This window comes from Kutzneria sp. NPDC051319, from assembly GCF_040682195.1.
Lineage (GTDB): Bacteria > Actinomycetota > Actinomycetes > Mycobacteriales > Pseudonocardiaceae > Kutzneria.
Genome location: NZ_JBFBAM010000006.1, coordinates 111,995 through 169,665 on the forward strand (window position 1 = coordinate 111,995; position 57,671 = coordinate 169,665).

At 70.6% G+C, this 57,671-nt stretch carries 45 protein-coding genes (2 of these 45 running past the window's edge); 14 read left to right on the forward strand and 31 right to left on the reverse strand.

Annotation, left to right across the window (positions count from 1 at the left end; translation table 11 throughout):
• The 4 genes from AB0M73_RS07895 to AB0M73_RS07910 all read right to left on the reverse strand — a co-directional run.
• Positions 1–478 carry the 5' portion of a sugar ABC transporter permease gene (locus AB0M73_RS07895; RefSeq protein WP_363888309.1) on the reverse strand. 449 nt of this gene lie to the left of the window's left edge, so only the first 478 of its 927 coding nucleotides appear in the window; the start codon lies at positions 476–478; its stop codon lies off the left edge, out of view.
• A complete protein-coding gene (locus AB0M73_RS07900; protein ID WP_363888312.1) occupies positions 475–1,833 on the reverse strand; it encodes an ABC transporter substrate-binding protein in 1,359 nt (452 codons plus the stop codon). The genes AB0M73_RS07895 and AB0M73_RS07900 overlap by 4 nt, the downstream gene beginning before the upstream one ends.
• Before the next feature lie 31 nt (positions 1,834–1,864).
• Positions 1,865–2,962 (reverse strand): enolase C-terminal domain-like protein, encoded by a 1,098-nt coding sequence (locus AB0M73_RS07905; RefSeq protein ID WP_363888315.1) that lies wholly within the window; start codon positions 2,960–2,962, stop codon positions 1,865–1,867.
• An 80-nt stretch (positions 2,963–3,042) separates the two neighbouring features.
• Entirely contained in the window at positions 3,043–3,801 is a 759-nt protein-coding gene (locus AB0M73_RS07910) for an FCD domain-containing protein (protein WP_363888317.1), read from the reverse strand.
• A gap of 230 nt (positions 3,802–4,031) precedes the next feature.
• On the opposite strand from AB0M73_RS07910, the gene AB0M73_RS07915 reads away from it, so the two are divergent.
• Positions 4,032–4,457 (forward strand): cupin domain-containing protein, encoded by a 426-nt coding sequence (locus tag AB0M73_RS07915; protein ID WP_363888320.1) that lies wholly within the window; start codon positions 4,032–4,034, stop codon positions 4,455–4,457.
• Here the strand turns inward: AB0M73_RS07915 and AB0M73_RS07920 are convergent.
• From AB0M73_RS07920 to AB0M73_RS07940, 5 genes are all read right to left on the reverse strand, one after another.
• Positions 4,454–6,775, reverse strand: a complete 2,322-nt coding sequence (locus AB0M73_RS07920; RefSeq protein WP_363888322.1) for a hypothetical protein — start codon at positions 6,773–6,775, stop codon at positions 4,454–4,456. The genes AB0M73_RS07915 and AB0M73_RS07920 overlap by 4 nt on opposite strands.
• A 66-nt stretch (positions 6,776–6,841) precedes the next feature.
• Positions 6,842–10,273 carry a carboxylic acid reductase gene (gene car, locus AB0M73_RS07925; protein ID WP_363888323.1) on the reverse strand — a complete coding sequence of 1,144 codons (3,432 nt, stop codon included), beginning with the start codon at positions 10,271–10,273 and terminating at the stop codon, positions 6,842–6,844.
• 413 nt (positions 10,274–10,686) lie between these two features.
• On the reverse strand, positions 10,687–11,085 hold the full coding sequence (locus tag AB0M73_RS07930; protein WP_363888325.1) for a hypothetical protein: 399 nt from the start codon (positions 11,083–11,085) through the stop codon (positions 10,687–10,689).
• A 209-nt stretch (positions 11,086–11,294) separates the two neighbouring features.
• A complete protein-coding gene (locus tag AB0M73_RS07935) occupies positions 11,295–11,894 on the reverse strand; it encodes a class I SAM-dependent methyltransferase (RefSeq protein WP_363888328.1) in 600 nt (199 codons plus the stop codon).
• A gap of 99 nt (positions 11,895–11,993) precedes the next feature.
• Positions 11,994–15,701 (reverse strand): ALF repeat-containing protein, encoded by a 3,708-nt coding sequence (locus AB0M73_RS07940; RefSeq protein ID WP_363888331.1) that lies wholly within the window; start codon positions 15,699–15,701, stop codon positions 11,994–11,996.
• Positions 15,702–15,979: 278 nt separating this feature from the next.
• Between AB0M73_RS07940 and AB0M73_RS07945 the strand changes: the two genes are divergently transcribed.
• Positions 15,980–16,480: a hypothetical protein gene (locus AB0M73_RS07945; RefSeq protein ID WP_363888334.1), complete on the forward strand. Its 501-nt coding sequence runs from the start codon at positions 15,980–15,982 to the stop codon at positions 16,478–16,480.
• Between the two features lie 19 nt (positions 16,481–16,499).
• Positions 16,500–17,618: an epoxide hydrolase family protein gene (locus AB0M73_RS07950; RefSeq protein ID WP_363888336.1), complete on the forward strand. Its 1,119-nt coding sequence runs from the start codon at positions 16,500–16,502 to the stop codon at positions 17,616–17,618.
• On the opposite strand, the gene AB0M73_RS07955 is transcribed toward AB0M73_RS07950, so the two are convergent.
• Together AB0M73_RS07955 and AB0M73_RS07960 are read right to left on the reverse strand one after the other, a co-directional pair.
• Positions 17,609–18,373, reverse strand: a complete 765-nt coding sequence (locus AB0M73_RS07955) for an alpha/beta hydrolase (RefSeq protein WP_363888339.1) — start codon at positions 18,371–18,373, stop codon at positions 17,609–17,611. The genes AB0M73_RS07950 and AB0M73_RS07955 overlap by 10 nt on opposite strands.
• A gap of 78 nt (positions 18,374–18,451) precedes the next feature.
• Positions 18,452–19,996, reverse strand: coding sequence for an APC family permease (locus AB0M73_RS07960; protein ID WP_363888341.1), 1,545 nt, complete (start codon positions 19,994–19,996; stop codon positions 18,452–18,454).
• A gap of 200 nt (positions 19,997–20,196) precedes the next feature.
• Here AB0M73_RS07960 and AB0M73_RS07965 point away from each other — a divergent pair, with 200 nt between their 5' ends.
• Positions 20,197–20,652, forward strand: a complete 456-nt coding sequence (locus AB0M73_RS07965; protein ID WP_363888343.1) for a helix-turn-helix domain-containing protein — start codon at positions 20,197–20,199, stop codon at positions 20,650–20,652.
• Here AB0M73_RS07965 and AB0M73_RS07970 read toward each other — a convergent pair.
• The 4 genes from AB0M73_RS07970 to AB0M73_RS07985 all read right to left on the reverse strand — a co-directional run bounded on the left by AB0M73_RS07970 (position 20,645) and on the right by AB0M73_RS07985 (position 26,540).
• Positions 20,645–21,361 (reverse strand): SDR family oxidoreductase, encoded by a 717-nt coding sequence (locus AB0M73_RS07970; protein WP_363888346.1) that lies wholly within the window; start codon positions 21,359–21,361, stop codon positions 20,645–20,647. The two genes, AB0M73_RS07965 and AB0M73_RS07970, sit on opposite strands and share 8 nt — an antisense overlap.
• Positions 21,362–21,424: 63 nt before the next feature.
• Complete coding sequence (locus AB0M73_RS07975; RefSeq protein ID WP_363888348.1) at positions 21,425–22,531, reverse strand: FHA domain-containing serine/threonine-protein kinase; 1,107 nt, start codon at positions 22,529–22,531, stop codon at positions 21,425–21,427.
• On the reverse strand, positions 22,510–25,923 hold the full coding sequence (locus tag AB0M73_RS07980) for a protein kinase (protein WP_363888588.1): 3,414 nt from the start codon (positions 25,921–25,923) through the stop codon (positions 22,510–22,512). Before AB0M73_RS07980 ends, AB0M73_RS07975 begins: the two co-directional genes overlap by 22 nt.
• Entirely contained in the window at positions 25,923–26,540 is a 618-nt protein-coding gene (locus tag AB0M73_RS07985; RefSeq protein WP_363888350.1) for an SAVMC3_10250 family protein, read from the reverse strand. Before AB0M73_RS07985 ends, AB0M73_RS07980 begins: the two co-directional genes overlap by 1 nt.
• 99 nt (positions 26,541–26,639) lie before the next feature.
• Here AB0M73_RS07985 and AB0M73_RS07990 point away from each other — a divergent pair, with 99 nt between their 5' ends.
• Positions 26,640–30,032 (forward strand): BTAD domain-containing putative transcriptional regulator, encoded by a 3,393-nt coding sequence (locus AB0M73_RS07990; protein ID WP_363888352.1) that lies wholly within the window; start codon positions 26,640–26,642, stop codon positions 30,030–30,032.
• Here the strand turns inward: AB0M73_RS07990 and AB0M73_RS07995 are convergent.
• On the reverse strand, positions 30,012–30,473 hold the full coding sequence (locus AB0M73_RS07995) for a helix-turn-helix domain-containing protein (RefSeq protein ID WP_363888354.1): 462 nt from the start codon (positions 30,471–30,473) through the stop codon (positions 30,012–30,014). The two genes, AB0M73_RS07990 and AB0M73_RS07995, sit on opposite strands and share 21 nt — an antisense overlap.
• A complete protein-coding gene (locus AB0M73_RS08000) occupies positions 30,470–31,873 on the reverse strand; it encodes an MFS transporter (protein ID WP_363888357.1) in 1,404 nt (467 codons plus the stop codon). Before AB0M73_RS08000 ends, AB0M73_RS07995 begins: the two co-directional genes overlap by 4 nt.
• 297 nt (positions 31,874–32,170) lie before the next feature.
• Here AB0M73_RS08000 and AB0M73_RS08005 point away from each other — a divergent pair, with 297 nt between their 5' ends.
• Entirely contained in the window at positions 32,171–33,307 is a 1,137-nt protein-coding gene (locus AB0M73_RS08005) for an aminotransferase class V-fold PLP-dependent enzyme (protein ID WP_363888360.1), read from the forward strand.
• 266 nt (positions 33,308–33,573) lie between these two features.
• On the opposite strand, the gene pip is transcribed toward AB0M73_RS08005, so the two are convergent.
• Positions 33,574–34,509 carry a prolyl aminopeptidase gene (pip, locus tag AB0M73_RS08010; RefSeq protein ID WP_363888362.1) on the reverse strand — a complete coding sequence of 312 codons (936 nt, stop codon included), beginning with the start codon at positions 34,507–34,509 and terminating at the stop codon, positions 33,574–33,576.
• A gap of 356 nt (positions 34,510–34,865) precedes the next feature.
• Between pip and AB0M73_RS08015 the strand changes: the two genes are divergently transcribed.
• Positions 34,866–35,081, forward strand: coding sequence for a LuxR C-terminal-related transcriptional regulator (locus AB0M73_RS08015; RefSeq protein ID WP_363888364.1), 216 nt, complete (start codon positions 34,866–34,868; stop codon positions 35,079–35,081).
• A 116-nt stretch (positions 35,082–35,197) separates the two neighbouring features.
• Positions 35,198–36,586, forward strand: a complete 1,389-nt coding sequence (locus tag AB0M73_RS08020) for a polysaccharide lyase 6 family protein (protein ID WP_363888367.1) — start codon at positions 35,198–35,200, stop codon at positions 36,584–36,586.
• Positions 36,587–36,632: 46 nt separating this feature from the next.
• On the opposite strand, the gene AB0M73_RS08025 is transcribed toward AB0M73_RS08020, so the two are convergent.
• Positions 36,633–38,129 (reverse strand): alpha-L-arabinofuranosidase B, encoded by a 1,497-nt coding sequence (locus AB0M73_RS08025; protein WP_363888590.1) that lies wholly within the window; start codon positions 38,127–38,129, stop codon positions 36,633–36,635.
• A gap of 177 nt (positions 38,130–38,306) precedes the next feature.
• A complete protein-coding gene (locus AB0M73_RS08030; RefSeq protein ID WP_363888369.1) occupies positions 38,307–39,299 on the reverse strand; it encodes a LacI family DNA-binding transcriptional regulator in 993 nt (330 codons plus the stop codon).
• Positions 39,300–39,542: 243 nt separating this feature from the next.
• Here AB0M73_RS08030 and AB0M73_RS08035 point away from each other — a divergent pair, with 243 nt between their 5' ends.
• The 4 genes from AB0M73_RS08035 (at position 39,543) to AB0M73_RS08050 (ending at position 45,518) form a co-directional block, all read left to right on the forward strand.
• Positions 39,543–41,186 carry an alpha/beta fold hydrolase gene (locus tag AB0M73_RS08035; RefSeq protein ID WP_363888371.1) on the forward strand — a complete coding sequence of 548 codons (1,644 nt, stop codon included), beginning with the start codon at positions 39,543–39,545 and terminating at the stop codon, positions 41,184–41,186.
• 26 nt (positions 41,187–41,212) lie between these two features.
• The gene (locus tag AB0M73_RS08040) at positions 41,213–41,356 is read left to right on the forward strand and encodes a hypothetical protein (protein ID WP_363888374.1); all 144 of its coding nucleotides are present in this window, start codon (positions 41,213–41,215) and stop codon (positions 41,354–41,356) included.
• Between the two features lie 72 nt (positions 41,357–41,428).
• Positions 41,429–43,558 (forward strand): tetratricopeptide repeat protein, encoded by a 2,130-nt coding sequence (locus AB0M73_RS08045; protein ID WP_363888377.1) that lies wholly within the window; start codon positions 41,429–41,431, stop codon positions 43,556–43,558.
• A gap of 43 nt (positions 43,559–43,601) precedes the next feature.
• On the forward strand, positions 43,602–45,518 hold the full coding sequence (locus tag AB0M73_RS08050; protein WP_363888379.1) for a helix-turn-helix domain-containing protein: 1,917 nt from the start codon (positions 43,602–43,604) through the stop codon (positions 45,516–45,518).
• Here AB0M73_RS08050 and AB0M73_RS08055 read toward each other — a convergent pair.
• Positions 45,456–46,421 (reverse strand): LLM class flavin-dependent oxidoreductase, encoded by a 966-nt coding sequence (locus AB0M73_RS08055; RefSeq protein WP_363888381.1) that lies wholly within the window; start codon positions 46,419–46,421, stop codon positions 45,456–45,458. The two genes, AB0M73_RS08050 and AB0M73_RS08055, sit on opposite strands and share 63 nt — an antisense overlap.
• Positions 46,422–46,510: 89 nt before the next feature.
• Here AB0M73_RS08055 and AB0M73_RS08060 point away from each other — a divergent pair, with 89 nt between their 5' ends.
• Positions 46,511–47,104 carry a helix-turn-helix domain-containing protein gene (locus tag AB0M73_RS08060; protein ID WP_363888384.1) on the forward strand — a complete coding sequence of 198 codons (594 nt, stop codon included), beginning with the start codon at positions 46,511–46,513 and terminating at the stop codon, positions 47,102–47,104.
• Positions 47,105–47,116: 12 nt separating this feature from the next.
• Positions 47,117–47,977: an LLM class flavin-dependent oxidoreductase gene (locus AB0M73_RS08065; protein ID WP_363888386.1), complete on the forward strand. Its 861-nt coding sequence runs from the start codon at positions 47,117–47,119 to the stop codon at positions 47,975–47,977.
• Here AB0M73_RS08065 and AB0M73_RS08070 read toward each other — a convergent pair.
• From AB0M73_RS08070 to AB0M73_RS08115, 10 genes are all read right to left on the reverse strand, one after another.
• Positions 47,967–49,151 (reverse strand): MFS transporter, encoded by a 1,185-nt coding sequence (locus AB0M73_RS08070; RefSeq protein WP_043726077.1) that lies wholly within the window; start codon positions 49,149–49,151, stop codon positions 47,967–47,969. The two genes, AB0M73_RS08065 and AB0M73_RS08070, sit on opposite strands and share 11 nt — an antisense overlap.
• Positions 49,144–50,355 (reverse strand): ATP-grasp domain-containing protein, encoded by a 1,212-nt coding sequence (locus AB0M73_RS08075; RefSeq protein ID WP_363888389.1) that lies wholly within the window; start codon positions 50,353–50,355, stop codon positions 49,144–49,146. Before AB0M73_RS08075 ends, AB0M73_RS08070 begins: the two co-directional genes overlap by 8 nt.
• Entirely contained in the window at positions 50,352–50,927 is a 576-nt protein-coding gene (locus tag AB0M73_RS08080) for an NAD(P)H-dependent oxidoreductase (RefSeq protein WP_363888391.1), read from the reverse strand. The genes AB0M73_RS08075 and AB0M73_RS08080 overlap by 4 nt, the downstream gene beginning before the upstream one ends.
• A gap of 27 nt (positions 50,928–50,954) precedes the next feature.
• Positions 50,955–51,374, reverse strand: coding sequence for a PPOX class F420-dependent oxidoreductase (locus tag AB0M73_RS08085; RefSeq protein ID WP_363888393.1), 420 nt, complete (start codon positions 51,372–51,374; stop codon positions 50,955–50,957).
• A gap of 86 nt (positions 51,375–51,460) precedes the next feature.
• The gene (locus AB0M73_RS08090; RefSeq protein WP_363888395.1) at positions 51,461–52,225 is read right to left on the reverse strand and encodes a cyclase family protein; all 765 of its coding nucleotides are present in this window, start codon (positions 52,223–52,225) and stop codon (positions 51,461–51,463) included.
• Entirely contained in the window at positions 52,222–53,157 is a 936-nt protein-coding gene (ilvE, locus tag AB0M73_RS08095; protein ID WP_363888397.1) for a branched-chain-amino-acid transaminase, read from the reverse strand. Before ilvE ends, AB0M73_RS08090 begins: the two co-directional genes overlap by 4 nt.
• Positions 53,154–54,749 carry an FAD-dependent monooxygenase gene (locus tag AB0M73_RS08100; protein ID WP_363888400.1) on the reverse strand — a complete coding sequence of 532 codons (1,596 nt, stop codon included), beginning with the start codon at positions 54,747–54,749 and terminating at the stop codon, positions 53,154–53,156. Before AB0M73_RS08100 ends, ilvE begins: the two co-directional genes overlap by 4 nt.
• Positions 54,746–55,996 (reverse strand): hypothetical protein, encoded by a 1,251-nt coding sequence (locus AB0M73_RS08105; RefSeq protein ID WP_363888402.1) that lies wholly within the window; start codon positions 55,994–55,996, stop codon positions 54,746–54,748. Before AB0M73_RS08105 ends, AB0M73_RS08100 begins: the two co-directional genes overlap by 4 nt.
• On the reverse strand, positions 55,983–57,074 hold the full coding sequence (locus AB0M73_RS08110; protein ID WP_363888404.1) for an aminotransferase class V-fold PLP-dependent enzyme: 1,092 nt from the start codon (positions 57,072–57,074) through the stop codon (positions 55,983–55,985). The genes AB0M73_RS08105 and AB0M73_RS08110 overlap by 14 nt, the downstream gene beginning before the upstream one ends.
• On the reverse strand, positions 57,071–57,671 hold the 3' portion of the coding sequence (locus AB0M73_RS08115) for a tryptophan 2,3-dioxygenase family protein (protein ID WP_363888406.1). Its footprint extends 137 nt past the window's final position; the window shows 601 of its 738 coding nt (coding positions 138–738); its start codon lies beyond the right edge, outside the window — the gene reads right to left on this strand; the stop codon is at positions 57,071–57,073. Before AB0M73_RS08115 ends, AB0M73_RS08110 begins: the two co-directional genes overlap by 4 nt.

The following is a 57,671-nucleotide window of genomic DNA, read 5'->3' on the forward strand; positions in this document are numbered from 1 at the left end:
CGAAGGTGGTGAGCCCCAACGAGCTGAGCAGCCAGTTGACCGGGCTGACCGACGGGTCGAGCATGAACAGCCACACCAGCACGCTGGCCACGCCGGCGAGCGCGCCCGGGATGTAGTACAGGAACCGCAGGGCCGCCGACACCGGCGCCGGCATCCGGCTGCGCAGCACGATCGCCATGCCGACCGTCAGCACCACGATGAGCAGCAGCCAGAACACCAGGTACACCAGGATGTTGCCGAACGCCGGCCAGAACCGGTAGTCCTGGATCACCCGGAGGAACTGGTTCAGCCCGGTGAACTGCCCGCGCACGTTGGTGAAGGCCAGGTACACCGCGTACAGCGTCGGCAGCACGCCGAAGGCCAGCAGCAGCACCACATATCCGCTGACGAACAGCGGGCCGGAGAGGCCGCCCTCCCGGGCTCGCCGCACCATGGCGCGGCGAGCCGGGACGACGACCGGAGTGTCGAGAGCTGTCACTTCGTGGTCACCGTGTATCCGACAGACTTGGCCTCGCTGGCGATCTCGCTCTGCCAGGCGGGAAGCGTCTCGGTCAGCGTCTTGCCGGCAGTCACCGCGGGCAGCACGATGCTGGACCACGCCGTGGCGTCGCTGAACTTCGTGTTGCCCCAACCGGTCCACACCTCGTTGGCGGCGTGCTGGAACGGGCCGGACACGTCGGTGGCGAAGTAGTCCTTGTTGGCCGGGTTGGCCAGCCAGGCCTTGGCTCCGGGGGAGTAGGCCGGATAGGTCGGCGCCGCCTTGAGGTTGTCGTCGGAGGTGGTCAGCCAGGTCGTCAGCGCGGCCGCGGCCTTGAGGTTCTTGCTGTGCGAGGACACCATCCACACGCCGCCGCCGACGTTGCCGGTGAACGTCTGCGACTCACCCTGCCACTTCAGCGGGGCCGCGGCGGCGATCTGCCCGGCCGGAGTCTTGAAGGCCGAGTTGAACAGGTACTGGCCGTACCAGGACGGGCCATAGGCCATCAACACCTTGCTGCCGTAGTCCTTGGCGAAGCCCTGCCCGAAGAACCCCTGCTTGCTCACGGATCCGGCCTTGATCAGATCGTCCAGCAGGCCGGCCATCTTGGTGCAGTGCGGATCCTGGAGGTCGGACCGCAGCGTCTTGGCGTCGGTCAGCTGCTGGGCCGGGCACTGCGCGGACCAGAAGTACGACTCGTGCGAGTTGGTGTCGCCGATCGCCCCGACCAGGTAGCCCGGGTGCTCCTTGGCCACCTTCTCGCCCAGCGCCTGGTATTCCTCCCACGTCGTGGGCACCTGGTAGCCGAACTGGTCCAGCAGGGACTTGTTGTACCAGAGCACGACCTGGGCGATGTCGTTGCGCTCGCAGTAGGTGTGGCCGTTGTACTGGCACGGGGCCAGCGAGCCGGTGGCGAAGTTCTTCAGCGTGTCGGCCGGCACCAGGCCTTCGTCGACAGGCGCAGCGAACGCCTGCGCGCTCGGGCTCGTCGGCTGGGAAGCCCACGTGACATCGGTCGGCGACGCGAAAACCGCGTCGGGCCAACCACTTCCGGTTCTGTCGAACAGCTGTACCTTGGTCTGGAGATAGGTGGAGCCGTCGGCCGAACCGTCGTAGGTGACGATGTCCATCGGCACGGTCGGGTTGGCCTTCTGGTAGGCCTGCACCGAGGGCAGCCGTGTGGAGTCGGTCCACACGGTGATCTTGGCGTTGGCGTCCTGGGGCTGGGGCGTGAAGCTCGCCGCGGTGGTTTCGGTGGCGGCGTTGGGATCCGCGCTGGCGCAGGCGCCGGCGAGCACGCCGGTGGCGAGCACGGCCGTGAGTGCGTGGACGAGGCGGCGCTGGGATGACTTCATTGTCGGTCCTTCGGGGCGGGGTGGAAAACGATCAGGCGGCGCGCTCCACGTACGGCGACAGGGTGGCGCCGTAGCCGAATTCGGCGGGCAGCGCGATGCCGGGCGAAGTCGGGGCGTGGACGAGCCCCTCGGCGTCCACGTGGCGTTCCCGCCGGACGGACGTCGACGTCACCAGCGACTCGTAGTACGTGGTGTTCGGGATGGCCATGCACAGGTGGTGGTTCGGGATGTCCGAGCCGTGCACCTCCGCGCGCAGCCGATAGGCGTCGGCCAGGTGCGCGGTCCGCATGGCGCCGGTGATTCCGCCGCGCAACGTCGTGCCGGTGCGGACACCGAACGTGGCGGCCCCGGCGGCGATGAAGTCGCCGGAGTTCATGTGGGCGCCGTCCGAGGTCTCGGCCACCAGCAGTGGGACCAGGACCTGTCGGGCCAGCTGCCGGTAGGCCGTGATGCTGAACTCCCGCATCGGTTCCTCGTACCAGAGGTAGTCGGCCTCGGTCAGCGCCTGTCCTAAGTAGACGGCGTCGGGCAGGTCGAATCCGGCCGATCCGTCGTACATCAGCGGCACCTCACGGCCGACGTGTTCCCGCAGCGCCAGGCACAGCGCGGCGTCACGGCGGGCGTCGCCCCAGGCGTGCAGCTTGATGCCGCGGTAGCCGAGCTTGAGGCACTGGTCGGCGACGTCGAGGAATTCCTCGGTGCTGTCGAAGGTGGACGTCGAGGCGTAGGCCGGGATCGAGTTGCGGTAGCCGCCGAGCACCTGCCACACCGGCTGGTCGTACAGGCGGCCGGCGAGGTCCCAGAGCGCGATGTCCACCAGCCCCAGCGCGGGCAGCGGCAGCTCGTGGATGCGGTCCAGCTCCCACATGCGGTGCCAGATCCACTCGCGCCGCAAGGGATCCTGGCCGATCAGCTCATCGCGGAACACCCGGTCCACCAGGTCGTCCAGCAGCACGCCCGCGCCGGGCCGGGCGAACAGGGCGACGCCCTCGACGCCCTCGTCGGTGCCGATGCGCAGCACCGCGCCGTCGCCCTTGGCCGGGCTGCCGGCGAGGCCGTCGCGCCAGTGGAAGGGCGGATCCGTCGGCGGGACCTGGATCCGGTGTGATTCGACGTGCGTGATCTTCAATGTCTGTCCAGTGTGGAGTGTTTCGGGCAGGGGGCATCGCCACACCGCGGCCACGGCGTGGTCGTTCTGGCGTTGTCAGGTCAGTCGTCCATCTTGAACATCCGGTTGCGGATCTTGCGTTCGAACTGGCGCTGCGTGGTGTCGATGTGGGCGGCCATCAGCTGCACCGCCCGGTCCGGGTCGCCTTCGGCGATGGCCTCGGCAATCGCCACGTGCTGCCGGCCGGCCACCTCCAGGGAGCCCGGCACGTCGCCGTGGAAGAGCAGGGTGTCGGTCTGGAGGGCGAAGCGGCGGACGTTCACCACGTCGGCCTGGAGGAAGATGTTGTCGGCGGCGATCGCCACCGCGTCGTGGAACCGCTTGTCCGCGTCCGCGAACTCCTGGGCCCGCTGCTCCGCGCCCGCCGTCAGCGATTCCTCGGCGGTCTCGCGGATCTTGCGCACCTGGATCGGCGTGGCCAGCGAGGCCGCCCGGCGGGCCGTCTCCGTCTCGATCAGCCGGCGGAAGTCCAGCAGCATCGACACGTGCGCCATGTCCGTCGGCTGGAAGTGGGCCAGCTCCTCTTGCGCCGCCGTCTTGTCCGCCGCCACGAAGATGCCAGCCCCGCGCCGGACGTTCAGCCTCCCGATCGCCGCCAGCACCTTCACCGCCTCTCGCATCTGGTTGCGGGTCGTGCCCAGCAGCTCGGCCAGCCCCTGCTCGGTCGGCAGCCGGTCGCCCGGGCGCAGGTTCTGCTCCGCGATGTGCTGGAGCAGCCGCTCCGCCACCAGCTCGTACCCCGGCCGGTACCGCTCCCCGCCCGTGCCGTCCTCCTGGCGTGCCGCGCTGTCCCCCACCATCAACCCCTCGTCCGTGGATGAAGCAGATTCATTGCCGATGAGTATGAACGATCGCCGGCCAGACGCAAGCCCTGTCGCAATGAGTATGATTAATCCGGAGGGTGATCGCCGGTTCACCGACCGGCGCGGGTCCGCCCGAAAGGACAGAGACCGCCCGAAACCAGCGCCTCGTCACGCGCCACTTGCTTCACTGTCCGCGATCAGGACCGTCTATGAGGAGCCCGATTCCCATGCGCAGAGCCCTGCTGGCCACCGCTTTCTTAGGCCTGTCGGCCGTCTTCCTGCCGGCGACCGCCCACGCCACCCCCGGCCACGGCATCACCGCCATCACCGTCTTCGACCACGTCGCGGGCGACACCGACTACGTGTTCAAGGAGATCACCATCGAGCCCGGTGGGGCCACCGGCTGGCACTACCACCCCGGCCCCGTGCTCGCGTGGGTCAAACAGGGCGTGCTGACCCACGACAAGTCCGACTGCACCCTCGACGGCGTCTACCGCCCCGGCCAGTTCATCCAGGAGCAGCCCGGCTCCGGCTATGTCCACATCGGACGCAACCTGGGTTCCACCCCCGTGGTCCTCGAGGTCCTCTACGAGGCCCCCGTCGGGCAACCCGTCGCCATCGACGCCCCCAACCCCGGCTGCGACTTCAGCTAGTTCCGCGTCAGCGCCCTCGTCAGGCCGGCCAGCACCGCGATCCCCAGGATCCAGGAGCAGACCGTGATCAGCACCGCTATGGCCTGCGCTGGAGCGGGGAAGTGGACGGCGCTGCGTTGGCCGATGCTGAGGACCGGAAGCAGCAGGTCCAGGGCGTACAGCGCCGGCTGGTAGTCGGTGGTCGAGGGCGACGGCTGGGGGAGTGGTTGTTGCGTGCGGAAGTACAGCCACCCCGCCAGCCACAGCACCCCCAGCCAGCCGGCCGCCCGCCAGGGCACATAGCCGTAGCCCACGGCCAGGTCTTGCAGCCACCCCCAGGGCTTGCTCCACAACGGCAGGTGCCGCCGACGGTGTCGTTGGCGGGCCAGCAGAACCACCCGCGAGTCGCGGTCGTTGCCGACGGTCCGGAGCATGTTGGCCAGCTGGGCGTACGGCTGCGGCCGGTAGCCGTCGGGAAGGCCGCGCCGCAGCCACACCAGCCACTGGCCGACCGGGAGTTCGACAGGCTGCAACGAGCTGTAGGTCAGCCCCTGGAGATCGAGGTTGTCGGGGTCGGGCCAGTCTTCCGGGTGGTGCTCCAGGACGCGGACGGTCGCATCGATCAGCAGGATCGGGCCGCCCGGTTTTCCCGTCAGCCACAGGGTGTCGGCGCGGGCGCGGGTGAGATCGACGGTGCCGTCGATGTTCTCGGTGACCAGGGCGATCGTGCCGGTGGCCCGGCATGGCGAGAGCGCGATCGTGCCGTGTGCGGTGAAGTCCTCGTCAGCGACGATGTCCGCGCCGACGGTCAGGTGTCGGGCGCGCAGCGCGAACTTGCCGGGATGTCGCAGCGTGGCGCCCCGCAACGACAGCTGGTGTCCTACGGTTGCGCCGTTCAGGGACATCTCACCGGTGCAGCTGAACCCGCGGCCGCAGTCGAGGTTGCGTCCGACGGTCACGCTGTCAGCTGTGAGGGCGTCGCCCTCGTTGACCAGCACAGCTCCCTCGAGAACCAGGTCGCCCGCGACACGGGCGCCGATGATGTGCAGCTCGCCGTCGACACGGCAGTGGCCGGCCATGATGTCTTTGTCGACGACGATGCCGTCGGCGAACAACGCGATCGACGCCGTGTTGGCGAACGCGGCGCGCTCGAGGTTCAGCTGCCCGCGGATGTGCGCGCCCGGCAGGCGAACCTGGCCGGTGGCGGCGAAGTCGTCGAAGAGCGCATTGCCCTCCACGACTGTCCCGTCCGCGGTGAACGCGTTCCCGTCGGGATTGGCGATGGTGGCGGAGCTGAAGGTCAGTGCCGTCGCTATGTGGGCGTTGAACAGCGAGAAGGCGCCCGTCACATGCAGGTCGGCGCCGAACATGCCACCGGGCGCGTGCAGTCCCTGCCCGCTGAACGCGTCGCCGCCCGGGCTGGACAGCACCGCGTCGCGGAGCACGACCGGACCGTCGAGCTGGGCGCTGACCAGGATGAATTCGCCTATGATGGTGCTCGCGGAGACCGAAAGCGAGCCGGCGACACGAATGCCGTTGCACTGCAACGCAGCCCCGCCGGGATTGTCGAAGATAGCGTTCGGCGCCAGGAGACTGCGACCGATGGTCGCGTCGCTCAGGCAGGTCCGGCCGACGGCGTGGAAGCCGCCGAAGGCCGTCACGTCTCCGCCGATCTGCGCGGAGTCGGCCCAGAGGGCGTCGCCGCCGGGGTTGACGAGGCTGGCGCCGGTGAGATCCAGGTTCCCCTTGACGTGCGCGCCGACCAAGCGGGTCTCACCGTGTGCACGGACGCCGTTGCACAGCATCTCGCCGCTGAATTCTGCGCTGTCCGCGCTCAGCGCGACACCTTCCGGGTTGGACAGGTGTGCGCCGCTCAGCGTCAGTGGACCGCTGAGGTGAGTGTTGTCGAGATCCAACCGGGCGGTGCAGCGCAGGCCCGCGAGGTTCAGCTCGCCGTCCGTGCGCAGCTCCTCCGCGTACAGGCCGGGGACGCGGCAGCTTCGGAGGTAGATGGTGCGGGTGCGAGCGGCGTAGAGGTTGATCTGCTCGTCGAACCAGCATTCATCGAACGCGAACGGGATGTCGATTCGGGCGTGCTCCAGGTCGAGGTCGCCGGTGATGCGGGCGCCGGAGAGTTGCAGGCTGGGGACTCGGCCTGGGAGCGGGGTGTGGGGGGTGAGGAGGAGCTCGCGGATCACCTCGGCGCGGACGGTCCTGGTCGGGCCCCAGATGTGGGTGGGGTCGGTGCCGTCGGAGCGGACGTCCACCTCGTCGCCGCGGCGGACGGAGGTCCACAGGCGGCGTTCGAGCTGGGTCCAGCGCTGACGGGCGGCGGCCATGAGAATCCCCCAGACAGAAGAGCGTCCCGGCCTGGATCATGCCAGGCCGGGACGATCACCGGGGGGCTAAACGAGGTTCAGGGAGCGGAGGTCGGCGGCGTACTTGCGGATGAGGTCGGGGGTGAGGTGGGGGATGTCCTTGTCGGGGCCGATCTTCGCCGCCTGGACGGCGGACCGGAAGCGGGTGGCGGGGACGCCGGCGCCGTTGATGGCCTCTGAAGGGGCGGCGAAGGCGTGCAACAACGGGAGCAGGGAGTGCTGGCGCTGGCGCTCGGGGAGGGCGCGGATGCCCTGCTCCAGGCGGGTGAGCCAGGCGGAGTAGGACGGGATGCGGGTGATGGGGGCGCCGGCGGCGATGAGCCAGTCGACGATGACGTCGAGGGAAATGCCGTCGGCGTGGGGGTTGAGCACGTTGAAGGTGCGGAAGGCGGCGCACGGCCCGGCGCCGATGGTGGTGATGGCCTCGGCGGTGAAGTCGACGGGGAGGCCGTCGTAGTGGGCGGGCCCGGAATCGGGGAGGTAGAAGGACTCCGGGGCGATGCCGGTGGCGATGATGCTGAGCAGCAGGCGGGTGAAGATGTCGGGGACGTTGAGCTGCCCCCGGTAACGGCTGTGCGCGAGGATCATGTCGGAGCGGAAGACGGAGACGGGCAGGGCGCAGAGGTCGAAGGCCTCGCGCAACAGGACCTCGCCGGCCCACTTGCTGGTGGCGTAACCGGTGGCGTAGCGGTCGTCCAACGAACGCGCGGGACTGGTGAGGCGGATGTCGGCGTCCTCGTCGGCGATGGTGGCGTCGCCCTCGACCACGGCGACGGTGGACAGGTAGGTGATGGGCTTGATGTGGCCGGTCAGGGCCAGGCGGATGAGCTCGGCGGTGCCGACGACGTTGGGCCCGAAAAGCTGGTCGTAGTCGAGGACGTGGTTGACCATGGCGGCCGGGTGGGAGATGAGGTCGACGGTGTCGGCCAGGCGTTGCCAGGTGGCGGCGTCGAGGCCGAGGTCGGGCTCGCCGATGTCGCCGGCCAGCACCTCCAGGTGGGCGGCGGCCAACTCACGGTAGTGGGCCAGCAGGGCGGCATCGCCGCTGTCGAAGGCCGACTCCAGGCGCGCGGCGGCGGCAGCGGCGTCACGGCCGCGGACGATGCAGATCAGCTTGCCGCCGACGGAAGACAGGCGCTCCAACCACTCCAGGCACATGAAGCGGCCGAGGTAGCCGTTGGCGCCGGTGAGCAGGACCGTCCTGATCGGACCGTCAGGGCGCGGCAAGGAGGCGGCGCCGGCGAGGGTCGAGGCGTCGATGAACTTGGCCAGCTTGAGATCGGCGGCCCGGGCCTCGGTGGCGCCGGCGCCGTGCACGGTGAGGAAGGTCGGTCGCTGCGAACCGGTCTCCACCTCCGACTCGATGATCTCGGCGATCCGGCGCAGCGTGTTGGCGGCGCTGATCACGACGCCGACCGGCACGTCGATCTGGAAGATCTCCTTGAGCAGGTTGGAAAACGTCAGCGCGGACAGGGAATCGCCGCCGAGGTCGGTGAAGTGCGCGTCGGCGGAGGGAGCACTGGACGAACGGCCGAGCACGGCCTGGGCGGCCCGCAGCACGGCGGCGAGCACCGGCTGCTGGCGGCCGGCCCGCCGCAGCTCGTCCAGCTCGCTGGCCTCCCGGTCGGCCAGCTCGACGTAGAGCTGTTCCAACCGATCCGCGTAGCGGGCCTTGAGCCGCGGCCGCATCAGCTTGCGGATGTCCGACAGCAGGCCGTTTTCCGTGGTGAAGGGCTCGGTCTCGATCAGGAAGTCGCGGGGGACCTCGTACGAGTTGAGCCCGGCCTCGCGCGCGATCTGTTGCAGCGACTCGGCGATGGCCTCGCGGGACGCGCCCTCCACGGGCACGACCACGGCCAGCAGGTAGGCGCGCTCGCTGCTGCCGTAGACGTAGATCTGCCGGACCAGCGGGCTGGTGACGAACAGCGCCTCCAGCTTGGACACGGCCACGAACTCGCCCTGGGACAGCTTGAGCACGTTCTTGCGCCGGTCCACGTACACCAGCCGGTCCGGCCCGACCTCGGCCATGATGTCGCCGGAGCGGTAGTAGCCGTCCTCGGTGAAGAACTCGCCGTTGAGCTCGGGCCGCTTGTAGTAGCCGGGAATGATGCTGCTGGTCCTCAACAACAGCTCACCGCGCGGGTGCGGGCTGTCGGTGTGGAAGTACCCCAGCTCGGGCACGTCGTCGAGCCGGTAGTCGATGATCGGCGGCCGTGCCACCACGCCGTCGATCATGATCGCGCCGGCCTCGGTCGAGCCGAAGCCGTCCCGCAGCGGGAAACCGAGGCACTCGCCGATGAACGCGCCGATCTCGGCCGACAACGGCGCGGAGCCGGTCACCGCCCACAGCACGCGGCCGCCGAGGAACGTCTCCCGCAGCCGGGCGGTGTCCTCGCCCTTGTGTCGCTGGAAAAGCATGTCGCAGATGCGGGGCACCAACATCAGCTCGGACGGGCGCGCCAGCTCGATGTCCTCGAACAGCGTGGACAGATCGCTGCGGGCCGTGAAGAAGGTGCAGCCGCCGTTGGCCAGCGACTTGACGAGCATCGCGCGGCCGGCGGCGTGGCTCATCGGCATGTAGCTCAGGCCGAGGGCGGGGTGGCCGCCGGCCTCGGGAAACCAGCCCTGCCACAGGGCGCTGACCAGCCGCGACGGATACATCGCGCCCTTGGGCGCGCCGGTGCTGCCGGACGTGTAGATCAGCAGCGCCAGCTCGTCCGGATCCCACGCGTGGGCGGGCTGGGCCGGCAGCGTGCGGCCGTGGGCGATGACGTCGGCCAGCGAGTCGAGGGCGACAGGGCGGCCGCTCTCGATCAGGCGCTGGCGCGCGGCTTCGAACTTCTCCCGCTCGTCGTCGACCTCGGGGTGGTAGTCGAACACGATCACGCGGCGCAGCGTGGCGCTGTCCTCGGTGGTGTCGATGGCCAGCTCGACCAGCTCGATGCTGGTGGCGACGATCAGCGGCTCGGCCTCGGCGACGATGGGCTTCAGGTGGCCGGCGGTGGCGCTGTTCTGCAGCGGCACGGCGACCGCGCCGCTGTGCGCGCAGGCCAGGTCGATCACCGTGTAGTCGCTGCTGGTGAAGCCCAGCGTGCAGACGATGTCGCCCGGGCTGAACGGGTGCTCGGCGTGCTGTCGCCAGTCGGCGGCGACCGCGGCGGTGCGGTCCCGCAGTTCGCGGTAGGTGATGGCGTCGAAGCGCGGCAGCAGACGCGGGGTGGTGCGGCCGGTCGCCGGATCCACGACCGGCTCGGTGGCCCGCTCGGCCAGCGCCGGGCGGTCGGCGTAGGCCGTCAGGACAGTCTCGATCTGGCGATCCAGAGTGGTGCTCGGATCCTTGATGACCGCCGTCACGGCCGGGTCCGGCACGGCGTGACGGAGTTCCTCGTCGGCGGCCAGCAGCTCCGCTAGTCGCGCGCTGTCAACGTAGGACGCGGCCTTCTCCCCAGGTAGTTGCATATACTAACTATCTACCGTTGGGTAAGCGATCGTCCACACGGCGCAACTGTGACCACCGACTCATGGTGATCGGCCGGTCACTGATGGTAACATCCTGCGCTCAGTCGCGGGCGGTGTCCCGGATGGCCTGGTCGACGTCGGCGTGCTCGAAACCCAGCGCCTCGGCGGCGATGTCGGGGTCGACGAACATGTTGGAGGCGTGCAGCCGGCCGAGTCGGGCCGGTGGAAGCCGGACCTGATGCCGGCCTTGCGTATCTGCCGCAGCTGGAGCCAGAAGTACATCGCGGTCTCCCACGGGCTCAGCTCCCACACCCGTCGCGGCGTATGGCCGCCGCCCACGGCGAGTCCGCGCAGCAGGTGCTTCCAGCTGATGTTGGCCGTGGCAATGGGGAAGTCCCCGTTCGCGCGCTGCTTTAGCGCGGCCACCGCGGCATCGGCCACTTCGGACACCGCCGCCACCGCCGTGCCGCCCGGAAACACCGCAATGTCCTTGCCTTGGGCCATCTTCTCCAGGTGTGGGCCAACACCGACCATCGGCCCGGCGTGTGCCCGAGGACGTACGGCAGCTCCAGCACGGCCAGCGACATCGCGTCACCGGCCGCGCTCCGGGCCCACGACGCCTGCTCGATCCTGCTGTGGATGTACGGACTTCCTTCGTGCACATGGGCTTCTGGGTGCTCGCGATGCAGCGTCGCGTAGAAGCTGCCGAGCAACGCCGAACGGTCGCAGCCCGCGCGGCGGGCCGCCGCCAGCAGCCGCACCACCGGTTCCACGTTGCTGGCGCGGAAAAACGCCGCCGTGTCGACGTTCAACGGAGAGGCGGCGCGCAGCCGATCACCTTGCAGCAGTACGCCTTCGGCGCGTGGCAGACGTCGCCATTCCCGGGCCGGTGAGCGCCGACGGCGGCGGGTTCACCGACTCGTTCTACCAGCCCGTCCGCAGGCTCCGCCCTGCGGCCACCCGGGTCAGTCCGCCTGTCCGTGATCTCGTTCCAGGGGCGTCCGGCGTGGCAGAGTCCTTGTCACGCCGGACGTTTCACTGCCCGCAGCACCGTGTCGTTCACGTGCGTCGTGCCCTCCGGGGCCGGCGTCGTGCGGGGCCGGGTCTCGTCGACCAGGATTTCCCAGCTGTCGTCCAGGAGTTCGGCGACCTCCGCCGGCCAGTAGAAGTCGTCCGGGTCGAACGGCCCGTCGTGCGGCAGGTCGTCGGGGGAGTGGCCCACCACCAGCAGCGTGCCGCCCGGCGCCACCGCCGCGATGATGTTGCCCAGCTGCCGTGCGTTGTCCTTGGGCAGCGGAAAGTAGTGCAGCGACACGAGATCGAACGCCTCGGCCGGCGGCGGCGTGATCCCCAGGTCCGCCCTCGTCCAGGCGATGTGGCCCTTCGACTCGGTCGCGGCCGCCCGGTCGATCGCCGTCTGGGAGATGTCGACCGCCGTCACCAGCCATCCGCGCTCGGCCAGCCACCGGGCATCCGCCCCTTCCCCGCAGCCGACATCCAGCGCCTGTCCGGGCTTGAGGTCCGTGATCTCCGTGACGAGCACCCCGTTCGGATTGCCGCTGAACAGCTGCTCCCGGCTGCCGTAGAGGTCGTCCCAGTACTGCTGGTCCATGGTCTGCATGCCTGGAACCTGCACCAGCACCGGTAACGCCGGCAAAGTTATTTGCCGAAACAGCAACGTCGGGTGGCCGCCGCGAACGACGACCACCCGACGGGCTGCTTACTTGAATTCCAACCGCACATCGACACCCGGGTGCGCCTGCCGCCAGGCGGCCACGGCGTCCTCGATGGCCTTCCGGAAGCCGGGTTCGACGCCGGGCGTTTCCATCCGGATGCCGATCGGCGCGTTGCCGTACTCGTCCGAGACCTTCGTGCCGTCATCCAGGTAGCCGTTGTTCCGAGCGTCGAGAAACTTGTCGAGCTTGCCGGTCACGTTGTCCTTGACCCATTTGGCGGTGGTGTCTTTCCCGGTGATGCGATCGATCGCGTTGACCGCACCCTTGTTCTCCCACAGCACCCCGCCGTCGATGTGATCGAAGTCGGTGATCGGGTTGCGGCCACTGCGTTGTGGACTGGTGTAGACCCACTCCCCTTCTTTGCCCTCGAGCGAGCCGCTGTGGGTCGCCATGTTGCCGAGGTCCTTCTGGGCGCCCTTGAGGCCGTCGATCAACAACTTCACGCCGGCCGCGCTGAGACCGGCGCCGGCGACGACGTGGGGGCCGCCGGTGAACACGCAGGCGATCAGGCCGCCGGTGCCGCCGATCGCGGCGCCCGGGAGCGCGCCGATACCGAACTCGGGCAGGCCGGCCAGCGCGCCGACCGTGGCGCCGGCCGCCATCTCCTCGCCGCACAGGGCGAGGCCGCCGGCGACCTCGGTCGCCCCGGCCAGCGCGAGCCCGGCCCCGCCGCCGACCTCGATCATGTGTTGGAGCAGGGCCAGCAGCTCACCGGCGTGGTCGCGGATGTAGTCCACCGACGCCGTGGCCATCTGGTCGATCATCTGGAGCAGCTGGTCGGCGGTGTCGATCAGCGCCTGGAGCTCGGGGTGGTTCTTGAGCGCGGCGGCCGCGGCGTCGCGCATCTTCTGCACTTCGTCGCGGACGCTGGTGACCGACGCCCGGGCGGTCTCCTCGGCCTTCTTCTCGCTGACGGCGCTCCACGCCTGCGCGCCGGCGATGCTGGCCAGTGCGGCGGCGTGGCCGGCGGTGATGGAGTCGGCGAACGCCTGTGAGGCGGAAGCCTGGGCCTGCCAAGCGAACTGGTTGGCCGTGGCCGCCGAGTGGGCCGCGGACGCCGCCGAGTTCTTGGCGGCGTCCGCGCTGCCCTGGGCCGAGGCGGCGGCGTCGCGAGCCTGCTGAGCCGACGAAGCGGCGTCGGCGGCGGAGACGGCGGCGTCGTCGGCGGACTTCTGAGCCGCGGCGGCGGCCTGGTCGGCCTTGGCGGCGGACTGCTTGGCCTGGTCGGCCCAGTAGGTGGCCTGGTCGGAGGCCTTGTGGGCGAGGGCGGCGGCCTGGTGGGCGAGGTTGGCGTTGCGCTTGGCGTTGGCGGCGGCCTGGGAGGCGTTGGCGAGGTAGCCGGCGATCTCCGCGGTGTGCTGGGCGGCGTCGGCGTCCCGCAGCTGAGCCCCGTACTGGCCGACCTTGAGGAACTGCTGGACGTACGACCACGGCCCGGACAGGGCGGCGTTGGCGGCGGCCCGGACCTCGGGCCCGCCGGCGTTGAGGATCAGCTGCGTGGCGGCGCGGTCGTCGGCCTCGGCGGCCTGGAAGCGGCCGGCGACCAGGAACTGCTGGAGGTCGTCGGGCGTGCCGGACAGCGCCTGGTTGGCGGCGGCCTTGGTGATGGGGCCGCCGCTGTTGAGGATGCGCTGCACGGTGATGCGGTCGTCGTCGGCCTTGCCCTGGTACGCCCGGGTCAGCAGGAACTGGTTGACCTGGTCGTGGGTGCCGGTCTCGACGGCGTGGGCGGCGGTGCGCTGGGCCGGCACGAGGGAGGCGCCGGCGGCGACGGACAGGCTGAACCGGTCGTCCCGCTCGATGGCGGCGGCCAGCCCGGACTGCACGAAGGTCGTGACGTCGGCGGTGGAACCGCCCAGCGCCGCGCGGGCGGCGAGCCGGACCTGGGGGCCGGCGTTGTGCCAGAGGCGGGCGGCGGCGCGGCGGCCGTCGGAGGCGGCGACATCGGGCGCGGTCGCCGGGTTGACGGCCTCGGTGACCAGGGCCTGGGACTGCTGGTCGATCTGCTCGGGCTTGCCGACCTGCCAGATCGCGGTGACGGCCTGGTCCAGCTCGTCCTGCTTGGCCTGGGCGGCGTCACGCATGCTCTGCGACTGCTGCTCGGCCAGCCGCTCGGCGTCGGCCCGAGCCGCCAGCTTGGCGGTGTTCGTTGCCTGGTCGGCGGCGCGCTGGGCGATGGTGGCCTCGACGTCGGCGGCCGCGGCGGCGGCATCGGCGCGATCAGTGGCGCCGGCGGCTTCGCCGGCGTGTTTGGCGGCGTCGTCGGCGGCTACGGCCGCGGCGTCGGCATGCGTTGCCGCGTCCAGGGCCGACTGCCGGGCCACCGCGGCGTCGTTGGCGGCGTCGTTGGCCAGCGCCGTCGCGACGCCGGCGGCTCGCTTGGCCTCGTCGGCGTTGCGCTGCGCGCGGTCGGCGGCGGCAGCGGCCTGGGCCGAGCTCGCGCCGGCATTCGACGCCCATGAACCCGCGTCACGGGCTGCGGCGGCCGCGGCGGCGGAGTCACCGGCGGCGGCAGCAGCGGCATTGGCCGCGGCGGTGACCTGCTGGGTGGCGGCGATGGCGTGGCTCACCGCGTCGGCGACGGACCGCGCGCCACGGGCCGCATCGCGCGCGGCCGTGGCGGCGTTGCTCGCGGCGACGGCCTTGCCCTTGTCGTTGGCGGCGTCCGCGGCGGCACTGCGGGCGTTCGCGGCGGCCTGACCGGCCTTCGACGCCGCCCACGCGGCCTGGCTCGCGGCGTTCGAGGCCTCGCGGGCGGCGTTGGTGGCGGCCTGGGCCGAGCGGATCGCCGTCTGCGCGGCCTCCGCCGCACGGGTGGCGGCACTGGCGGCCCGGGACGCGGCATCCGCCGCTTGGGCGGCGGACCCTTGCGCCTTCTTGGTCTCGTCGGCCGCGATCACGGCGGCGGCCTTGGCCGCGGCGGCCGAGGCGACGGCCTGGCTGGCCGCGTCCTGCGCCGTCTGCAGGAACTTCGCGGACCGGCCCTCCGCGCTCTGCGCCAGCGTCGCGAGCTGCGAGACGGTCACCGTCTCCTCGTCACGCTGCTGCGCGACCTGGAACCCGTTGCGCAGGAAGTACCGCACGTCGTCGATGCTGGTGGACAGCGCCTGGTTGCCGGCGAGTTTCACGTTCGGGCCGCCGGGGTTCACCAGCAGCTGCACGGAAATCCGGTCGTCGTTGTCCTGGGCCTGCTGCCAGCCGGTGTCCAGGAACGCCAGCTGGTTGTCGACCGTGCCGTTCAGCGCGGCGTTGGCCGCCTGCTTGACGGCGGGGCCGGTCGCCGCCGTCTGGAGACGGCTGATCTGGATCCGGATGTCGTCCTTCCACGCCTGCTGCCAGCCCGTGGCGAGGAACGTCCGCACGGCGGCGATGTCACCGCTCAGCGCGGTGTTCGCCGCCTGCTGCGTGGCCGGGCCGCCGGTGTTGAGCATCTGCTGCACCGAGATGCGGTCCTGCGTCTCCTGCATGAACGGCAGGCGCGTACTGACGAAGGTGTGCACGTCGTCGTCGGTGCCGGTCAGCGCGGCCTCAGCGGCATTCGCGATGACCGGGCCGCCGTCGGTGATCAACGACAGCAGCTGTTGGCGCTCGGACGGTTCAGGGGTGTCGGCGGCGGCCGAGGGCACGGTCACTGCGCCGATCGCCAGCGTGGCGGCCAGCACCGTGCCGATCGCTCTGGTCAACTGTCTCATGGATGCTCGTGCCCTCCGTTGGAACGCGGCAGAAACCGAGGCGTGGCAACGGATCGCCGGCCCAAAGGCACGCGGGTCCCCGACGTGGATCCCCCCACTCCTCCCCGTGGCGGATGCTAGTTCACAACCGCGTGATCTGGGAGTTCTTGACTCTTGACCGACCAGCGCTTTAGCTTGGGCACGTCGTCGCGGATGAGGGGGGCGGGCGTCGGCAGGGGGATCTGATCTTCTGCTGCCGTGTCGTGCCGTCTCGACAGGACAGGAGTGGACCAGCCACCATGCGAGCCTTTGCCCGTGTACTCGTCACGGCTGCCGTCGTCGGCACGGTGGCCGCGCTGTCCGTCGGGGCCGGTGTGGCGCAGCGCCAGTCGGCCCAGGACGCCGGTGACACCGGCCTCGTCGAGGACTACACCTATCCCGGGGCGGACGCCATTCTCGCCAACCGGGGCATCAAGCTGATCAGCGGCGACGGCCACCTGGTCATGGTCGACTGCGTCAACGTCACGGGCCTGATCGAGGTGCACGCCTTCAACGCGGGCGACCACAGCGCCGACCCGGGGCACTACTGCTTCCAGGTGCTCGGCTCGTCCGGCGAACTCAAGCTGGAGCTCACCGACGCCTACCAGGTCAAGGGCGACAACCACACGGTGCAGGCGACCATCTCGGTCAATGGCCAGAGCAGCACCGTGCCCGTCGGCAAGGGCACCTGGACCGGCATCGGCGTCGGCACCGGCGGCTCCGACCCCGCGACCCTGCTGGAGCTCAAGGCGTCCGCGTAGGACGGATTAGGCTGGGAGCATGCCCAGCCCCGAGCCGTTCGAAGCCCACGCCACCGCCGAGCAGCTGGAAGATCTCCGCGCCCGCCTGCGAAACACCCGTTGGCCGGACGCGCCCGAGGACGCCGGCTGGTCACTGGGCACGGATCTTGACTATCTCAAGGGCCTGGTCGAGTACTGGGCGGACGGTTTCGACTGGCCGGCGGTCGAGGCGGAGTTGGCCAAGCTGCCGCGGTTCCAGGCCGAGGTCGGCGGTCACCGTATCCACTTCGTGCACGCCAAGGCCGCGTCCGAAGGGGCGCTGCCGATCGTGCTCACGCACGGCTGGCCGGACTCCTTCTGGCGCTACTCCAAGGTGATCCGGCTCCTCACCGACCCCGAGGACCCGGCCGACGCCTTCGACGTGGTGGTGCCGGACGTGCCGGGCTTCGGCTACTCCGGCCGGCCGGGCCACGCCCTGAACTCGGCACAGGTGGCCGGACTCTGGGCGGAGCTGATGGAAACCCTGGGCTACCCACGGTTCGCCGCGGGCGGCGGGGACATCGGCAGCCACGTGAGCCGGTACCTGGGCCTCGACCACCCGGACCGGGTCGTGGCCGTGCACCGGACGGACGGCGGACTCCCGATCTACCAAGGAGATCCGGCCGACCTGACCCAGGCGGAGCGGGACTGGATGCAGGCGGTCGCGGCTTGGGGAGGGACAGAGGGCGCCTACGCGGCGATGCACCGGACGAAGCCGCAGACGGCGGCGGCCGGCCTGACCGACTCGCCGGCCGGCCTGGCCGCGTGGATCGTGGAGAAACTCCGGTCCTGGAGCGACGACTTCGACCAGACCTACACCATGGACGAGGTCCTCACGAACATCACGATCTACTGGCTGACCGGGACGATCGGCTCCTCGATGCGCATGTACAACGCGAACGCGGCGATCCCGCCGGCCCAGCTCGCCCGCCGCGTCGAGGTGCCGTCCGGCTTCTCGCTGTTCGCCGGGGACGTGGTCCTGCCGCCGCGGGCGTGGCTGGAGCGCACGACGAACCTGGCGTACTTCAACGAACTCGACCGCGGCGGCCACTTCGCGCCGTTCGAGGAGCCCGAGTTGTACGCGGCCGAGCTCCGGAAGTTCTTCCGTCCCTACCGGTAGCTCTCGACGAACTCGGTGAGCCGCTGCCCGAGCCGTTCCGGCGCCTCGACCGGGACGGCGTGGCCGACGCCGTCCAGCACCTCGACGGCCAACCCCTCCGTGCGCAGATAGTCCAGCGACACCAACTGATCCTCGCTGCCGTGCAGCACGAGCAGCGGCCGCCCCAAAGTCGCCATGGCCGCGAGCTCGTCGACGACCCGGCCCTCCGCGACGCTGGCGGCGAGGCCGGTGCGGGCGGCGGGGTCGGTGGCGAGGATGTCCGGCACGAACACCTCGGGCGACACCGACGACTCGGGCGACAGCATGGCCGCCGCATACGCCGCGGCCTCCTCGGCGCTGACCTCGCCCTGGAAGCCGACGCCGAAGGCGGGATTCGGCAGGAAGCCCCGGGACAGCGACTCGGGCGTCGCGATCGGCGGCGTCCCCATCAGTACAAAACCGGTCGCCCGGGGCAGCGAGGCGGAGGCGTGCAGCACCACGTGCCCGCCCAGGCTCCAGCCGACGACCACGGCGTCCTCGGCGTCGGCCGACGACATGAACTCCGCCAACGCCGCCGCGTGCCCGAGCATCGAGTACTCGTCGCCACGCGGCGACGCCCCGTGCCCGGGCAGATCCACGGCGAGACAACGGAATCGCTGGCCGAACGGCCCGTCGAGCAGGCCCTGCCACACGGCCGACGAGGCGGAGTTGCCGTGCACAAGAACGACGGTCGGACCGGTGCCGGCGCTGCCGCGAAACGCTAATTCGATGCCCATACCGCATCTTGGAGCACGGTGGCCGGTTGTCGACCACCGGTGCCCCAAGTCAGGTCGAGACCGCGCGAATTTCCGCCTTCAGACCCGGTTGGCGACGATCGAGTCGCCGTCGGCCAGCACGGAGCCGCGCGGCAGGCTGCGCCCGGCGAAGAAGTCACGGCACCCGCGGTAGACGATCGCCATCAGCGGCACGCCGATCACGATGGCCAGCACGCCGATCACCGCGACGCCGCCGATGCCGAAGATGGTGGTCTCACCGCTGTCCGGCTGGGCGTAGTAGATCACCGCGAGCACCAGCACCAACGCGAAGAACAGGCCCCCGACCAGCGGGAACACGCCCCGCATGAAGAAGTTGCGCACGCTGCCGAGCAGGGTCTTGCGGAAGATCCACACGCAGGCCAGCGCGGTCATCGCGTACTCGACGCCGATGGTGAGGCCGACGGCGCTGACCGAGTCGGACAGCACGTCGTCGCTCAGCAGCGACAGCAGCACGTACAGGGCGAAGGACACGATGCCGAACGTCCAGGTCGACACGGTGGGCGTGAGGTAGCGGGGGTGCACCTTGGCGAAGACCTCGGGCAGCGCGCCGTGCGAGGCCATGGACAGCGTGGTGCGGGCGCACGGCATGATCGTGGCCTGGCTGCTGGCGGCCGCGCTGGTCAGCACCGACACGATGAGCAGGACGCCCATGACCTTGCCGAACGAGCCCTCGCCGAACACGGCCGAGCCCAGACCGGCCAGCACGTCGTCCGAGTTGTCGGGGTTGCCCAGTCCGATGCCGGTCGCGCCGATGCCGGCGAAGGCCAGCGCCGCGATCGTGACGATCACGTAGTTCAGCACCAGCAGCACGGTGGACAGCACCGCCGCCTTGCCGGGGCCGCGCCGCGGATCCGCGGACTCCTCGTTGACCGAGACCGAGCTGTCCCAACCCCAGTACAGGAACACGGCCGGCAGCGTGGCGGCGATGAACGCGCCCGCGCCGATGCCGGTCGGCAGCAGCCAGCTCAACTGCGGCGCGGAGGCCTGCGGCCCGGCGCTGCCGTCGAACACGCGGTACAGCGCGACCACGGAGAAGATGACCAGCACCGTCAGCTCGACGGCCAGCAGCACCCACTGCAGCCGGGCCGAGACCTCGATGCCGCGGTAGCAGATCCAGCACAGCAGGACCAGCCACGCCAGGCCCACGCCCATGGTGGCGAACTTGTTGTCCGCCAGGTCCTTGGCGCCCAACAGCAGCAGCGTGTACTTGCCGGAGATGGCCGACTGGCTGGTCATGGCCAGCAGTTGGGCGATCGTCACGACCCAGCCCGACATCCAGCCGACCTTGCTGCCGAACGCGCGGGTGGCCCAGGTGAAGTTGGTGCCGCAGTCCGGCTCGGCCGAGTTCAGCTCACGGAAGGCCAGCGCGACGAACATCACCGGCACGAAGGCGAACAGCACGAACGAGGCGGCCTGGAAGCCGGTGCCGGCGATCACCAGCAGGCCGAGCGTGGCGGCGATGGAATACGCCGGCGCGGTGGACGCGGTCCCGATCACGACCGACGACACCATGCTCAGGGCGCCGGGGCGCAAACCCTTGCTGGTGGCGGAAGGGGGGACGGCGTGCGCCACGACTTCGGTCATTTCTCCTCCGGGACGGTGGTGGGGCGAGGTGCAGTGTTCCGGAGTCTTTCCGGGCCGAGGAGGAAAGATACGTGATCGAAGGGCGTGGGCGCGATCGGCGAACGGGGCGATGTGGCGCACAGCGCGACCCCACCGAGAGTTGCGTCGGGGGCAGCCCGTTTGCCATCCTGGATTCAGGATCTGAAGCCAGGAGGTGGCCGGTGTCGGAACTGGACGTGCCGAGCTGCTCGATCGAACGCAGCCTGCAGGTGCTCGGCGAGCGGTGGTCGCTGCTGATCCTGCGTCAGATCTTCCTTGGCCAGCACCGGTTCGCCGAGATCCAGTCGGCGCTGGGGGTGGCCCCCAACCTGCTCAGCACGCGGTTGAAGACGCTGGTCGAGGCGGGCGTGCTGCGCACGCGGTCCTATCAGGAGGCGGGCAGCCGGCACCGCCAGAGCTATCACCTGACGGACGCCGGCCGCGACCTGCTGCCCGTTCTCGGCGCGTTCCAGCAGTGGGGCGACAAGCACCGGCCCCGGCCGGCCGGGCCGTCGGCGGCACGCCGAGCCCGGACCACCGGGGAGCCGCTGCGCGTGGCCTTCGTCACCGGCGACGGCCGCGAGGTCGAACAGTCCGATGTGGACATCATGGCGCCGTGCGACGCCGAGCTCAGCTGACCTTGTACGGCGTGATGCCCTGCACGGCCTCGATGCCGCCGGCCAGCGCCCGCCGAGTGGCGGCGGTGAACTCGTCGGCCAGGACCTCGGTGCGGTCCTCGGCCAGCGCCCGCACGATCTGATCGGCCAGGTCGATCGCGGTGATCTTGTCGGCCGGGATGGCGGCGCTGAAGTCCGTGTCCACAAATCCGGAGTGGACGCCGACGACCAGCGTGTTCTGCTTGGCCAGGCCGAGTCGCAGCGCGTTGGTCAGCGACCATGCGGCGGCCTTGGACGCGGAGTAGGCCGGCGCGCCGGCCATCGCCCACCACGACGTGGACGACAGCACGTTGACCAGCGCACCGCCGCCGTTGGCGGCGAGGATCGGCGCGAAGGCGCGGGCGATCTCCCACGGGCCGAACACGTTGGTCTCCATGACCTCCCGGGCGACGTCGAGGGATCCGGTGAACAGCTGGGCCTCGATGCCGGCGGCGCCGGCGTTGTTGACCACGACGTCCACGTCCTCGGCCAGTGCGGCCGCGGCGGCGATGTCCTCGGCGCTGGTCACGTCCAGCCTGACCGGGATCAGCCGGTCGTCGACGACGGTTTCGGGCTTGCGCGCGCCGGCATAGACCTTGGCCGCGCCGGCCTCGACCAGGGCCTGCGCCACGGCCAGGCCGATGCCGCGGTTGGCCCCGGTGACCAGTGCGACCGATCCGTTGATCTGCATGGGTGTTCCTCCCAGGTGGGTCCGGTGGAACGGACGCTACCCACGTGGGTTGAAAATGTAAAGTCAGCTGGCCGAGGACAGCGCCGCCGCCAGCTCGGCGGCGGTGGCCGGCCCGGCGTCGACGGTTTCGTCGAGCATCGAGTCGATCAGCTCGGCCAGTCCGGCCGGCGCCGCCGTCCGGTCGCGGAGAGGGACCGGGGGCTCGCGCAGGACCACGGCGACGGGATCGGCGCCGGGCGGGAAGTCGCGCGGGGCGTGGCCGGTGATCATCCAGTACAGGCAGGCGGTGATCGCCCACAGGTCGACGTCGGGGCGGGCGTACTTGTAGTCGATGAGCTGGCGGCGGGGCATGAAAGCGACGCTGCCGCCGACCGCGCCGCTGCGGGTGCGACCGGACAGGCCGGCCTGGTCGAACGCCTTGGCCAGCCCGAAGTCGGCGATCTTCAGCCGGCCGTCCCCGGTGAGCAACAGGTTCTGCGGCTTGAGATCCCGGTGCACGAGGCCGTGGCCGATCGCCGTGCCGCCGTCGGCCAGCGCCACCGGGATGTCGGCCTCGTGGGCGTAGGCCAGGGCGTCGAGGGCTTGCAGCGTCAGCGATACGGCCGTGTCTATGGGCAACGGGCCGGTCAGATGGCCGCCGGTGCAGTACTCGTAGCGGATCCGCAGCACGCCGTCTTCGCTGTCGCTGCCCAGGAAATCGACGATGTTGTTGTGCCGCAACGCCTTGGTGCAGTCCAGCTCGCGTTGGAAGGCGTCGCGGGCGGCCGGGTCGACCTGGCCCTGCTCGGTCAGCGTCTTGACGGCCATGAACTCGTCCGGCGTCTCCTCGATCAGTTCCACGACCCCCTGCGCACCACGGCCCAGTTCCCTGACCCGGTGCGGAAACAGGGCGACATGGAGGATCGTGTCCCCGATCAGCAGCTCGTCCCCGTCCCGCAGTTCCGCCGCCTCGCAGGGCTTTCCGTTGACCACGGTGCCGTTGCGGCTGCCCAGGTCGTGCACGGTCACCGACACCAGGCCCACGTCGATCATGCAGTGCCGGCGGGACACCTTGCGGTCGGCCGGGATCGGGAAGTCGCACTCCGGCGCCCGGCCGATCACGCAGGTGCCGGTGATCACCTGGTTGACCTCGCCGGACGTGAGCCTGATCATCGGAAGTCGTAGTCCCATACCAGCTCCCAGCCGTGCATGGACGAACCCAGGTCGGTGGTGAACAGCGTGCTGCCGTCGTCGCTGAGCATCATGCGATGGAGGTCGGCGGCGTGGCCCTCCATCTCCCGCAGACACTGCCCGGTCCGCACGTCCCAGACCCGGACGACGCGGTCGAGATCGCCGGCGACCAGGAACGTGCCGTCCCGGCTGAGCTCGTACACGCTGGGCCAGCTGGGCGCCGGCAGCGATCGGACCGGCTTGCCGGTGTCGGTCCGCCACACCCGCAACGACTTCCCGTCCGGCGTCACGGCCAGCTGCCCGTCGCCGCTCAGGGCCAGTCGCCGCCGGCCGGTCATCGTGCCCTCGCATGGCACCGAGTACCGGAACTGTCCGGTCGCCGTGACCCACACGCCGGTCGACAGCGCGTAGCTGACGAACAGCAGCTCGCCGTCCGGGCTGAACCGCAGTTCCTCGTGGGCGGAACGGTTCTTCAGTGTCCACTTCGGAGTGTTCGAGTTCCCGTACACGTGGATCTCGTGTTCGTCGCCGACCGACCCCAGCGCCGCCGCGTACTGGCCGGCCGGGCTCAGCGCCACGGTGCGGATCGTGCCGCTGAACGACTTGAGCTCGGCCGTGACGTTGCCGGTGGGCAGGTTGCGCACCCGCAGCGTGCCGGTCTCGTCGCCGATGATGATCGCGTTGCCGGCCGCGTTGACGTCGAACGCGGTGAGCGTGCCGGTTTCCTTGGTGAAGATGCGCTTGACGCCGTCGTCCAGGCGCAGCTGGCGGATGGTGCCGGAGGTGGTCAGCACCAGCGCCAGCAGGCCGTCCACGGCGAATCGGACGTCCACGGCCATGCCGCCCTCGCCGCGGTCGAACGTCAGAATCCGTTCGGAGACCTGGAAATCCCACAGGTCGACCTCCCCGGTCCAGCGGGTGGTCACCATGTACTTGCCGTCCTGGCGCAGCGCCACTGCCGGCGGTTGCGTGGACTCGCCGTCCGCCGCGTACTCGAACAGATGCCAGGCCCCGAGCAGCGACGCCCGCTCGCCGTGCGGGGCGAGTTCGGCCCAGGCCTCGCGCACCTCGTGGTTGCGGGTGTAGCCGGGAACGTCCTGAATGGACCGCAGCGTCGCACCGGCCTCGGCGAACCGGCCCTGCTCGGTGTGCGCCTTCACCTGATCCATGCGGCCGCGGAAGGTGTTCTCCGTGCTGACCAGCTCGTGGGCCTCCTGGGGCCGCGCGTAGCACCAGGGCGCCCGATAGTCGGCCGTGGGCAGGGAACGGAGCGCGATGCCGCCGAAGCTGTCGGCGAAGGCGGCCACGCGGGCGTCGGCGCTGATCGCGGCGGCGCGCACCGACACGATGGTGGGCCGGAGGTCCCGGCCGAGGTCCCGCAGGCAACTGCCGGTCGGCGCGTCCCAGACCCGGACCGGGGACTCGGCGGTCGTCAGCACGGTGGTGCCGGCGATCAGGACGCCGTACGTGTCCCGAATCGGGTTCGGCACCTCGCTGACCACGGTGCCGTGTCGGGCATCCCACGTCGTGAGCGGCCCGCGGTACCACGCGACGGCCGCGCTGCTGCCGTCCGGGCTGATCGCGCCGGTGTCCAGGTCGTACGCGTACACCGGCTCTCCGTACAGCGTGCCCCGCTGCGGCCCGGTCAGGGCGTCAGCGCACACTCCGGTGGCCACGTCCCAGACCCGGACGCTGCTGTCGTTCTTGCCGAACGACGCCGTCACGACACGGCGGCCGTCGGGGCTCAACGCCAGCGAGCCGATCGGCCCCCGGTGCGCGATGACGGCGGCGACCCGGCTTTCGTCCTCCACCGACCAGACCGACACCGTGCCGGAAACCTGGCCCATGGCATAGAAACTTCCGTCCGCGCTGACCGCGACCGCGCACACGCCTCCGCCCTCGCGCAGCCCGCGCCGTCGGCGGCCGCGCGCGAGGTCCCACAGCTCGACCGCGCCGCCTTTGCGGACCACCGCGCCGACCTTGGCGTCGGCACTCAGCGCGACTGCCTCGATCGGATCTCCACGCCGGCTCAGGATCCGCTCCGCGCGCCGGCTGGCGCCCTTGGCCGGCGTCCACAACACCAGCCGGCCCTTCTCGTCCCCGAACAGCACCTCCGTGCCGTCCGGGGTAAGGGCGATCGCCTGGACCTGCTTGTGGTCGAGATCGACGCTGATGGCCGGCGGCCGGTTGTCCAACGCGGCCAACGCCGTCTGAGCGTCCACTGAGGACGGATCGGCGGCGAGGGCCTGGCCCAGCAGCTCGCGGGCCTGTTCGTCGTCGTGCCGCTCGACCTGGACTGCCCCCAGCAGCAACGCGCCGAGGCTGCCGGACGGCTCGGCGGCGCGGGCGGCCACCAGGTCGGACACGACCTCCTCGCCCGTGCGCCGGCCGGCCCGCCACTGGTGCAGGCCCTGGTTGTAGACGGCCGGCAGGTGGTACGGATCCGCGCCGACCGCTTGCCGCCACAGGTCTTCCGCCTCCTCGGCCCGGCCGAGGTCCAGCAGCGACAGGGCCTGGTTGGACAGGCCGTCGGCCAGCAGGCGAGCGGCCTTGGGCTTCGAGCGTGGGTACTCCCCATGGACGTCGATCAGCCGCGAGGCGACGTCGAAGGCCGTGGGCCGCGACTCCGGCCCATCGGCGAAGCAGGAACGCAGCAGCGCCGCGACCTGCTCGGGGATGGCCAGGCCGTCGTCCAACAGTGTCGTCAACACCGCGCCGGCCGCCTGGCCGTAGTTGGTCGGGCGGTGGCCGGCGAACATCTCCAGCACGGTGATCGCCCACGACCACACGTCCGACGCCGCCGTGATGCGCACATCGGCCCCGGCCATGGCCTCGGCCTGCTCGGGGGAGCAGTACGCCCGGGTCATGCCGGCGAAGCTGACACCGGCCGGCGCGTCCTCGCCGGCCGGCAACGCCTTGGCCAGCCCGAAATCGGTGACCTTGGCCGTGCCGTCCGCAGCCAGCATCACGTTGGCCGGCTTGACGTCCTGATGCACCAGACCGGCCTCGTGCGCGTGGGCGAGGCCCCAGGCGGTCTGGATCGCGATGTCGAGGATCTTCGCCGTGGTGTCGAGGCCGCCGCCGGCCACCGCCTCGGCGAGGCTGCCGCCGTCCACCCACTCCGCGAACACCCTTGGCATGCCGTCGATCGTGCGGACGTAGACGCAGTTCACGGTGTGCGGGTGCGGGCCGAGGTTGACCCACGTGCCGGCCTCGCGCTCGAAGTGCCGGCGGTTCTCCTCGGTGGTGACCCATTCCGGGCGGGGCGTCTTCACCGCCAGGTCCACCTGCCAGCCGACGTGGTGCACCCGGTGCACCACGCCCATGCCGCCACTGCGCACGTCCTTGACGGCGTAGAGACCAAGGACGGTCTCTCCCGGCTGCCAGACCATCACTCGGCCAGGGCGACGAACAGCGGGCTCCCCACCACCACGTTCACGGCCCGGCCGCGATCCATCTCGGGATAGGGGCTCGGCCCGTGCCGCAGGCGCTTGGCGATGAACTCCAGCTCCTGCTCGTCGCCGCGCAGCTGCCGATTCGCCATGTACGCCAGCTCGAGAACGCTTTCCGGCGCCTCGTCGTCGAGCATGGCCCGCATGGCCGGCATCAGCCCGGGCAGCATCGACGGCGCGAACGTCCGATCCTTCTCCGGCGCTCCTCCGATGATGTGATGGCTGGAGCCGCCCAGCCCCACCACGGTGTCCTCGGTGGCGCCGGCGAAATAGGTCACGCCGCCCGCCGCCTCCCGCCAGCGCATCGCCAGCCGGCCCCGGAAGTACTGGCCCGGCTCGTCGATCGTGCCGACGTCGCAGAAGTCGTCGATGTGCCGCACCACCCGCTCCAGCCGGGCGATCCGGTCGGCGTCGGACTCGACCTTGCGCTTGCCGGTGACCACCTTGAGGTTGATCCCGAGCTCCGTGCTGCGCTTGCCGGCGAACGCCGGATCGACCTGCGGCAGCAGCATGTCGACCTTGGAATCGCTGATGTAGACGTAGTACCGCAGCGACACGGGGCCCCCTTCTGCCGGCCTTGCTACTCCAGTCGGCTCAGGCTACAAGGCGTGGCGGGTCGATCACGGCGGTTTCCGGCGATGGGTATGCTCCCGTTCGTGGGGACAGCGCCCTCGGTGAAGGTAGAACTGCTCGGCGCGGTCCGCGCCTGGTCCGACGACGGCGAGATCCCGTTGGGGCCGCCGCGTCAGCGGGCGGTCTTCGCCATGCTGGCGGCGAGCGTGGGCAAGGTGGTGTCCCGCAGCGAGCTCATCGACGGCATCTGGGGCGAGGATCCGCCGGTTAGCGCCGAGGGCAGCCTCTACACGTACATTTCGGACCTGCGCCGCGCGTTGGAGCCGGGGCGGGCCAACCGAACCCCCAGCCAGCTGCTCGCCTCCTCGGGCGCCGGCTACCTGCTGCGGGTCGACGTCGACCTGACCGGTTTTGAGGAACTTCGCCAGCACGCCGCCACTTTGCTGGCGTCCGGATCACACGGCCCGGCGCTGCGCGCGCTCGACGCGGCGCTGGCGCTGTGGCACGGCGAGGCCTTCGGCGGCATTCCCGGCCCGTACGCGGAACGGCGGCGGGCCAGCCTCGAAGAGCTGCGGCTGGCCACCCAGGAGCAGCGGGCGGAGGCCATGCTGGGCCTGGGGGCGGCCGCCGACGTGGTCGGTCAGCTGACCGAACTGGTCCGGACCTATCCGCTGCGCGAGAGCCTGCGGGCCCTGCTGATGACCGCCCTGCACCGCACCGGCCGCCGCGACGAGGCCCTGGCCGTCTATCAGGACGCGGCCACGCTGCTGATGGACGAGCTGGGCATCGAGCCGAGCCCACCGCTGACCAAGTTGTTCCATCAGTTACAGGCCGGCGAGGTCAAGCCCGTGGTCTCGGCCCGGGCCAGCCATCACGCCCGCGTGCCGGACGGCTTCGTCAGCCGGGCCCGGGAAGTGGCCCGGATGCAGGCCATGGTGGCAGAGGTGGTGGCCGGGCGCGGCGGCGTGATCTGGCTGGAGGGCGAGCCCGGCATCGGCAAGTCCTCGCTGCTCGCGGCCGGCCTGGCCGGGGCCGAGCAGGCCGGCTGCCAGCTCGGCTGGGCCGTGGCCGACGAACTCGGACAACGCTTTCCGCTGCGGGCCGTTCTGGATTGCCTCGACGTGGACCGCCGGTCGGCCGACGTGCGCCGGGCCGAGCTGGCCGACAGCCTGCACAGCCCGGCCAACGGCCTGTTGCCCGGCTCCGACCCGGTGACCGCCGCGGTCGACCGGCTGCTGGCGTTCGCCGAGACGCTCTGCGAGCAGGCGCCGCTGGTGCTCGTGCTGGACGACATGCAGTGGGCCGACGAGACCAGCCTGCTGGTGTGGCACCGGCTTTCCCGTGCCACGACACGACTTCCGCTGCTGCTGGTGGCCAGCGCGCGGACGCTGCCGCGGCGCCCGCAGGTCACCCAGGTCCGGCTGGCGGCCGAGGGCGGCTTCGTCGTCGATCTGGAACCGTTGAGCGCCAACGATGTCGTGGACGTCGTACGGCAGTCGGTCGGCGCGCCGCCCGGGCCGGAGCTGAGCAGCCTGACCGCCCGCGCCGGCGGCAATCCGCTGTACGTGCGGGAGCTGCTGGACGCGCTGTCGCGTGAGGACGCGATCACCGTGGCCGGCGGCAACGCCGAGATCGAGCACGGCATCGCCGCCGCCGCACCGGGTTCTCTCGTGGCGGCGCTGACCCGGCGGCTGAGCTTCCTGTCCGGCAACGTCCGCGCGGTGCTCCAGTGGGCCTCGCTGCTGGGCGGCGAGTTCGCGATGAGCGACCTGTCCGTGGTCAGCGACCGGCCGGTGCCGGAGCTGTTGGGGCTGCTGGAAGAGGCGATCGCCAGCAACGTGGTGGTGGCCAGCGGGGAGTACCTCGCGTTCCGGCACGGCCTGATCCGCCAGGCGCTGTACGAGGGCACCCCGAGCGCCGTCCGGCTGGCCCTGCACAACCATGCCGCGCAGGCGCTGGCCAAGGCCGGCGCGCCGCTGGCCCAGGTCGCCGAGCAGTTGCTGGCCGTGGCCGGTGTGGTCGAGCCGTGGGTCGTGAACTGGTTGCGGGACAACGCTTCCCGTCTGGGGCAGCTGGCGCCGCAGATCACCATGGACCTGATCGGCCGGGCCCTGGCGATGTCGACGCTGACGCCGGCCGCGCGCGAGGCGCTGACCGCGGAGCTGGCGCGGCTGTCGTTCGCGCTCGGCGGCGTGCCGGAGTCCGAGGTGCGGTACGTGATCGGCCGGACCAGGGACTTCGACCGGCTGTCGGAGATGCGGTCCATCCTGGCGCACATCCTGTGCCGGCGCGGGCAGGGCGCGGCCGCGGTGGAGATGCTGCGCGAATCCCTTGACGGGCCGGCAGTGCCGGAGATCTGGAAGGCCCGGCACGAGGTGCTGACGGCCATCGGCGAGCGGACCGGCAACCAGGACCTGACGGCGTGCGAGGTCAGCGCGCGGCGAGGCGTGAAGCGCGGGCAGGAGTGCGGCGACGCCTTCGCCGCCGCGCACGGCCTCCAGGAGCTGTGGGTGGTGCACTCGGTGCGGCGCGAGCACGCGGCGGCCATCGAGGTCGTGGACGAGGCCATCGCCGCCATCGCGGATCTGCCGGAACTGGTCGGCATGCGGCTGAACCTGTTGGACAACCGGCTGTTCAGCCTGCAGAACCTGGACCGGCTCGGTGACGTCGACGAGACCCTGCGGTTCGCCCGGGAACTCGGCCGGCAGCACGCCGTGCCGACCGAGCTGCACCTGCCCGCCGCCGTGCACCACTACTGGACGGGCCGCTGGGACGAGGCCCTGGTCGAGCTGGACGCCGTGGTGCAGGACAGCCCGGAGATGACCTTCTACGGCTTGCGCGAGAGCACCGTGACGCTGCTCCTGCTGCACGGCATCGCGGCGCTGGTCGCCTTGCGGCGAGGCAACGACGACGCCGCGGACGCCAATCTGCTGACCGCCGCCGAGCTGCCGGTGGCGAGCCCCGCCGAGCGGGAGAACTGCGACTTCCTCGTTGCCGCGCAAGCGGTTGCGGCCGAGCGGGACGGGCGTGTCGACGAGGCCGTTTCGCTGCTCAAGCCCAATCTGCGGGCCGACTACTCGCAGATGACGTTGCGGCACCAGTGGTTGCCGGATCTGGCCCGGTTGGCGTTGCAGCAGGGGGATGTGGCGGTGGCTCGCGAGGCCGCGGAGCAGTGCCAGGACGAGGCCGTCCGCGAGCAGCAGCCGGCCCGGGCCTACTCGGCGGCGCTGCGGTGCAGGGCCCTGGTCACGGGTGATCCCGAGCCGGCGATGCAGGCCGTCGAGCACTACCGGAGGATCGGGCGCGCGGTGGAACTCGGGGCGGCGCTGGAGGATCTGGCCGTGCTGCACGCTGCCCGCGGCCATTCGGGCGACGCCGCAACCGCTTTGGCCGAAGCCGTTGCCGTGTACGGGGAATTCGACGCGCGCTGGGACATCCAGCGGGCTCGGGCCCGGTCAGCGGCGGCGCAGCCGTAGGTTGTCGACGGCGATCGCGGTGCCCTCCGGCGTCCGGACGTCGGCGTGGACCCGGTCGCCGGTGTCATCGGCGACGAACTCGATCGGGCCGCCATCCGGCTGGAGGTACTCGTCGCCCCATTGGATCAGGGCCAGCAGCGCCGGGAACAGCGCTGTGCCCTTCTCCGTCAACACGTACTCGCTGCGCGTGCGCTGCCCGGGTTCGCGGTACGGCTGCTTGTCCAAGATGCCGGCCTCGACCAGTTCCTTCAGGCGCGCGGCGGCCACCGGCTCCGTGATCCCGACCCGGCGCACGAAGTCGTCGAACCGGGTGGTGCCGTAGAAAGCCTCGCGTAGCAACAGGAACGCCGACTTGGTGCCGATCACGTCCATCGCCAGCGCCAGCGAGCACCGGGCCGGCTGCCACGAGCCCAGGTCGGCCAGCGCGCCCTCTCGTTTCATGCCGCCACCTTAGACGGCCGGCCCGCCTTTCGTTGCGTGAGGCCGAGGCTGGCGACGGCCGCGACGATACCGATGATCGTCACCATCCAGAAGACGTCGGTGAACGCCTTGTGCTGCTGGTCGTAGCCGACGGGGGAGCCCAGGATCGCCACCAGCAGGGCGATGCCGAACACCGTGCCGATCTGGCGGGCCATGTTCACCACGGCGCTGCCCGTGCCCGAGCGGGCCGGCGGGAGCTCGGCGGTGGCGCTCGACAGCATTGTCGGCAGCGCCAAGCCGACGCCGACGCCGGTGATCAACCAGGCCGGCAGCATTTCGGTGAGGTAGTGCGGTTCCGGGCCGACCACCAGCAGCATGTACAGCGTGCCGACCGTCCACAGAAGACACCCGATGCTGGCGAGGGCGCCCGGGCTCACCCGCTTGTTCAGGGCCTGGGCCACCATGGCGAACACCGGCACCATCAACGGGCCCGGCGCGATGGCCAGTCCGGTTTGGACGGCCGAGTAGCCCCAGACGTCCTGGAGCCAGAACACCCGGGACAACAGGCCGGCGCCGAAGGTGGCGCTGAAGAACGTCACCGCGACCGTCGACCAGACGAAGGTCCGCACCCGCAGCAGGCTGGGCGGGATGATCGGCGACCGGTGGCGCTTGTTGTTGACGGCAAAGGCGATCAGCGTGGCGGCGGCCAGCGCGAGACTGCCCAGGATGCCCGGGCTCGTCCAGCCCCAGCCGGATCCCTCGACCAGGCCGAGGGCCAGCGCCCCGATGCCCACCGTCAGCAGCGCCGCGCCGACGATGTCCAGTCCCGTCTCGGTTTCCTCCGCCCGGTAGTCCCGGATCACCCGGAATCCCAGCACCAGCAGGGCGATCCCGATCGGCACGTTGATCAGGAACACCCACCGCCAGGACAGCTCGACCAGGAAGCCGCCGACCACCGGCCCCAGCGCCGAGGCCAGCGCCCCGATCGACGCCCAGATCCGCACCGACCGGGCCCGGTCCGTCGGCGGCACCGCGTGGATCAGAAGTCCCAGGCTCGTCGGCGTCAGCGCCGCCGCCCCCGCCGCCTGGACCAGCCGGAACGCGATCAGCGCCGCCAGGTTCGGGCTGGCTGCCGCGGCCGCGCTGGCCAGCGTGAACACGGCCAGGCCCAGCAGGAACACCCGCTTGTGGCCCACCCGGTCCGCCCACCGTCCGCAGGGGACCAGCAACGCCGCGTAGATGATCGGGTAGCCGTTCAGGATCCAGCTCAGATCGGCCAGCGAGTGCCCCTGGAAGTCGCGCCCGATCGCCGTGAACGCCACGTTCACCACGAACAGGTCCAGGCTGGCCAGAAACGGCGCCCCGCTCAGCACGAGCAGCGTCCGCCCCGAGCGCCCGGCCAGCTGGCTTGTGTTAACCATAGCCAGGACCGTACCCGGCTGACTGTGGTCAATACAAGTCAGCCGGTTCGCGGTAGGTTGCCGGGTCATCGAGCCGGGGGACGTCAGCAACACCGCGGGCGGTGAGGTCGCCGGCCCTGTGGTGCGGGAGTACCTCCGGTCGCTCGGGCTGGGCAACGGCGGCCTGTCTGCCCGAGGGCACCAGCGCCTACCCGTTCCTGCTCGCGCAGCCGAGTTCGTACAACAGCGGCCGGATAGCCTGGGGTGTGGTGTCGACGTAAGGTCCCTGCGTGATTCGTTGAGACGAGAGGGAAACGGATGTTGACCTCCGAAGAATTCCGACGGCGATTCCCGGCGCTGCGTGAGCTCACGCACCTGGCGTCGTGCAGCCAAGGCGCGCTCTCCGACACGCTGTCGGCCGCGCTGCTGGAATTCCAGCACACACTGGTGCAGTACGGCGCGCCGTGGGACCGCTGGATGGTCGTGGTCGACCGCGCCCGGACGCTGTTCGCGGAGCTGGTCAACGCCGACGTCGACGAGATCGCCGTGCTGCCTTCGGTCTCCTCGGCCGCCTTCCAGGTGGCGTCCACAAGGGACTGGCGGACACGTCCGACGATCGTCAGCACCGACATGGAGTTCCCGTCGGTGGCCCACGTGTGGTTGGCGCAGGAGGTCAACGGCGCCAAGGTCCGTTACGTCGACGAGCACGACGGTGTCGTGCACGCTGAGGACTACACGGCTGCCATCGACGAGACCTGTGGGCTGGTGTCCGTGCCGCTGATCTCCTACCGCAACGGCGTTCGGCTGCCGACCGGCGACGTGATCGAGAATGCTCGGGCCGCCGGCGCACTGACCTTCGTCGACGCCTATCAGGGCGCCGGTGTGGAACCCATCGACGTCCGGGAACTCGACTGCGACTTCCTGGCCGCCGGGGCGCTGAAATACCTGCTGGGCATTCCCGGGATCGCCTTCCTGTACGTGCGAGGCGGTCTGGTGGACGATCGTGATCCGCAGGCGACCGGATGGTTCGGCCGTCGCAACCCGTTCGGCTTCGATCCCCGGCACATCGACTATCCCTCCGACGCAAAGCGATTCGAGGCCGGCACGCCGGCGATTCCCGCCGCCTACGGCGCCGTCGCAGGCTTGCGTTTGCTGGGCGAAGTGGACCAGCAGGCGGTTCGCCGGCACATCTCGGAGCTGGGCCAGTACGCGCACGATTCCTTGGTGGCGGCCGGGGAACGCCTGTGGTCGCCGGCCGATCCGGCGCTGCGCGGCCCGCAGGTGGTGGTCGTGGACGCCGATCCCAACGCCCTGGCCGGTTTCCTCGGCTCGCGGCGCATCGCCACCAGCCCGCGCGGCGACCTCCTGCGCGTCGCCCTGCACTACTACAGCACCGCCGAAGACGTCGATGCCGTCGTCGCCGCCATTCGCAAGTATCGACGCAGTGGAGGATGAGCACCATGGACGGAGCACCGCAGGGGAGTTGTTTGGACGGCTGAAGTCGCGCCAGCCGGCCGTGACCGGCGATCGTCACCGGTCTGTTCCTCGGGTCGACGCCGGCCATCAGCAACGCCGGCCGGCTTCGCAACCTGACCTCGCACAACGGTTTCCTGCCCAATGGCGTCGGGCTGGCGACCTCCGAGCTGTCCGCCTCCGCCCCGACCTGGAGACGGCCCGCGAACGCCTTGACCGCGTCCGCGAGCTGCTCGCGGGACAGCCGGTCAGCGCTGCTCGGCGAATCGCGTCATGGCCGCGCGAAGGTGCTCGCCCTTGGCCGGGCTGCCACGGTGGCCGGACTGGTCGCAGACGAACAGATCCGCGCCGGGCCAGGCCGCGGCCAGCTCATAGGCGGTTTCGACCGGGCAGCTCAGGTCCAGCCGGCCGTGCGCCAGCACCCCGGGAATGCCGGCCAGCTTGCCCGCGTCGCGGATCAGCTGGCCGTCGTCCAGCCAGGCGTAGTTGGCGAAGTAATGGGCGCAGATCCGGGCCAGGGTCAGCACGCTGTCGTTGACCGGTCCGCTGAACGCGCCCGGCCTGGCATTGGGCTCCAGCGACAGCACGGTGTCCTCCCACCGCGCCCAGGCCGCTGCCGCCTGCAGCTGCACGGCCCGTTCCGGGTCCGCCATCCGCCGGGCATAGTCGGCCAACAGATCGACGACGCCGCCGACATCACCGGCGAACCGCGCGTACTCCTCGGGAAAGAACCGGGACGCGCCACCATAGAGCCAGTCGATCTCCCGGTGGCGGCCGGTCATGATGGCGGACAGCGCGATCTCGGACACCCGGTGGGGGTATCGCTCCGCGTAGGCCAGCGCCAGCGTGCAACCCCAGGAGGCGCCGCGGAGCAGCCAGCGCTCGATGCCCAGGTGCTCACGCAGCCGTTCGAGATCCTCGACCAGGTGATGAGTGGTGTTCACCCGCATGTCGGTGCCGGGATCGACCGCGCTGGGCGTGCTGCGCCCGCAGCCGCGCTGGTCGTAGAGCACGATCTGGTAGCCCAGCCCCTCGTAGCTGTCGCGCATCCCCTCCGGGCACCCCTGGCCGGGGCCGCCATGCAGCCAGACCATCGGCTTGCCCGCCGGATCGCCGCAGGTCTCCCAGTACATCTGGTTGCCGTCCCCGACGTCCAGCATTCCGTGCGCGTACGGCTCAGGCATGTGCGGTGTCCCCTCGTGGCGTCGGCCTCTGCCCGATCATGGTGTCGGATCGTGGCGGACGCGGCCATCGAGTTACCGGACGACCTCGTTCCGTAGCTGGCCGAGGCCGGCGACGCGGGTGACGACGACGTCGCCGCCAGGCCCCGCGTGACTGGCGCGAGGAGCTGGCCGGGCCGGAATTCGGCTTCGACGAGGCCAGGCAGTTGGCCGACACCACCATCGCCCTGCGCCGCAGCCACCTGTAGGACGCACCGCCGCTCGAAGACCTCGGAGCTTTCGAGGATCCGCTGTCGGGCTGCGCGCGCGTGCTGTGCGCGGGGCTGATGGGTGATGCCGAGACCCGCCGAGCAGATCACGTGGGTGCTGCGGGTGCCCATGGTCTCGGCGCGTTGACCAGGCGTGAGGCGGAAATCGTGGTGCTGGTGGGCGAAGGCCTGTCCGACGCCGAGATCGCCGCCCGGCTGTTCCTGAGCGAACGGACCGTGGAGACGCATCTACGCAACGGTTGCCGGCGACTGGGCGTCGCGTCACGAGCGGCGCTCGTGAAATGGGTGCGACAGCACCGGGACTGATGCTCCGATCGGATCCGTCGATCGCGTCTTGACTCATCGGATGACTGGTGGTTCCCTGACTCCACCGCCGTGCGCCGGCCGTCTGGTTTCCTGCGACCTGACCAGGAGCACGTAAAATGAGTCATGCTCGAAAAGTGGTGATCGCCGCCGGGGTGGCGGGCCTGCTCGCCGTCGGAGGCGCGCGGCTCGCCGGCGCGGCCACGCCGCACACGCTCGTCGCCTCCTCGCCGTCCCAATTGTCCGTAACGCTGGCACAAGCCCGGCCCGGAGACCGTGTGGTCGTCGGCGCCGGCGACTACGACGCCGGGCTGATCAAGGTCGGCCGCTCCGGCACCGCACAGGCGCCGATCACCATCGCCGCCGCCTCCCTCGACCAGGCGCGCTTCACCGGCTCCGGTGGCCTGGACCTGACCGGCGCGTCCCACGTTGTGGTGCAAGGGTTTGTGTTCGCCGATGGCGGCGGGCTGACCGTGCCCGGGGACGCCAAGGCCAACCGGGTCACGCGCAACACCTTCGAGGGCAACATCGGCGGCGCCGACCTGACCGTGAAGGCCGACGACACCGAGGTCGACCACAACACGTTCGAGAACCGCACCGCGGCCGGCGTGTACCTGCAAGTGGTCGGGCCCGGCGCGCACGACATGGCCCAGCGCGTCCACGTGCACCACAACTACTTCTACAACCACCAGTTCAAGGGCGCGAACGGCGGCGAGTCCATCCGCTTCGGCCTGTCCGGCCGCCAGCACGCCGACGCCAAGGGCCTGATCGAGTACAACCTGCTCGACAAGGCCGACGGCGACTCCGAGGCGATCTCCATCAAGTCCGCGGACAATGTGGTGCGGTACAACACGATCACCAACAGCAAGGGCACGCTGTCGTTGCGGCACGGGTGGAACACGCGCGTCGAGGGCAACATCCTGATCGGCGGCAGCACCGGCATCCGCTTCTTCGGCAACAACCACGTGGTCGTCAACAACATCGTCGAGGACACCTCCGGGCCGGCCATGGAGTTCGGCGGCGGCGAGGTGCGTGACGACACCACCAACGGCACCGACCACGAGTCCTCGGACCACTGCGTCGTCGCCTTCAACACGTTGTCCAGCACCGACTCGCTGATCTGGTACGAGAGCAGCAAGAAGTACCCGCCGCTGGACGACACGCTGGCCGACAACATCCTGCTCGGGCACGGGCAGGCGGCGGCCAAGGGCACCGGCGCCTCCCTGCACTTCACCGGCAACATCCTGTCCGGCTCCTCGGCCGGATCGCTGCCGTCCGGCGCGTACCGAACCGTGGACCCGAAGCTGGTGCGGGACGCCCACAAGCTGTTGCGCCCCAGCGCCGGCAGCCCGGCCATCGGAGCCGCGACCGGTTCCTACCCGCAGGTGACGCTGGACATCGACCAGCAGACCCGCCCGTCGGCCAAGGACGTCGGGGCCGACCAGTACAGCACCTCCGCCCCGGGCCGGCCGTTGACAACGGCTGATGTCGGGCCGAAGGCGCCGTAGCCGTCCCGGTCCCGGCCGACCCCCAAAGCCGGCCGGGACCACCTCCTCACGCCCAGGGCGCGGTGACTTCCCAGGTCGTGTCCTGGGCCCACAGGGTCGTGGTGTCCCAGGGGTTCGCGCCGCCGTTGTGGGCGATGTAGACGTTGCTGTTGTAGTGCCGGATGTCGTAGCCCGGATAGTTGTCGGACTGGAAGGACGTGTAGGCGCCGGAATTGCCGGCGGTGGCGCAGAAGGTGGCGTCCTGCGCCATGAGTCCGCTGCCGTCGAACGGCTGGCGGTGCAGTTGGTAGTTGGAGTGGCGCAGGTAGTCGCCGGGGTAGTTCTTGGACTCGAACGACAGGCACGACTGGTTGGCCAGGCCCCGGCGGACGATCCACGTGGCGTCGGCCTTGTCGAGGTCGCTGCTGATCACCGACGTGACGGCGTCGCCGTTGGCGTGGCGGAGATAGCGGGTGGTGCAGCAGGCCGTGGTGGCCCGCAGCGAGATCGACGAGCCTGGAGTGAGGGAACCGCCGGGGACGCCGTTGGAGCCGCCGTACCCGGCGGACACGATGTTGGCCTGCACGGCGCTGTCGGCGGCGTCGCTGGGAACACCTGTTGTCATGACGCCCTCGAAGAAGGACCCCACATCGGCGTTGCTGTTGTCGCCGCCCGTGCCGAGGACGATCGCGCCCTCCTGGTGCAGGGGGGAGTAGCCGCTCTTCACCGTCGGCTCCGAGCCGGAGTAGGTCGTGGTGAGGCCGCCGGTCTGGGCGTTGGCGCGCTTGAGGGCGAAGTGGTTCTGGCCGTTGTTGGACAGCATCGCCGTGACGTAGGGCAGGATGCCCGGCCCGGGGTCGCCGGCGCTGGTGCCGGTGTTGGACTGGTACAGGCCGTTCTCGAGGTCGGCCGCCACCCACGGGCCCGGCCCGTTGCAGCCACCGAACTCGCAACGCAGGCCCAGGTAGACGGCGTCCATGTGGCCGTTGCCGGTGTCCTGGTTGTTGGTCTCGGCGTTGCCGTAGTCGAAGCAGCAGCCGCCGTTGACGTGCGTGCTGGAGGCGACCATGTACATGCCCTCGGGCTGGCCGTTGACCGCGACCCCGCTGGTCGAGTTGTCGCGGTAGCCCATGCCCGAGGAGATCTCCACGCCGTACGCCGTGTGGCCGCCGACGCTCACCGGCAGCGCATTGGCGGGCGCCCCGACATCGGCCCGGCCCGCGCCGCCCTCGCCCTCGATGGTCAGGTCGTTGTGCCGGGGCGACTGGTCGTAGATGACGTTGATGATGCACGTCGTGTTGGCGCAGAAGGAATCCTGCGCCGCCGCGTTCGCGACACCACCTGTTGTCAACAGGCCGATGTCGGCCAGCCCGCCGTCGGCCCGCTTCACCTGGTATAGCGGGCCGTTGTAGCCGGAGTAGAGGGCCCGGGTCGTGCTGTGCGCCGCCACGCACGGCGTGCCGGCCGAGCCGTAGATGTCGCAGGGCAGCGCCGTCGCCGCCTGCGCCGTGGTCGTGGTGACGGCGGCCAGGCAGGCCGCGATGAGGCAGAGGATCCCGGCGATGGACAGTAGTCGTGGCACTGGGGTCTCCCGGATTCGCAGGGGTGGGGACGCCACGTGGCACCTCAGGGTTACATCGTTGGCACAACGTTGTAAATGCGGCTGTCCGGTTCAGGACAGGGGACAGATGGGAGCGCGACCACCGCCACATGTGCGCCACATGTGGCGGAAGGGGAGCCGTCAGGCGCTGGTGCTTTCGCGGATGGCCAGCGTGAAGGGGGTCTGGATGTCCTCGGGCTCGAACTCGCCGTCCGTCTCGATGCGACGCCGGGCCAGGTCGACGGCGGTGCCGGCGATGGCGTGCTTGTCGGGGGCGATGCTGGTGAGGGTGGGGCGGCTGTAGGCGCCCTCCTCGGTGTTGTCGAAGCCGACGACGGCGATGTCCTCGGGCACGCGCAGGCCGCGGTCGGCGATGGCCCGCAGGGCGCCGACGGCCAGCAGGTCGTTGAAGCAGAAGACGGCGTCGGGCGGCTCGGGCAGGTCGAGCAGGGAGGCCATGGCAGCGGCGCCGTCCTGGCGGTGGTAGTGCAGCGCCGGGCGCACCAGTTCGGGCAGGCCCGCGTCGGCCAGGGCCTGGTGGTAGCCGGCGAGGCGGAGGGCGGCGGTGCCGCGGTAGGGGTGGGCGCCGATGGCGGCGATGCGCCGGCGGCCGATCTCCACCAGGTGGCCGACGGCGGTGCGGGCGGCCAGCACGTTGTCGATGGCGACGTGGTCGATGCGCACGTCCACCGAGTGCTCGCCGATCATCACCAGCGGCACGCCGGGGTCGAGGTCGGCGAAGTCGGAGGCGTGCAGGGCCTCGGGGCTGATGATGGCGGCGTCGATGAGGTGCGGGCCGAGGGCGGCCAGCACGGCCCGCTCGCCGTCGCGGCTGGCCTGGGTCTGCTCGATGAGCACGTTCCAGCCCTGCTCACGGCCGGCGGTGATGACCATGCCGGCCAGCTCGCCGAAGTACGGGATGCCCAGCTCGGGCACGACCAGCGCGATGAAGCCGGTGCGGCCCCGTCGCAGGTTGCGGGCGCCGATGTTGGGCCGGTAGCCGGTCGCGGCCAGCGCCTCCTCGACCCGCCTGCGGTTCTCGGGCTTGACGAAGGAGTAGCCGTTGACCACGTTGGACGCGGTCTTGATCGACACGCCGGCCAGGCGCGCCACATCCCTCAGCGTCACGGCCATCTGTCGACGATAGCGCGGGCCGATTCAGGCCCGGTGGAGATCGTCTTTATTGGCACTCGGGGGGCGCATTCCGGAACGGCCGGGTATCGGTGCTGGCCGGTGCGCCTCCTCCTTCCGGTCGATTCGAGTCCACCTCAGGTCGGAGGAAATACGAGCCATGAACCGACTCATGGCCGGTGTGCGGCCGTGCGTGGCCCAACCAGCATGATTCGAGTGAAATTGCTGTCGTTAACCGTTGCGTCTTTGCTCCTGGTCGGTCTTCCGGCGGCGGCGTCCGCGGCCCCGGATCCGTTGGCCGGCTACGAAAACCAACAGCTCACCTGGGCCGCGTGCCCCTTCTCGGCCGGCGCGGCCAAGCCGGCGCAGTGCGCGCTGGTCACCGTGCCGCGGGACTGGGCCGCCCCGGCGTCGGGTGTGGACATGAAGGTCCAGATCAGCAGAGTGGCCGCGACCGGCGCCTCGCTGGGGGCGATCCTGGTGAACCCGGGCGGTCCCGGCGGCCAGGGATCGTCGCTGGCGGGAGCGCTGGCGAGCCTGGAGCCGAGCGTGAGCGCCCGCTACGACTTCATCGGCATGGACCCGCGTGGCACCGGCCACGAAGGCGGAACCAAGCCGGAGGACCAGGGGGTGCTCTGCAATGTGCCGACCGGTCGGCTGCCGGTCGGTGTGATGGACGCCGGCGACCGCTCGGCCGCGAGCATCGCCGCGCACCAGCAGGTGCCGCGCGCGATCGCCGAGGCGTGCCAGAGCCTGGCCGAGTCGCCGTTCCTGACGACGTGGCAGACCGCGCATGACATGGACCTGATCCGGCAGCTGCTGGGCCAGGCCAAGCTGAACTACCTGGGCTATTCCTACGGCACCTGGCTGGGCGCCAAGTACGCCTCGTTGTTCCCGGCCAGCGCCGGCAAGATCGTGCTGGACTCCAGCGTGAACTGGCAGGGTCGGCTGCTGGCCGACTTCGAGGACTTCCCGGTGATCGACCAGCGCCAGTTCGACGACGTCTACGTGCCGTGGCTGACCCGCAACGCGCCGGACGTGTTCGGCTCGACAACAGATGTTGTCCACCAGAAGTGGCAGCAGGTCCGGGACTACTACAAGGCCCACGGGGTGTCCCCGGACAACTTCAACGGCGCCTTCGTCGGCATGGGCAGCAAGCTCGCCTGGCTGCTGGCCACCGCCGTGTTCGAGAATGGCGTCAAGGCGCTCGGCGGCGCTGCCACGGCCCCGGCCGCCCTGCAGTCCCAGCTGGACACCGCCTTCGGCAAGCCGATGGCCGCCGTGACAACGGCTGATGTCGGCGCCGCGCTGCAGCCCGACTACACGCAGATCTCCGACGTGCGGATCGGTGTCGCCTGCGGCGACCAGCCGACCAGGTCCGCCGCCTGGTACAAGGCGCTGAGCGACCGCCAGGGCCCGAAGTACCCGCTGTTCGGCTGGGCCTACGGCATCTCCGAGAGCTGTGGCTTCTGGTCCGACGCCCCGCGTCAGACGCTGCCGACCCTGCCGCCGTCGGTGGCCAAGAGCGTGCTGGTCGTGCAGGGCGAGTTCGATCCGCAGACCGGCTACGACCAGGCCCACGCGGCCGTCGCGGCGGCGCCGGGCGTCAGCCTGATCTCCGTCGACGACTCGCCGTACCACGGTCAGTACGCGCTGACCGCCAACCCCTGCGTCGACGGCATGGTCAACGTGTTCCTGCTGGACAACTCGCGGCCGGGCAGCGCGGTGTGCCCGGGCGTGCCGCTCATCGGCGAGGACCAGGTGTTCCCGGTGCCCGGCCCGGTCAAGACGCCGAAGGCGGCGGCACGGTCGTTCGCGCCGGCGGTGGCCCCGTCGGCCCTGCGCGACCAGACGCAGGACTTCATCAGCAAGACGAACTCCCTGCGCTGACCCGACGATGCGGTGCGCGCCGGCCGGTGCGCACCGCATCCGGTGGTCACAGCCGGCCGAAGAAGTCGGCCAGCAACCAGCGGCTGATGGTGCTGACCGCCGAACCGGGCTCGCCCTCGCACGACGCCCTGCGGTTCCTGTCCTCGTGGCAGGCGCACCCGGCCCTGTGATCGAATCAGCGTTCCTGCGCTGGGCCGACCGGTTGTTGCGCTAATGTCCGACCCACCGGAGCGGGGGTTGGTGTGGGCGACTCGGTGGTGCGGCGATTCCGGCAGCGGGCGGGCCTGACCCAGGAGGGGCTGGCCCAGCGCTCGGGGGTGTCGGTGCGGACGATCCGGGGCCTGGAGACGGGGGACCGTCCCAACCCGCAGTTGGCTTCGTTACGCCAGTTGGCCGACGCGATGACGCTGTCGCCGGAGGACCGCGACGAGCTGATGGCGTCCGTGCTGGGCACGGCGTCGGTGCCTCGACAACTACCGTTGTCACCATCGGGGTTCACCGGGCGTGAGGCGGAGTTGGCCCAGCTCGACGCGGCGGCGTCGATGGTGGTGATCAGCGCGGTCGCCGGGGCGGGCGGCATCGGCAAGACCTGGCTCGCGGTGCGGTGGGCGCATCGGCACCTTGATCGTTTTCCGGACGGGCAGCTGTTCGTCGACCTGCGGGGATTCAGCCCCGACAGCGACCCGGTCGACCCGCTGGCGGCCCTGCGGGGCTTCCTGGACGCCCTCGGCGTCGACACCGCGCGTGTCACCGGCGACCTGGACGAGCACGCGGCCCGGTACCGGAGCGAGGTCGCGGGCAAGCGGATGCTGATCGTCCTCGACAACGCCGCGACGGCCGACCAGGTCGTGCCGTTGTTGCCGGGCACGCCGACCTGCACGGTGCTGGTGACCAGTCGGCGGGTCCTCTCCGCCTTGCTGCACCGGCACGGCGCCCACCACGTGCCGCTGAGCGCCTTGGACGAGGACGAGGCGCGCGAGTTTCTGGTGCAGGGCCTCGGTTCTAGGCGGGTGGCCGCCGAGCCGGCGGCGGCCGAGGAGCTGATCGAGGCGTGCGGGCGGTATCCGCTGGCGTTGGCGATCATGGTGAGTCGCGGGCGTAACAGCGCCTCGTTGGCCAGGTTGGCGGCCGAGCTGCGGCAACACGGCCTGGATGCGCTGACGAACGTGCTGTCCTGGTCGCTCAAGGTCCTGACCAACGAGCAGCGCACGGTGTTCGCGCTGCTCGGCACCGCCCCCGGCGCGGACATCGGCCTGCCGGCCGCCGCGAGCCTCACCGGGCTGTCCAGGGCGCAGGTGACCGGGGTGTTGCGGGCGTTGACGGAGGCGTCCCTGCTGACCCGGCTGGCCAACGGCCGATACGCGATGCACGACCTCATCCGTGCCTTTGCCGCGCAACAGGACGTCGCCGAACGGCCCGAGGCTTTGCGACGGGTGCTGGACTTCTACCTCCACACCGCCAACGCCGCCGCCCAGCAACTGGATCCGCAGCCGCTGGAGCTGCCGCCGCCGACCGTGGATCCCCAACCGATCCCGGACGTGGCGGCGGCGCTGGCCTGGTTCGACGACGAGCTCCCGAACCTCCTTGCCGCACAACGCAATGCCGTCGGCGCCACGGTGTGGCAGCTGGCCCGGACCATGAACAGCTTCCTGCACCGGCGGGGCTGGCATCACAACCGGCTCGTCGTCTGGCAGGCCGCGGTGGACGCCGACGTGCCGGAGTCGCGGGCCAACGCCCATGGTTTCCTCGGCCGGGCCTACGGCGCCCTGGGCCGGTTCGAAGAGGCGACCGAGCATTTCGAGCAGGCCCTCGCCCATGCCGAGGGCGACACGTTGCAGCAGGCCAACACCTATCGCATGCTCGCGGCGGCGTGGGAGCAGCGCGGGGACGACCGGCGGGCCCTGGAGCACACTTCCGAGGCCCTGAGCCGATATCGCACGCTCGACCAGCCGGTGTGGGAGGCCGACGCGCTGAACTCCATGGGCTGGTACGAAACCCGCCTCGGCGACCAGGACGCCGCGCGCCGGCACTGCGAGGAAGCCCTCACCATGCAGCGCCGCAACGGTTATCGCGACGGCGAGGCGGCGGCGCTGGACAGCCTCGGGCACATCGCCCGTCACACCGGCCGTCACCGGGAATCCGTGGACTACTACGAGCAGGCCCTGGCGATCTTCCGCGACGTCGGCAACACCGTGTTCGCGGCGGTGGCCCTCGACGGCCTCGGCCACCCGCTGGCCGCACTCGGCCGGGCCGACGAGGCCCGCGCGGCCTGGGGCGAGGCCCTGCTGCTGTTCCAGGAGCAGGGCCGTGAGGGCGACGCCGAGCGCGTGCGGCGGCAACTTGACGGCGTGGATCACTCAACTGCCGGGTGAATCGCGCCGGGGCGATTATCATGGCGGCAGGGGGCGATGAACGATGGCGGACCGACGCCGATCGACGTTGCGGGAGCTCCGCACGCGGACCGGGCTCACGCAGGAGGCGCTCGCCGACCGCTCCGGCGTGTCGGTCAGCACCATTCGCGGCATGGAGAACGGCACGCGGGTCAATCCCCGGCCGGACACCCTGCGCCAGCTGGCCGACGTGCTGGGGCTCGCGCCCATCGAGTACGAGGACCTGCTGGCGGAGAACGACCTTCCGCCGGCCGAGCGGTCCACGCGGCCACGGCAGCTGCCGGCGGCCCCGCACGGGTTCACCGGCCGGGCCGACTTCGCCGTCGAGGTGCCGACCGTGTTGACCGGCCCGGGCGGCATCGGCAAGACGTGGCTCGCGCTGCACTGGGCGCATGAGCACGCCGGGGAATTCCCGGACGGGCACCTATTTGTCGACCTACGCGGCCACGGCCCCGACGACGATCCGGCGGAGCCGCTGGCGGCGCTGCGCGGGTTCCTGGACGCCCTCGGTGTGAACGACTTTCGCGGTGGGCTGGCCGAACACGCGGCCCTGTACCGGAGTCATGTCGCCGGTCGGCGGATGCTGATCGTGCTGGACAACGCCGCGAGTGCCGATCAGGTGGCGCCGCTGCTGCCGGGCTCGTCCACGTGCACGGTCCTGATCACCAGCCGGACGACCTTGAGTGCCTTGCTGCACCGGCACGGGGTGCGGCATGTGCGCCTGGACGTGTTGGGGGACAACGAGGCGTACGGGTTATTGGCGCGGCGGATCGGCGACTGGCGGCTGGCCGCCGAGCCCGACGTCGTCCGCGAGTTGATCGGGCTGTGCGGGGGATATCCGTTGGCGCTGGCCATCGTCGCCGGCCGGGCGCACGCGCACCCGGACATCCCGCTGTCGGAGTTCGCCGCCGAACTGACCGAGCTGGGGCTGGACGCCCTGGACGACGCCGATCCGGCCGCCAGTCTGCCGGCGGTGCTGTCGTGGTCGCTGCGGACGTTGACCCCGCGGCAGCGGGAGGTCTTCGGTCTGCTGGGAGTTGCCCCGGGCGTCGACATCAGCGCGGCGGCCGCGGCCGCGCTGACCGGGCTGTCGAGGCCGCGAGTGGTGAAGGTGTTGCGGGAGTTGGAAGCTGCCTCACTGCTGCGGCGACAGGCCAATGGCCGCTACGTCATGCACGACCTGATCCGCCGTTTCGCCGCGACTCCAGGGTTCGACATGAATCGAGGACTGCTCGATTTCTACGTCCGCTCCGCCCTCGCCGCCGATCACGTGCTGGATCCGCACCGGGCGTCCCCGGAACTCGACGCGCCGGAGCCGATGGATGAGCCGGCGGCGCTGGCCTGGTTCGCCGCCGAACACGCCAATCTCCTTGCCGTGCAACTATGGGCCGCCGAGCGTGGCCATTCCCGCGCGGTTCGGCAGTTGGCGTGGGCCATGACCACCTTCCACCTCCGGCAGTCCGATCGTGACGCCGAACTCGCCTCCTGGCGTCTCGCGGCCGTTTCCCATGACGTCCAGGCCCATCGTTATCTCGGTCGCGCCCATGCCGATCTGGGTCAACACCAGGAAGCCCTGGCGCATCTGGGTCAGGCCCTGACGCTGGAGGACGAGGCGGCGGTCCTGGACAGTCGGGGTTACATCGCCCAGCACACCGGCCACCCCGAGTGCGCTCTTCAATGCTATCGGCAGGCCGTCGCGTTGTGGCGCAACGACTTCGAGGCCGCCCGAACGCTGGAGCAGCTTGGGCACGTCCACCGCGCTCTTGACCAGCACGACCAGGCCCGCGAGGTGTGGTCAACCGTGCTGAACGTCTATCAGGGGGCCGCTGCCGACCGGGTGCGCCAGCATCTCGCCGCGCTGGACTGTCGGCGCATCGCCTCACGCGAAGTGGGGAATCACCTTGCTGGCGAACAGTTCCAGGTGATCGTCGACGTCCCGTGACGGCAGGCCCGGCGCGGCCAGCCGGAGGCCGAAGGTGCCGACCGGGAGATCGCCGACCATGGACCGGATCTTCGCGACCATGTCGTCCGGCGTGAGGATCGAGACCACGCCGCGCAGATCCTCGATGGTGGCCATGCTCCGGATACCGGCGTTGGCCATGTTGTTGGAAGCGGCCAGGCGTGCGGCCTCGTTGAACCAGTGCAACAGGCCGGGGCCGACGAGGGCGAGGGTGCGCTCGGGGTCCTCGGAGACGAAAAGCCAGGGGCTGCCGGTGAGGTTGAGGTGCGGTTCCTTGCCGGTCGGCGCCAGTTCCTCCAGGTACATGCGCCAGACGTCCGGATCGGCGGGGCCGGTGTAGGCGTCGCCGTAGAGGGCGGCCCGTCGGACGGCAGCGCGACTGGTGCCGCCGACCCAGATCGGTGGGTGCGGCTGCTGCACCGGCGGCGGCGTGATCTTCGCGCCGTTGACGGTGTCCCCGACGAGCAGCCGGCGCACGATGTCCAGGTTTTCGTTGGCCCGCTTGCCGATGTCCTCCCGGGCGACGCCGTAACCGGCGAACTCGACGGCGTTGTATCCGACGCCGACGCCCAGATCGACGCGGCCGTTGGACAGCACGTCCAGCACCGCGACGTCCTCCGCCAGCCGGACCGGGTGGTACAGCGGCAGCAGCGCCACGTTGGTCGCCACACGCATCGTCGTCGTGTGGGCGGCGATGGCCGTGGCCGCGATCAGCGGCGATGGCACGAAATGGTCGTCGGTGAAGTGGTGTTCGCCGATCAGGGCGTGTCCGAAGCCCAGCTTCTCGGCGTGCACCAGGTGTTCCACGGTGTCCGCGTACACCGCCGCCGAGCTGCGGGTCTCCGTCGGCGACCGGCGGAAGTCCACGATCAGTCCGAAGCGCATGATCCCTCCCGGATAAGTGGGGACTTGCTCCCCGTTTGTCACGGTAGCACAAGCGTGGATAGAATCCCCACTTAGTGAGAGGAGGGCGAATGCCGACCGTTCGCGCCGACGCGCTCCGCAACCGCGCGCGCATCCTGGCCGCCGCCACCGACGTGTTCGCCGAGCACGGCCCCGACGCCGCCCTCGACGACATCGCCAAGCGGGCCGCCATCGGCAACGCCACCGTCTACCGGCACTTCGCCGACCGCACTTCCTTGCTGCACGAGGTTGTTCGCTGCGTCATGACCCGCACCGCCGACGCCGCCGAGCTCGCCGTCGAGTCCTCGCCCGACCCCTACGCGGCGTTGTGCGGCTTCGTCCATGCCGTCGCCGACCAGCGGATCACCATCCTCTGTCCGCTGCTCTCGTCGGCCGACCACGCCGGCCTCGCGGACCTCAAGCAGCGCGTGATCACCGCCGTCGACACCCTCGTCACCGCCGCCCAGCAGGCCGGTGAGATCCGCTCCGACGTCAGCTTCGCCGACGTGCTCATGTCGCTGGCCCAGCTCACCCGTCCGCCGGCCGGCCGGTCCTGGTCCGATGTCGAGCCCTTCGCCCACCGCAGCCTGCAGATCTACCTCGACGGTCTCCGGGTCGACTCCGACCTGCCCGGCCGTCCCGCCACTGTCGACGATCTCCGCTGACCAGGAGCTGCGATGCGCTTTTCGATCAATCTCCCCAACTTCGGCGACTTCGCCGATGCCCGCACCGTCGCCCGCGTGGCCGTCGAGGCCGAGCAGGCCGGCTGGGACGGCCTGTTCGTCTGGGATCACTTGGTGCACAACAAGAATCTCCGCCGCGGTGTCCCCTTCGGCGACCCGTGGATGCTGCTCACCGCCGCCGCCCTGGCCACAACCCGCATCCGTCTGGGCACCTTGGTCACCCCAGTCGCCCGGCGTCGTCCCGAGCAGCTGGCCCGCCAGGTCGCCACCCTCGATGCCCTCAGCGGCGGCCGGGTCATCTTCGGCGCCGGCCTCGGCGGCCCCATCGAGGACGAGTTCGGCAGCTTCGGCGAACCCACCGACCCCGTCGTCCTGGCCGCGCGCCTCGACGAGGGCCTCGACCTGCTCGCGCGCTACTGGTCCGGCCACCCCGTCACCCACGACGGGCCGCGCTACCAGGTCCGGGACGTCACCCTGCTCCCGGCCACCGTGCAGCAACCCCGCCCGCCTGTCTGGGTCGGCGGCTTCTGGCCCGCCCGACGCCCTTTCCGCCGCGCCGCGCGCTGGGACGGCGTCGTCCCGCTGTTCGAAACCGCCCGCCACGGCCAGATCCCGCCCGTCGACCAGGTCCGCGACATGGTCGCCTACGTCCACGAGCACCGTCCGGACGCGGACGGTGCCTTCGACGTCGTCCTCGGCGGCGCCACCGATCCCGCCACCGCCGCCGACATCCTCGCCCCCTTGGCCGAGGCCGGCGCCACCTGGTGGGACGAGCGCCAGCTCCAGACCGGCCCCGACATCGACCGCCTCGACCCGGTCCTCCGCCGCATCAACGCCGGCCCGCCTAAGCCGTGACGGCCTGACGTCGGCGGGTGCGGGCGGTGGCGAAGGTGACGACGGCGCAGCAGGCGGCGAGGGTGAGCCAGACGGTGGGAGCGCTGCCGGTGAGGGCGAGGGTGACGCCGATGGAGGGGCCGGCGAGGTTGCCGATGCCCATCATGGAGTTGACGAGGGCGTTGGCGCGGGTGAGGTCGCGGTCGGGGACGAGGGAGATGAGCCAGGGGTGGAATGAGGCGGAGTAGGCGCACTCGCCGAGGGCGAAGAGGACGGCGTAGGCGAGCAGACCGGTGAGGCGCAGGGGATACGAGCCGAAAGAGGCGACGGCGGCGCAGAGGTAGCCGGCGACCCAGAGCAGCATCGCCACGCGGAGGCCGAAGAGCTCGGGGCGCTTCTCCAGCAGGCGGGTGATGAGGGCTTGGCACGAGGCGATCACGCCGACGTCGACGATGAGCAGCAGGGACACGGTGGACAGGCCCATGGCCATGAGGTTGACGGAGACCAGGGGAGCGGTGGCCTCGAACTGGCTGAGCCCGAAGAGGTAGACGGCGAGCTGGAAGACGGCGGCGGACAGGGTGATCCGCCACAGCTGGCCGACCGGGGTGGCGGAGGACTCCCGCTCCTCGGCGACGGTGGGCAAGTGCTTGCGTACGAGCAGAATCGCGATGGTGACGGGCAGCATGCCGACGGCGTTGGCGAGGAACAGATAAGGGATCACGGTGCGGGGCAAGGCGAGCGTGAGCCCGGCGGCGACGAGTGAGCCCAGGGCGAGGGTGCCGTTCAGCACGGCGTAGCGCCGGGCGAAGACCCGACGGCGTTCCTGGGCGGTCACCAGGGAGTTGACGATGGGGATGATGGCGGCGAGGAAGCTGCCCTGCCCGACGCCGATGGCCAGCCCGGCGGCGATGACGGCGGGGTAGGAGCCGGCGAGGTAGAGGGCGAAGTAGCCGACGAACCACAGCAAGGTGCCGAGCACACCGAGGGGCACGCCGCGAAGGCGGAGCACGCCGGTGCTGAGCAGCAGGGCGGTGGCGAGGTTGGCGCCGCCGGAGCAGGCGTAGAACACCGCCACCCCGGGCGTGCCGACGCTCGGCAGGTCGGACAGGTAGATGGCGGTGTACGGGAACACCAGTCCGAGGCAGAACGACGACAGCCCGTGAGTGGCGATGAGGCCATTGACCGGCCTAGGCACGAGTGACCTCGCAGGTGATCAACGCCTCGGCGGCGTCCAGGGCGGCCTGACAACAAGTGTTGTCAGAGGTCACGGCGACGAGGGCGGCCAGCCGGGGGATGGCTCCGCGCGGCGGGAGACGCAGCGTGGCGCCGGGCTCGGCCAGGGCGGCGACGTGCTCGATGCCGGGGACCTCGGCGGCGGCAGCGACATCCACCCGGTGCACCACGGCGTCGAACGGTGGGTACACGAAACGAACCTCGGCCGAGCGGGAGTGCGCCGGGGTCAGGTCGGGCACCCGGCCGAGGGACAGCTCGGCCGCGGCGACGACGAGGTCGACGCCGGTGGCGAGGAAGCCGGCGTAGGGGATGAGATCCCCGCCGAGTCGGCCGTTGAGCTCGACCAGCCGAGGCCCGTCGGCGGTGAGGCGCAGCTCGGTATGGGTGACACCAAGCTCCACACCGAGGGCCTGGTGCGCGCCGACGACGAGATCGCGCACGGCGCCGGCCCAAGGCTCATCCGCCCAGTCCGTCAGCAGGTGCCCGACCTCCTCGAAGTGCGGCGCGAAGCCGAGGCGCTTGCGAGCGACGTGCACACACTGGACAGTGCCGCCGGACACGACGCTGTCGACGCTGATCTCCGGCCCGTCGAGGTACTCCTCGACCAGAATCCCGTGCCCGGTGGCCAGCGTGGCGAACGCGGCCCCGGCGGCCAGCCCGAATGCCTCCCGAACCTCGTCGACCGACGTGGCGAGGGCGACGCCGACGCTGCCGGCCAGGGCGCGAGGCTTGACGACAACGGGGAACCCCAACGAGGAAGCGATGGACACGGCCTCGTCGGCGCTGTGGGCCAGGCCGTGGCGCACAGAGGACAACCCGGCGGCCGACAACAGGGACCGGGTCAGGTACTTGTCACGGCAACGGGCGGCGGCCTCGGCCGACATGTGCCGCAGGGACAGCTTCTCGGCGGCCCGGGCGGTGCTCTCCAACACGGTCTCGTCCCAGGTGAGCACGCCGGAGTCGGACCGGGCCAACGCCCGCAGCCCCTCGGCCACGGCGGCGTCGTCGGCGAAGTCGACGACCCGCCAGGAGTCGAGGTAGAGGCTCTGCCACGTGGGCTCGGCCGGCAGCAGCGCGGACAGCCGGTACCGCCGCGCCAGCGAGGCGAACGCGTACTCGCGGTAGGGCCGGCCGCCGCTGCCGACGACGATCACGTGCGGACTCATCCGACGGCCTTGGCACGCAACGGTTCCAGTGCCTCGGCGACGCTGTGCAGCTCGTCCAGCATGCCCTCGGCCGAGGCGGACATGGCATCGGTGCCGGTGAAGGCGCCGTCGCCGTCGATGTGCTGGCCGATGAAGTGGATGGCCACGCACTCGGGCACCGGCACCATCTTCAGCGTGGTGACGACCTGCTTGGTCATCTGCGCGGCCCGCAGGCCGGCCGAGGTGTTGCCGTAACTGACGATGCCGACCGGCTTGTACTGCCACTCGAAGTACAGGTAGTCGATGGCGTTCTTCAGCGCCGCGTTGATGGAGTAGTTGTACTCGGGCGCGACGAACACGAAGGCGTCGGCGGCGTCCACCGAGGCGCTCCAGTCCTTGGTGTGCTGCTTGGTGTAGTTGCGCTCGGACGGGTGGTTGGGCTCGTCCAGCAGCGGCAGGCCGATCTCGGCCAGGTCGACCAGGCGCACCTCGAACCGGCCGTGCTTCTCGGCGATCTTCGTGAACCACTCGGCCACCGCCGGGCCGGAGCGGCCGGGGCGGGTGCTGGCGATGATCACGTTCAGGCGGGGCATCTCGGAAAGCCTTTCGGGTGAAGGGGTTCAGGCCGGCAGGTAGCCGTAGGCGTGGTCGATGCGAAAGCGGACGACGAGGCGGCGGTCGGCGACCATGGCCCGCCGGTAGTCGTCCCAGTCGGGGTGCTCGCCCTGCACGCCGCGGAACACCTCGACGAGCTCCTCGACGGCCTTGTCGTGCGGGTCGGCGGCCACGGCCGACAGCTCGGCCACGCCCTCGAACACCGCGTAGGCGGAGCCTTCGGGCAGCGTGACGTGCAGGCTGACCCGGGGGTCCCGACGCAGGTTGGCGATCTTGGCGCGGTCGTCGGTGGTGGACAGGCGCACCATGCGCTCCGTGGCGTCGTAGTCGAAGTCCACATTGGACAACTGCGGGCGCCCATCGCGTTTGATGGTCACCAGCGCGCCGCGGCGGCGGGTGTCGAGCAGGGAGAGGTAGTCCGGCATGGGTGGGTCCCTTCGGTCACGTGAATTCCAGTATCGGGAAGTGCGCCGGCCGTTCCCGGCGGACTTGACGTTGTACGGACCGGATCTCACGGACGGGTGACGAGGGCGAGCACCCTGGTCGGGCTGCCGGAGCCGCCGACGATCGGCAGCGGCGACGTGATGACCACCGCGCCGGTCGGCGGCAGCAGCGCGAGATTGCGCAGCTGCGTCAGGCCGTACTTGCCGGCCCCGTGCAGGAACCAGTGGCACGGGAACGGCTGCTCGAACTCGCCGGCCAGCCCGGCGTCGGTGCCGACGGTCTCCACGCCGAGACCGATCACCGGCGTCTCCGACGCCAGCCACCGCGCGCAGTCCGCCGACACGCCCGGGGTATGCCGGCCGTTGATGAACGCCTTGGCGTCGCCGCCACGGGCGTCCCACCCGGTCCGATACAGCAGCCAGCCGCCGTCGGGCAGCGGGCCGTGCTCATTGATCCACGCCTTGACGTGTTCCCGCCGCAGCAGGAAGTCCGGGTCTTGGGCCACCTCGTGCGACAGGTCGATCACCGCCGCCGGCGCGACCAGCCGACCCGGCGGAACCTGCGAGACGTCCTGGGTTCCCTTGCCGGACAGCCAGTGCGACGGCGCGTCGAAGTGGGTGCCGGTGTGCTCGGACAGCCTGATGTTGTTCCAGTGCACGGTCGGGCCCGCGGCGTCGAACTCGCTGATCACCTCGCGGGAGAACGGCCATGGCTGGCCGCGGTCGGCCGGCAGGTCGATGATCGGCGTGTCCTCGGACAGCGGCGCGGTCAGGTCGATCACCTCGACCGCACCGGTGCCCAAGGCGGTCAACAGGTCGGCGAGCACGGTCATGCCGACACCTCCTGTCGGGCGGGCACGAGCGTGCTCCACTCGGGATGGTCGCTGCGGCCCCGGGCGACGTCGTCGTAGTGGTTCTGCAACAGGGCGGTGATCGGGCCGCGTCGGCCGCTGCCCACGGGGGTTCGGTCGACGCTGGTGATGGGCAGCAGTTCGGCCAGCGTGCCGCAGAGGAAGACCTCGTCGGCCACGTACAGCTCGGTGCGGTCGATCTCGCGGCGGTGCAAGGAAAGTCCGAGCCTCTCCTCGGCCAGGCGGGCCACGGTGTCGACGGTGATGCCCTCCAGCACGCCGCTGGTGCCCGGCGGCGTGACGAGCACGCCGTCGCGGACCATCACCACGCATGCGCCCGGCGCCTCGGCCACGGTGCCACGCTGGTTCAGCAGCAGCGTTGTGTCGTAACCATTGCGCACGGCTTCGTGCTGGGCCAGCCGGCTGTTGTGGTAGTTGGCGCCGGTCTTGATCCGTGGCGGCATGGAGTCGTCGCTGATCCGCCGCCACGAAGCGATGCTCGCAGCGGCACCGACTTCGTGCTTGGGGGAGCGCGGCATCGGCAGTGCGGTGATGTGCACGCCGGTGGAAGTGGTGTAGGCCAGCGGGTCGAAGTTCGGGCCCTGGTCGAAGTAGGCCACCACGCAGAGATGCGTGTCGACCGTGAGGTCGTTGGCCCGCACCAGGTCCAGGCATGCCCGCTTGAGCTCGGCGTCGCTGTGGGCGATCTCCATGTGCAGGCTCTTCATCGAGCGCCGCAGCCGGGCCAGGTGATCGTCCAGGCGGAACGCCCGCATGGCGCCGTCATCGGCGTAGGCCCGGACGCCCTCGAAGACGTTGGCGCCCCAGAAGGCGCCCTGGCTGCGGGCGTGCACGACGCACTCGTCCCACCGGACCAGACGGCCGTTCTGCCAGGCGTAATCGGGGGCGGTCATGCGGGGGATCCCTTCACGAGTGTGCGGTCGACGCCGGCGGAGAATCGTAGGGCCGCGGCGAAATCCTCGCCCTTGGTGCCACGGGCGGCGAGATGTCCATCCGGTCGTACGACCCACCAGGCGCCGCCGACCGTGCCGTATCGGGCGAGCGAGGCGGCGTCGGACGATCGAACGACCCGCGCGTCGGCGGGAACGCCGTCCGTCGGTGCACCCTCGGGCATCACCACGATCAGGTCACACGAGCTGGAACGGGCCTGCTGCAACAACTCGGCGGCGCGACGGCCGGTGGTGGCGAAGCACAGTGCGACAAAGCGGTGCCCGAGCAGCCGCCGCAGCCGCAACGGCTCCTCGACGATCGGCAGGTCCGGCGCGAACGACCCCAGCAGGGAGTCGTCGGCCGGCTGAACGATGGGCGAGCAGGTGTAGACGTACGGCTCGGCCATGCGCCCGCTGTTGACGTGCTTCTGGGCCAGCCCCAGCGAATGTGACAGTCCCAACAACGCGGCCCGGGCCCAGCGGCGAAGGCGGTTGGGCGGCACCATGAACCGGATGGTGGCCTCGGTGACCCGCAGGTTCTCGCGAGCCGCCGCGTATCGCTCGACGTGGTAGGACTCCAGCAACTCCTCGCCGGCTTCTCCATTGTGGATGGACGCGAGCTTCCAGGCCAGGTTGTCGGCGTCCTGGATGCCGCTGTTCATGCCGCGGGAACCGTACGGGGGCAGGGAATGCGCGGCGTCGCCGGCGAACAGCACCCGCCCGACCCGCAGGCGCGCCACGACCCGCTGGTGGAACCGATAGGTGCTGACCCAGTCGATCTCGTACGGGATGTCGCCGATCACCGCGCGCACCCGCTGGTCGAAGCGGCCGTCCAGGCGCTCGGCCTCGATGTCGGCGTCCGGCGGCAGCTGCCAGTCGATGCGCCAGATGTCGTTGGGCTGCGGGTGCATCACCAGCTGCCGGCCGGGATTGAAGGACGGGTCGTAGTGGAAGTGGCGTTCCTTGGCCAGCGGCAGCTTCGCCTTGATGTCGGTGATCAGGAACCGGTCCTTGTGCGTGTAGCCGGTCCAGTCCACCTGCATCAGCTCACGCATCTTGCTGCGCACGCCGTCGGCCGCGACGAGGTGGGCGAACCGCAGATCCCGCTCGCCGTCAGGGGTGTCGACCCGTACGGTCACGCCGTCTGAGTCCTGTGCCACCTCGACAACCTCGTGCCCCCAACGCAGATCGCACAGCGGGTTGGCCTCGGCGGCCTCGACCAACACCTGCTCGATGCGGTGCTGCGAGATGTTCACGAACGGGCCGAACCCGAGGCCGCGCGGGTACTCGGCGGAGCGGATGACCCGGTTGCGCACGTAGGTGTGCGCCACGGTCCACGTCACGCCTTCGTCTCGAATCGTTTCGGCACAACCGAACTTGTCCAGGATCTCCAGCACGTCGCCCTGGATCAGGCAGGCCTTGGAGCCCTGCTTGAGCAGCTCGGGCCTGGCTTCCAGCAGCACGGTCGGCACCCCGAACCGGGCCAGCCGCAGCGCCGCGACCAGGCCGACCGGGCCTGCCCCGACGATGCCGACGGGTGCGTCGAAATCAGTCATCGGGTCCTCGCAGTCTCGTCGGTCTCCTCGTCGGCCACGTCAACGGCATGGAACACCGGAATGGTCCGCACGGCCTTCAGATACGGCGTGCCCTCCGTGTATCCGGTGCCGGACGCCTCGCCGAGCATGCGCACAGCCAACCGGTAGTGGGTGTTGCGCCATCGCATCAGCGCGCGGGCGAAGCTCTTCATGCCCTCGGCGATCCGTTCGCGATCCTGCTTGCTGACGCCGGAATCGCACAGCTCACGGAAGGCACAGTCCAAAGTGTCCTGTCCGGCCAGCACGCGCTCCCGCACGTCCGGCGCGGAGTGGAAGGCGGCCGAGTCGACGCGGTCGGGGTCGGGCGCCCGGCACAGCGACTCGACAAGCTTGTAGTTGCGGGACTGGATCGCGCTCGCGCCTTCGGTGAACTCGCGGAAGGTGCGGAACGACTCGACCTGCATGGTGGCCAGCATGGAGAACAGCGGCGCGGACTCCCGCAGCGCGTTCTCGGCCGTGGCCAGGAAATGGGCGGCCCGGTCGATCTCGCGGTCGGCCAGCGCGGCCGTCACGCCGCGAAGCAGCACGGCCAGCAGGGAGAACGTCGTCTCGAACGTCTGGAGCACACGCAGGAACAGGTACTCGTCGTGTGCGGTGTAGACCGGCAGCACGCTCAGCTCCTGCGCCCGTTCCTCGCTGAACGACATGTCCGCCTGTACGACGGAACACGCCTGCCGCGCCAGCTCAAGCGGCTCGGTGGCGGTGAGGCCGCCGTCGAGAGACATCCGGGCCAGCACGGGTCGGATCACGCGCAGGCCGTGCTTGCAGCGCTTGACGACCAGGTCCGGATCGGGTCGCATCTCCGGCAGCAGCGCGGTCGCGCCCTCGGCGGCGGCGACCTCGAACGCCAGCGCGTCGGCCACCAGTTGCGCGATCAGTCGGTCGCACCGTGAACGGGCGAACGGCGCCTGCTCCACCGGGTCGTCCACAGTGGGCAGTTGCAGCAGGGCGAGGGCGAGGTAGGTCGGGTAGTCGTAGCGCTGGTCCGGCTTGTCCAGCGCGGTGTCCAGAAAGGACGCAAGGGTCTGGATGTGCTCCCAGGGACCGTGCATGGACGGCAGCCGGTCGCGGACCTCGGCCAGCAGGGACAGCAGCTCGGGGCGCACGAAGTGCTTGCCGACACGGCGGTAGTGGCCGACGACGGCGGCGTAGGGGAACTTCTTGGGGTCGGATTCGTGGAGCCAGGTGCGTAACTCAGCCGTGGACATGGTTCTGTCGCTCGATTCGGGAAAGTGCCGCGCAGAGCGCGTCGATGTCGTCGCTGTTGCTGTGGTGGTGGAACGACAGGCGCACGACGTCGCCACGGGGACTGACCGCGATGTCGTGCTCTGTCAACCGCTTCGCGAGGCCGACGGGATCGGCGTCGACCAGCCCGATGTGCGCGCCTCGCCGATCGCGGGGCAGGGCCCGGACCGTGTGGCCCATCGCGGTCAGGCGATCGACGGCCACGTCGGTGAGCCCGAGGACGTGCTCGCGGACGGCGGTGAGGTCGGTCCGGGCGATCAGCCGCAACCCGGCGTTGGCCGCGTAGACGGCCGGCACGGCGGGGGTGCCCGTCTCGAACCTCGTTGCCGTGGAGGCGAAATCCAGCCGCCGCGGGTCGAAGGCGAACGGGTCGGTCCGGCCGAACCAACCGGTCAGCTGCGGATCACGATCGGTGCGCTCGGGGGAGCGCGCGTAGAGGAAGGCGAGGCCCGGCAGGCCCAGCAGGTACTTCATGGTGCCGGCGACGAGGTAGTCGCAGCCCAGCCGGTCGACGTCGACGGGTTCGGTGCCCACGGCCTGGTAGGCGTCGACGAACACCTCCGCGCCGGCCTCATGGGCGCGCTGGACGACGTCGGCGACGGGCAGCCGCTCGCTGTACTGGTACCCGGTCATGGGCGTCGACACGAGCCGCGTGTCGGCGTCGATCTCGCCGCCGAACACGACTTCCGCGCCGCGCGGGCGTTGCGCCAACCAGACGTGGGCCACGGACGGGAATTCCAGGTCTGTGGTCACGATCTTCGATCGCCGAGCGAAGTCCATTGTGGAGGCGACCTGGTAGGCCCCGACGGAGGCGTTGGGCACCACGGCGATCTGCTCCGGCCGAGCGCCGACCAGGGCCGCGAAGCCGTGCCGGGCCTGGCGCAGCTGGTCCTCGAAGCGGTCCCAGGACATGTCGGCCCGCATCTGCTCCAGCGCGGCGTCCACGTCCACCGACCGCGCGCCGAGGCTGCAACTAGCCAGGTGGACCTTGGTGCCCAGCACGGGAAAGTGGGTCCGGAAGGCGGCAGGGGACAGGCTCACGACGACGTCCCGAGGTGATACCGACCCATCGGGCCGGTCTCGGTCAGCTCGGTGCGCAGCCGCCACAGCTCTGGGAAGAACCGGTCCTCGATCAGCCGGGCCAGCACGTCGGTGCGGGTGCCCTGGGTGCCGAAGACCTCGTTGCCGATGACCCGGGTGAGCATCTTGTAGTGCCGCACCCGCCACAGCGACACCCGCTCGTCGAACTCGATCATCGCCTCGGCCAGCCGGTGCTCGGGGCTGTGCACCTGGCTGCGGTACAGCTCGGCCAGGTCGACCCCCTCGGCGGCCACGTACTCGGCGAACACGCGGCCGAGCGCGTTGCCCTGCCGGTGGATCGAACGCCAGCCGGGGGAGTCCGCGCCGGAGCCGTGCCCGAGCACGGTCCGCATGGTCTGGAAGTCCCATGGCGACAGGTGGTGCATCATCTCCAGCTGTTCGGTCACCAGCACGAGGCCGAGCGAGGCCCGGGTCAGCAGGGCGACCGTGGCGTCGAGGTCACGGGCACGGAGCCGGTCGGTCGCGGTGACGAGCTCGGCGTGGGCGAGCTTGAGCCACAGCTCGGTGGACTGGTGCACCACCTGGAACAGCAGCTCG

Excerpts from the sequence above, each read along its gene's own strand:
- AB0M73_RS07970 (WP_363888346.1), bottom strand. The coding sequence starts at position 21,361 with ATGCAGATCAACGGATCGGTCGCACTGGTCACCGGGGCCAACCGCGGC.
- AB0M73_RS07940 (WP_363888331.1), bottom strand. The coding sequence starts at position 15,701 with ATGAGACAGTTGACCAGAGCGATCGGCACGGTGCTGGCCGCCACGCTG.
- AB0M73_RS08005 (WP_363888360.1), top strand. The coding sequence starts at position 32,171 with ATGTTGACCTCCGAAGAATTCCGACGGCGATTCCCGGCGCTGCGTGAG.
- AB0M73_RS07995 (WP_363888354.1), bottom strand. The coding sequence starts at position 30,473 with ATGAAACGAGAGGGCGCGCTGGCCGACCTGGGCTCGTGGCAGCCGGCC.
- AB0M73_RS08065 (WP_363888386.1), top strand. The coding sequence starts at position 47,117 with ATGCGCTTTTCGATCAATCTCCCCAACTTCGGCGACTTCGCCGATGCC.
- AB0M73_RS07920 (WP_363888322.1), bottom strand. The coding sequence starts at position 6,775 with ATGGCCGCCGCCCGTCAGCGCTGGACCCAGCTCGAACGCCGCCTGTGG.
- AB0M73_RS07960 (WP_363888341.1), bottom strand. The coding sequence starts at position 19,996 with ATGACCGAAGTCGTGGCGCACGCCGTCCCCCCTTCCGCCACCAGCAAG.
- AB0M73_RS08090 (WP_363888395.1), bottom strand. The coding sequence starts at position 52,225 with ATGACCGTGCTCGCCGACCTGTTGACCGCCTTGGGCACCGGTGCGGTC.
- AB0M73_RS07950 (WP_363888336.1), top strand. The coding sequence starts at position 16,500 with ATGCCCAGCCCCGAGCCGTTCGAAGCCCACGCCACCGCCGAGCAGCTG.
- AB0M73_RS08080 (WP_363888391.1), bottom strand. The coding sequence starts at position 50,927 with ATGCCCCGCCTGAACGTGATCATCGCCAGCACCCGCCCCGGCCGCTCC.
- AB0M73_RS08055 (WP_363888381.1), bottom strand. The coding sequence starts at position 46,421 with ATGCGCTTCGGACTGATCGTGGACTTCCGCCGGTCGCCGACGGAGACC.
- AB0M73_RS07955 (WP_363888339.1), bottom strand. The coding sequence starts at position 18,373 with ATGGGCATCGAATTAGCGTTTCGCGGCAGCGCCGGCACCGGTCCGACC.
- AB0M73_RS08060 (WP_363888384.1), top strand. The coding sequence starts at position 46,511 with ATGCCGACCGTTCGCGCCGACGCGCTCCGCAACCGCGCGCGCATCCTG.
- AB0M73_RS08000 (WP_363888357.1), bottom strand. The coding sequence starts at position 31,873 with ATGGTTAACACAAGCCAGCTGGCCGGGCGCTCGGGGCGGACGCTGCTC.
- AB0M73_RS07945 (WP_363888334.1), top strand. The coding sequence starts at position 15,980 with ATGCGAGCCTTTGCCCGTGTACTCGTCACGGCTGCCGTCGTCGGCACG.
- AB0M73_RS08030 (WP_363888369.1), bottom strand. The coding sequence starts at position 39,299 with ATGGCCGTGACGCTGAGGGATGTGGCGCGCCTGGCCGGCGTGTCGATC.
- AB0M73_RS07915 (WP_363888320.1), top strand. The coding sequence starts at position 4,032 with ATGCGCAGAGCCCTGCTGGCCACCGCTTTCTTAGGCCTGTCGGCCGTC.
- AB0M73_RS07910 (WP_363888317.1), bottom strand. The coding sequence starts at position 3,801 with ATGGTGGGGGACAGCGCGGCACGCCAGGAGGACGGCACGGGCGGGGAG.
- pip (WP_363888362.1), bottom strand. The coding sequence starts at position 34,509 with ATGCCTGAGCCGTACGCGCACGGAATGCTGGACGTCGGGGACGGCAAC.
- AB0M73_RS08050 (WP_363888379.1), top strand. The coding sequence starts at position 43,602 with ATGGCGGACCGACGCCGATCGACGTTGCGGGAGCTCCGCACGCGGACC.
- AB0M73_RS08105 (WP_363888402.1), bottom strand. The coding sequence starts at position 55,996 with ATGTCCACGGCTGAGTTACGCACCTGGCTCCACGAATCCGACCCCAAG.
- ilvE (WP_363888397.1), bottom strand. The coding sequence starts at position 53,157 with ATGACCGCCCCCGATTACGCCTGGCAGAACGGCCGTCTGGTCCGGTGG.
- car (WP_363888323.1), bottom strand. The coding sequence starts at position 10,273 with ATGCAACTACCTGGGGAGAAGGCCGCGTCCTACGTTGACAGCGCGCGA.
- AB0M73_RS07975 (WP_363888348.1), bottom strand. The coding sequence starts at position 22,531 with ATGGGACTACGACTTCCGATGATCAGGCTCACGTCCGGCGAGGTCAAC.
- AB0M73_RS07935 (WP_363888328.1), bottom strand. The coding sequence starts at position 11,894 with ATGCAGACCATGGACCAGCAGTACTGGGACGACCTCTACGGCAGCCGG.
- AB0M73_RS08100 (WP_363888400.1), bottom strand. The coding sequence starts at position 54,749 with ATGACTGATTTCGACGCACCCGTCGGCATCGTCGGGGCAGGCCCGGTC.
- AB0M73_RS07900 (WP_363888312.1), bottom strand. The coding sequence starts at position 1,833 with ATGAAGTCATCCCAGCGCCGCCTCGTCCACGCACTCACGGCCGTGCTC.
- AB0M73_RS07980 (WP_363888588.1), bottom strand. The coding sequence starts at position 25,923 with ATGGTCTGGCAGCCGGGAGAGACCGTCCTTGGTCTCTACGCCGTCAAG.
- AB0M73_RS08020 (WP_363888367.1), top strand. The coding sequence starts at position 35,198 with ATGAGTCATGCTCGAAAAGTGGTGATCGCCGCCGGGGTGGCGGGCCTG.
- AB0M73_RS08085 (WP_363888393.1), bottom strand. The coding sequence starts at position 51,374 with ATGCCGGACTACCTCTCCCTGCTCGACACCCGCCGCCGCGGCGCGCTG.
- AB0M73_RS08075 (WP_363888389.1), bottom strand. The coding sequence starts at position 50,355 with ATGAGTCCGCACGTGATCGTCGTCGGCAGCGGCGGCCGGCCCTACCGC.